The organism is Streptomyces sp. NBC_01454 (genome assembly GCF_036227565.1).
Classification (GTDB): domain Bacteria; phylum Actinomycetota; class Actinomycetes; order Streptomycetales; family Streptomycetaceae; genus Streptomyces.
In genome coordinates this window covers 5,650,672-5,708,342 of sequence record NZ_CP109460.1, presented here as the reverse complement: position 1 = coordinate 5,708,342, position 57,671 = coordinate 5,650,672, and the positions used below count along the sequence as shown (strand labels likewise).

Annotated in this window: 45 protein-coding genes (1 of these 45 running past the window's edge); 31 read left to right on the top strand and 14 right to left on the bottom strand. The window is 71.6% G+C overall.

Annotation, left to right across the window (positions count from 1 at the left end; translation table 11 throughout):
• The first annotated feature begins 204 nt into the window (after positions 1-204).
• Entirely contained in the window at positions 205-786 is a 582-nt protein-coding gene (locus OIU81_RS25280; protein ID WP_329151435.1) for a TetR family transcriptional regulator, read from the top strand.
• A gap of 221 nt (positions 787-1,007) precedes the next feature.
• Here OIU81_RS25280 and OIU81_RS25275 read toward each other — a convergent pair whose 3' ends face one another.
• On the bottom strand, positions 1,008-2,390 hold the full coding sequence (locus OIU81_RS25275) for a glycine--tRNA ligase (protein WP_249637464.1): 1,383 nt from the start codon (positions 2,388-2,390) through the stop codon (positions 1,008-1,010).
• 211 nt (positions 2,391-2,601) lie between these two features.
• Here OIU81_RS25275 and OIU81_RS25270 point away from each other — a divergent pair, with 211 nt between their 5' ends.
• The 7 genes from OIU81_RS25270 (at position 2,602) to OIU81_RS25240 (ending at position 8,491) form a co-directional block, all read left to right on the top strand.
• Complete coding sequence (locus OIU81_RS25270) at positions 2,602-3,564, top strand: metal ABC transporter substrate-binding protein (protein ID WP_329151434.1); 963 nt, start codon at positions 2,602-2,604, stop codon at positions 3,562-3,564.
• 32 nt (positions 3,565-3,596) lie between these two features.
• Positions 3,597-4,376: a metal ABC transporter ATP-binding protein gene (locus tag OIU81_RS25265; RefSeq protein WP_329151433.1), complete on the top strand. Its 780-nt coding sequence runs from the start codon at positions 3,597-3,599 to the stop codon at positions 4,374-4,376.
• On the top strand, positions 4,376-5,275 hold the full coding sequence (locus tag OIU81_RS25260; protein WP_329151432.1) for a metal ABC transporter permease: 900 nt from the start codon (positions 4,376-4,378) through the stop codon (positions 5,273-5,275). Before OIU81_RS25265 ends, OIU81_RS25260 begins: the two co-directional genes overlap by 1 nt.
• Before the next feature lie 132 nt (positions 5,276-5,407).
• A complete protein-coding gene (locus OIU81_RS25255; protein WP_329151431.1) occupies positions 5,408-5,836 on the top strand; it encodes a Fur family transcriptional regulator in 429 nt (142 codons plus the stop codon).
• A 405-nt stretch (positions 5,837-6,241) separates the two neighbouring features.
• The gene (locus OIU81_RS25250) at positions 6,242-6,598 is read left to right on the top strand and encodes a WXG100 family type VII secretion target (protein WP_329151430.1); all 357 of its coding nucleotides are present in this window, start codon (positions 6,242-6,244) and stop codon (positions 6,596-6,598) included.
• A 139-nt stretch (positions 6,599-6,737) separates the two neighbouring features.
• Positions 6,738-7,787 carry a hypothetical protein gene (locus OIU81_RS25245; protein ID WP_329151429.1) on the top strand — a complete coding sequence of 350 codons (1,050 nt, stop codon included), beginning with the start codon at positions 6,738-6,740 and terminating at the stop codon, positions 7,785-7,787.
• Positions 7,788-7,873: 86 nt separating this feature from the next.
• Positions 7,874-8,491, top strand: coding sequence for a hypothetical protein (locus tag OIU81_RS25240; protein ID WP_329151428.1), 618 nt, complete (start codon positions 7,874-7,876; stop codon positions 8,489-8,491).
• A gap of 84 nt (positions 8,492-8,575) precedes the next feature.
• On the opposite strand, the gene OIU81_RS25235 is transcribed toward OIU81_RS25240, so the two are convergent.
• The 3 genes from OIU81_RS25235 to OIU81_RS25225 form a co-directional block, all read right to left on the bottom strand.
• Positions 8,576-9,394 carry an isoprenyl transferase gene (locus OIU81_RS25235; RefSeq protein WP_329151427.1) on the bottom strand — a complete coding sequence of 273 codons (819 nt, stop codon included), beginning with the start codon at positions 9,392-9,394 and terminating at the stop codon, positions 8,576-8,578.
• An 88-nt stretch (positions 9,395-9,482) separates the two neighbouring features.
• Positions 9,483-10,229 (bottom strand): DNA repair protein RecO, encoded by a 747-nt coding sequence (gene recO / locus OIU81_RS25230; protein ID WP_329151426.1) that lies wholly within the window; start codon positions 10,227-10,229, stop codon positions 9,483-9,485.
• Positions 10,230-10,278: 49 nt separating this feature from the next.
• Entirely contained in the window at positions 10,279-10,491 is a 213-nt protein-coding gene (locus OIU81_RS25225; RefSeq protein WP_443074163.1) for a hypothetical protein, read from the bottom strand.
• Positions 10,492-10,610: 119 nt separating this feature from the next.
• Here OIU81_RS25225 and OIU81_RS25220 point away from each other — a divergent pair, with 119 nt between their 5' ends.
• The 8 genes from OIU81_RS25220 (at position 10,611) to OIU81_RS25185 (ending at position 17,263) form a co-directional block, all read left to right on the top strand.
• Positions 10,611-11,444, top strand: a complete 834-nt coding sequence (locus OIU81_RS25220) for a helix-turn-helix domain-containing protein (RefSeq protein ID WP_329151424.1) — start codon at positions 10,611-10,613, stop codon at positions 11,442-11,444.
• Positions 11,426-11,638: a DUF397 domain-containing protein gene (locus tag OIU81_RS25215; RefSeq protein WP_329151423.1), complete on the top strand. Its 213-nt coding sequence runs from the start codon at positions 11,426-11,428 to the stop codon at positions 11,636-11,638. The genes OIU81_RS25220 and OIU81_RS25215 overlap by 19 nt, the downstream gene beginning before the upstream one ends.
• 237 nt (positions 11,639-11,875) lie before the next feature.
• Positions 11,876-13,342, top strand: coding sequence for an ATP-binding protein (locus OIU81_RS25210; RefSeq protein ID WP_329151422.1), 1,467 nt, complete (start codon positions 11,876-11,878; stop codon positions 13,340-13,342).
• Positions 13,339-13,767, top strand: a complete 429-nt coding sequence (locus tag OIU81_RS25205) for a roadblock/LC7 domain-containing protein (RefSeq protein WP_329151421.1) — start codon at positions 13,339-13,341, stop codon at positions 13,765-13,767. The genes OIU81_RS25210 and OIU81_RS25205 overlap by 4 nt, the downstream gene beginning before the upstream one ends.
• Positions 13,764-14,126, top strand: a complete 363-nt coding sequence (locus tag OIU81_RS25200) for a DUF742 domain-containing protein (protein ID WP_329151420.1) — start codon at positions 13,764-13,766, stop codon at positions 14,124-14,126. Before OIU81_RS25205 ends, OIU81_RS25200 begins: the two co-directional genes overlap by 4 nt.
• Before the next feature lie 28 nt (positions 14,127-14,154).
• Entirely contained in the window at positions 14,155-14,733 is a 579-nt protein-coding gene (locus OIU81_RS25195; RefSeq protein ID WP_329155343.1) for a GTP-binding protein, read from the top strand.
• Positions 14,730-16,112: a cytochrome P450 gene (locus tag OIU81_RS25190; RefSeq protein ID WP_329151419.1), complete on the top strand. Its 1,383-nt coding sequence runs from the start codon at positions 14,730-14,732 to the stop codon at positions 16,110-16,112. The genes OIU81_RS25195 and OIU81_RS25190 overlap by 4 nt, the downstream gene beginning before the upstream one ends.
• Positions 16,028-17,263: a cytochrome P450 family protein gene (locus tag OIU81_RS25185; protein ID WP_329151418.1), complete on the top strand. Its 1,236-nt coding sequence runs from the start codon at positions 16,028-16,030 to the stop codon at positions 17,261-17,263. Before OIU81_RS25190 ends, OIU81_RS25185 begins: the two co-directional genes overlap by 85 nt.
• Positions 17,264-17,368: 105 nt before the next feature.
• On the opposite strand, the gene OIU81_RS25180 is transcribed toward OIU81_RS25185, so the two are convergent.
• The 3 genes from OIU81_RS25180 to leuA all read right to left on the bottom strand — a co-directional run bounded on the left by OIU81_RS25180 (position 17,369) and on the right by leuA (position 21,409).
• Entirely contained in the window at positions 17,369-18,076 is a 708-nt protein-coding gene (locus tag OIU81_RS25180) for a TerB family tellurite resistance protein (protein ID WP_329155342.1), read from the bottom strand.
• Between the two features lie 271 nt (positions 18,077-18,347).
• The gene (locus OIU81_RS25175; RefSeq protein ID WP_329151417.1) at positions 18,348-19,415 is read right to left on the bottom strand and encodes an SGNH/GDSL hydrolase family protein; all 1,068 of its coding nucleotides are present in this window, start codon (positions 19,413-19,415) and stop codon (positions 18,348-18,350) included.
• A gap of 215 nt (positions 19,416-19,630) precedes the next feature.
• Positions 19,631-21,409 (bottom strand): 2-isopropylmalate synthase, encoded by a 1,779-nt coding sequence (leuA, locus tag OIU81_RS25170; protein ID WP_329151416.1) that lies wholly within the window; start codon positions 21,407-21,409, stop codon positions 19,631-19,633.
• Between the two features lie 325 nt (positions 21,410-21,734).
• On the opposite strand from leuA, the gene OIU81_RS25165 reads away from it, so the two are divergent.
• The 13 genes from OIU81_RS25165 (at position 21,735) to OIU81_RS25105 (ending at position 47,164) form a co-directional block, all read left to right on the top strand.
• A complete protein-coding gene (locus OIU81_RS25165) occupies positions 21,735-22,820 on the top strand; it encodes a M4 family metallopeptidase (RefSeq protein WP_329151415.1) in 1,086 nt (361 codons plus the stop codon).
• A 117-nt stretch (positions 22,821-22,937) separates the two neighbouring features.
• Positions 22,938-23,204 carry a protealysin inhibitor emfourin gene (locus OIU81_RS25160; protein WP_329151414.1) on the top strand — a complete coding sequence of 89 codons (267 nt, stop codon included), beginning with the start codon at positions 22,938-22,940 and terminating at the stop codon, positions 23,202-23,204.
• Between the two features lie 180 nt (positions 23,205-23,384).
• Positions 23,385-24,758, top strand: coding sequence for a GH1 family beta-glucosidase (locus OIU81_RS25155; protein WP_329151413.1), 1,374 nt, complete (start codon positions 23,385-23,387; stop codon positions 24,756-24,758).
• The gene (locus tag OIU81_RS25150) at positions 24,755-26,002 is read left to right on the top strand and encodes an MFS transporter (protein WP_329151412.1); all 1,248 of its coding nucleotides are present in this window, start codon (positions 24,755-24,757) and stop codon (positions 26,000-26,002) included. The genes OIU81_RS25155 and OIU81_RS25150 overlap by 4 nt, the downstream gene beginning before the upstream one ends.
• 357 nt (positions 26,003-26,359) lie before the next feature.
• Positions 26,360-27,331 carry a 3-oxoacyl-ACP synthase gene (locus tag OIU81_RS25145; RefSeq protein ID WP_443074162.1) on the top strand — a complete coding sequence of 324 codons (972 nt, stop codon included), beginning with the start codon at positions 26,360-26,362 and terminating at the stop codon, positions 27,329-27,331.
• Complete coding sequence (locus OIU81_RS25140; protein WP_329151410.1) at positions 27,328-27,597, top strand: acyl carrier protein; 270 nt, start codon at positions 27,328-27,330, stop codon at positions 27,595-27,597. Before OIU81_RS25145 ends, OIU81_RS25140 begins: the two co-directional genes overlap by 4 nt.
• The gene (locus OIU81_RS25135; RefSeq protein ID WP_329151409.1) at positions 27,581-28,819 is read left to right on the top strand and encodes an acyl-CoA dehydrogenase family protein; all 1,239 of its coding nucleotides are present in this window, start codon (positions 27,581-27,583) and stop codon (positions 28,817-28,819) included. Before OIU81_RS25140 ends, OIU81_RS25135 begins: the two co-directional genes overlap by 17 nt.
• Positions 28,816-29,865, top strand: a complete 1,050-nt coding sequence (locus OIU81_RS25130) for an HAD-IIIC family phosphatase (protein ID WP_329151408.1) — start codon at positions 28,816-28,818, stop codon at positions 29,863-29,865. The genes OIU81_RS25135 and OIU81_RS25130 overlap by 4 nt, the downstream gene beginning before the upstream one ends.
• 23 nt (positions 29,866-29,888) lie before the next feature.
• On the top strand, positions 29,889-31,784 hold the full coding sequence (locus tag OIU81_RS25125) for a non-ribosomal peptide synthetase (RefSeq protein ID WP_329151407.1): 1,896 nt from the start codon (positions 29,889-29,891) through the stop codon (positions 31,782-31,784).
• A gap of 22 nt (positions 31,785-31,806) precedes the next feature.
• Positions 31,807-37,236: a condensation domain-containing protein gene (locus OIU81_RS25120; protein ID WP_329151406.1), complete on the top strand. Its 5,430-nt coding sequence runs from the start codon at positions 31,807-31,809 to the stop codon at positions 37,234-37,236.
• Between the two features lie 32 nt (positions 37,237-37,268).
• Complete coding sequence (locus tag OIU81_RS25115; protein ID WP_329151405.1) at positions 37,269-38,234, top strand: 3-hydroxyacyl-CoA dehydrogenase family protein; 966 nt, start codon at positions 37,269-37,271, stop codon at positions 38,232-38,234.
• Positions 38,227-42,429 carry an amino acid adenylation domain-containing protein gene (locus OIU81_RS25110; protein ID WP_329151404.1) on the top strand — a complete coding sequence of 1,401 codons (4,203 nt, stop codon included), beginning with the start codon at positions 38,227-38,229 and terminating at the stop codon, positions 42,427-42,429. The genes OIU81_RS25115 and OIU81_RS25110 overlap by 8 nt, the downstream gene beginning before the upstream one ends.
• 7 nt (positions 42,430-42,436) lie before the next feature.
• Positions 42,437-47,164 carry a non-ribosomal peptide synthetase gene (locus OIU81_RS25105; protein WP_329151403.1) on the top strand — a complete coding sequence of 1,576 codons (4,728 nt, stop codon included), beginning with the start codon at positions 42,437-42,439 and terminating at the stop codon, positions 47,162-47,164.
• A 113-nt stretch (positions 47,165-47,277) separates the two neighbouring features.
• Here the strand turns inward: OIU81_RS25105 and era are convergent, their stop codons facing one another.
• The 3 genes from era to OIU81_RS25090 all read right to left on the bottom strand — a co-directional run bounded on the left by era (position 47,278) and on the right by OIU81_RS25090 (position 49,661).
• Positions 47,278-48,225: a GTPase Era gene (era, locus tag OIU81_RS25100; protein ID WP_443074041.1), complete on the bottom strand. Its 948-nt coding sequence runs from the start codon at positions 48,223-48,225 to the stop codon at positions 47,278-47,280.
• 109 nt (positions 48,226-48,334) lie between these two features.
• Positions 48,335-48,712, bottom strand: coding sequence for a cytidine deaminase (locus OIU81_RS25095; RefSeq protein WP_443074161.1), 378 nt, complete (start codon positions 48,710-48,712; stop codon positions 48,335-48,337).
• A gap of 58 nt (positions 48,713-48,770) precedes the next feature.
• Positions 48,771-49,661: a helix-turn-helix transcriptional regulator gene (locus OIU81_RS25090; RefSeq protein ID WP_329151400.1), complete on the bottom strand. Its 891-nt coding sequence runs from the start codon at positions 49,659-49,661 to the stop codon at positions 48,771-48,773.
• 174 nt (positions 49,662-49,835) lie between these two features.
• Here OIU81_RS25090 and OIU81_RS25085 point away from each other — a divergent pair, with 174 nt between their 5' ends.
• Positions 49,836-51,233: an MFS transporter gene (locus OIU81_RS25085; protein ID WP_329155341.1), complete on the top strand. Its 1,398-nt coding sequence runs from the start codon at positions 49,836-49,838 to the stop codon at positions 51,231-51,233.
• Positions 51,234-51,518: 285 nt separating this feature from the next.
• Here OIU81_RS25085 and OIU81_RS25080 read toward each other — a convergent pair whose 3' ends face one another.
• The 4 genes from OIU81_RS25080 to OIU81_RS25065 all read right to left on the bottom strand — a co-directional run bounded on the left by OIU81_RS25080 (position 51,519) and on the right by OIU81_RS25065 (position 56,878).
• A complete protein-coding gene (locus tag OIU81_RS25080) occupies positions 51,519-52,862 on the bottom strand; it encodes a hemolysin family protein (protein ID WP_329151399.1) in 1,344 nt (447 codons plus the stop codon).
• A gap of 11 nt (positions 52,863-52,873) precedes the next feature.
• Positions 52,874-53,371: an rRNA maturation RNase YbeY gene (ybeY, locus tag OIU81_RS25075; protein WP_329151398.1), complete on the bottom strand. Its 498-nt coding sequence runs from the start codon at positions 53,369-53,371 to the stop codon at positions 52,874-52,876.
• Positions 53,372-53,456: 85 nt separating this feature from the next.
• Positions 53,457-55,538 carry a PhoH family protein gene (locus tag OIU81_RS25070; protein WP_329151397.1) on the bottom strand — a complete coding sequence of 694 codons (2,082 nt, stop codon included), beginning with the start codon at positions 55,536-55,538 and terminating at the stop codon, positions 53,457-53,459.
• Between the two features lie 185 nt (positions 55,539-55,723).
• Positions 55,724-56,878 (bottom strand): carbohydrate kinase family protein, encoded by a 1,155-nt coding sequence (locus OIU81_RS25065; protein ID WP_329151396.1) that lies wholly within the window; start codon positions 56,876-56,878, stop codon positions 55,724-55,726.
• Between the two features lie 66 nt (positions 56,879-56,944).
• Between OIU81_RS25065 and OIU81_RS25060 the strand changes: the two genes are divergently transcribed.
• A protein-coding gene (locus OIU81_RS25060; RefSeq protein ID WP_329151395.1) for a family 4 glycosyl hydrolase crosses the window boundary here: on the top strand, positions 56,945-57,671 show its 5' portion. The gene runs 614 nt beyond the window's last position; the window shows 727 of its 1,341 coding nt (coding positions 1-727); the start codon lies at positions 56,945-56,947; the stop codon falls past the right edge of the window.

The following is a 57,671-nucleotide window of genomic DNA, read 5'->3' as shown; positions in this document are numbered from 1 at the left end:
GAGCGGGTGCGGGGCGCGGCCAGGTACCGTCCGTACGTACCCGGCGCACGGATCCGGTGCACGGACGCCCCGGCGGCCGCCACCGTCACCCGGCACGGCATCCGCGCGGCACCCGCACGGCACCCGCCGTGTGCCACCCCGCCGTGTGCCACCCGGAACCGGTCGCCGGCCCCGCCCCGCCCTCCCGAAAGGCCGACCCGCCCCATGCCGCCCGAAACGCTGACCCCCGAGCGCATCCTCGAAGCCACCGAGGAGGTGCTGCGCCGCTACGGCCCGGCCAAGGCCACGGTCGTGGATGTGGCGCGTGCCCTGGGTGTCAGCCACGGCAGCGTCTACCGCCACTTCCGCACGAAGGCGGCACTGCGGGAAGCCGTCACGGAGCGCTGGCTGGACCGTACGAGTCAGCAGCTGTCGGTCATCGTCACCGAAGAGGGCCCGGCTCCGGAGCGGCTGGACCGCTGGCTGACCGCCCTCTTCGAAGCCAAGCGGCACAAGGCCGGCGACGACCCCGAACTCTTCGCCACCTATATGACGTTGATCGGTGAGAGCGGCGGCGTGGTCGACCGTCATGTCACCGATCTCGAAGCCCAGCTCACCACCCTCATCGAAGCCGGCGTCAGCCAGGGCGCGTTCCACACCCCGTCCCCGGCCACCACCGCCCGCGCCGTCTTCGACGCCACCGGCCGCTTCCACGACCCCTGTTACGCCGCCGAGTGGTCCCGCCCCGACATCGCCCACGACTTCGACGCCGTCCGCCACCTGGTCCTGCGGGGCCTGCGCAGCTGACGGTGCGCGGACCGGCCCGCGCACCGGCCCGCACGCCGACCGGCCACAGCCCGACGGCGAGGCCCCGCCCCCACCCCAACCGCCGTCCGCTCCCCTCCCCCGGACCCCCGGCCGCCCCCCCCGCACACGCAAAAGCGCCGGCTGGGCCCGGAAGTTCCGAGCCCGGCCGGCGCCTGGGAGCACCGGGGCGGCGCCGGACACCGGCACCGCCCCGCGAGCGATCAGCAGCCGAGCAGCCGCGCGCCCAGGTAGGCCTGGATCTGGTCCAGGCTGACGCGCTCCTGCTTCATGGTGTCGCGCTCACGCACGGTCACCGCGTTGTCGTCGAGGGTGTCGAAGTCGACCGTGACGCAGAACGGCGTACCGATCTCGTCCTGGCGGCGGTAGCGGCGGCCGATCGCGCCCGCGTCGTCGAACTCGATGTTCCAGTTCTTGCGCAGGTCCGCCGCGAGGCCCTTGGCCTTCGGCGACAGCTGCGGGTTGCGGGACAGCGGCAGCACCGCGACCTTGACCGGCGCCAGGCGCGGGTCGAGCCGCATGACCGTGCGCTTCTCCATCTTGCCCTTGGCGTTGGGCGCCTCGTCCTCGATGTATGCGTCGAGCATGAAGGCGAGCATCGCGCGGTTCACACCGGCGGCCGGCTCGATGACGTACGGAGTCCAGCGCTCGCCGGCCTCCTGGTCGAAGTAGGAGAGGTCCTGGCCGGAGGCCTTGGCGTGCGCCGACAGGTCGTAGTCGGTGCGGTTGGCCACACCCTCCAGCTCGGAGAACTCGGTGCCGCCGAAGTTGAAGCGGTACTCGATGTCAGCGGTGCGCTTGGAGTAGTGCGAGAGCTTCTCGGCCGGGTGGTCGTACCAGCGGATGTTCTCCTCGCGGATGCCGAGGTCGCGGTACCAGTTCCACCGCTCGGCCATCCAGTACTCCTGCCACTTCTCGTCCTCGCCCGGCTTGACGAAGAACTCCATCTCCATCTGCTCGAACTCGCGGGTGCGGAAGATGAAGTTGCCGGGCGTGATCTCGTTGCGGAAGGACTTGCCCATCTGCGCGATGCCGAACGGCGGCTTCTTGCGGGAAGTCTGCTGCACCTGGGCGAAGTTGGTGAAGATGCCCTGGGCGGTCTCGGGGCGCAGGTACGCGACCGAGGCGGTGTCCTGGGACGGGCCGAGGTGGGTGGAGAGCAGGCCGGAGAACTGCTTGGGCTCGGTGAAGCCGCCCTTGTTGCCGCAGTGCGGGCAGTTGACGTCGGCGAGGCCGTTCTCGGGGAGCCTGCCGTGCTTGGCCTCGTACGCCTCCTCCAGGTGGTCCGCGCGGAAGCGCTTGTGGCAGGAGGTGCACTCGGTCAGCGGGTCCGTGAAGGTGGCGACGTGGCCGGACGCCTGCCAGACCTCGGGGGCCAGGATCACCGACGAGTCGAGACCGACGACGTCTTCGCGGGAGGTGACCATGGCGCGCCACCACTGACGCTTGATGTTCTCCTTGAGCTCGACGCCCAGCGGACCGTAATCCCAGGCAGCCCGGGAGCCGCCGTAGATCTCACTGCACGGGTATACGAAGCCACGGCGCTTGCTCAGGCTGACGATGGTATCGATCTTGTCGGCGGCCACGGTGCTCTCTTCATTACGACGACGAACGATGAATGGGCGGTGCCCTGTCGTCTCACTGAGGGGGTGGTGGTCGGGAGACGGCTGGGCGAATAGTTCAGGGTACCGGCGGCCGTACCCCCTGGATCAAATCGGTTCCGGCCCACTGTCGCCCCGCTCACACCGCCCCGACTGTTGTTGACAATCGTTTCCACTTTTGTTGAAAATGAGTGTCATGAACATACGCCGTCACATATCCACCGCGACTCTCGCCGGGGTCTCGGCGCTCGGCCTGCTGACCCTCTCCGCCTGCTCCCCCGCGAGCGGCGCGCACACCGAGGACGGCAGGCTGCGGGTGACAGCGTCCTTCTATCCCATGGAATTCCTCGCCCAGCAGATCGGCGGGAAGCACGTCGAGGTGACCGACCTCACCAAGCCCGGCGTCGAGCCGCACGACCTGGAGCTCACCCCGAAGCAGACCGCCCAGCTGGGAGAGTCCGGCGCGATCGTCTACCTCAAGGGCCTGCAGCCCGCCGTGGACGACGCCGTCGCCCAGTCCGGCGTCAAGCACATCGCCGACGCCGCCTCCGTCACCCCCCTGGAGAAGCACGGCACCGAGGTCGACGGCCACCACCACACCACGGGCGACAACCACTCGCACTCCGAGGCCGAGGGCGGCAACGACCCGCACATCTGGCTCGACCCCGTGAAGTACGCCGAGGTCGCCAAGGGCGTCAATAAGACCCTCGCCCAGGCCGACCCGGCCCACAAGGCCGACTTCCAGAAGAACACCGATGCACTGGTGAACAAGCTGGACGGCCTGAACAAGGACTTCCGGGAGGGGCTGAAGAAGCGGTCCTCGGACACCTTCCTGACCACCCACGCGGCCTTCGGCTACCTCGCCGAGCGCTACGGCCTGACCGAGGAGGCCATCAGCGGCCTCGACCCGGAGTCCGAGCCCAGCGCCCACCGCATCAAAGACCTGCACACCCTCGCCACGAAGCACCACGTCTCCACCGTCTTCTTCGAGACGATCGCCAACCCGGCCACCGCCAAGGCCCTGGCCGGCGATCTCCATCTGAAGACCGATGTCCTCGACCCGCTCGAGGGGATCACCGGCAAGAGCCGCGGCAAGGACTACTTCGGTGTGCAGCGCGCCAACCTCGCCGCGCTCCAGAAGGCGCTCGGCAGCAAGTGACGCACACCGCACCGCACGCGACGGAGGTCACCATGAACGATCCGCTCCCCGAGCCGGTCATCGACCTGCGCGACGCCACCGCCTCCCTGGGCGCCCGGCCCGTATTGCGCGGCATCGATCTCACCGTCCGTAGGGGCGAGGTGGTCGCGCTGCTCGGCGCCAACGGCTCCGGCAAGTCGACCGCCGTCCGGTCCGTGATCGGCCAGGTCCCGCTCACCGGCGGCGAGCTGGCCCTCTTCGGCACCCCGTTCCGGCGGTTCCGGGACTGGGCCCGGATCGGCTACGTCCCGCAGCGCACCACCGCGGCCGGCGGGGTGCCCGCCACCGTCCGCGAGGTCGTCACGGCCGGCCGGCTGGCCCGTACGAAGCTGGGCATCCTGCGCAAGGCCGACCGGGCCGCGGTGCACCACGCCCTGGAGCTGGTGGGCATGGCCGACCGCGCCAAGGACTCCGTCAACGCGCTCTCCGGCGGCCAGCACCAGCGGGTGCTGATCGCCCGCGCGCTGGCCGGCGCACCGGAACTGCTGATCATGGACGAGCCGATGGCCGGCGTCGACCTGGCCAGCCAGGAGGTGCTCGCCACCGCCCTGCGCGAGCAGGTCGGCCGCGGCAGCACGGTCCTGCTGGTGCTCCACGAGCTGGGCCCGCTGGAGCCGCTGATCGACCGCGCGGTGGTGCTGCGCGACGGCTGCGTGGTCCACGACGGCCCGCCGCCCGAGGCCGTGGGCCAGCATGCGCTGCCCGGCCATGACCATGTCCACCCGCACGCCGACGCGGCCGCGGAACCGATCCGGACGGGGCTGCTGACCTGATGGAAATCCTCGATTACGCCTTTATGCAGCGCGCGTTGATCGCCGCCCTGATCGTCGGCGTCACCGCCCCCGCCATCGGCATCTACCTCGTCCAGCGCCGCCAGGCCCTGATGGGCGACGGCATCGGACATGTCGCGCTCACCGGCGTCGGCCTGGGCTTTCTGCTCAACACCAGCCCGGTGTGGGTCGCCACCGCCGTCGCCGTCGCCGGCTCCGTCGTCATGGAGCTGATCCGCTGGTACGGCAAGACCCGCGGCGATCTCGCGCTGGCCATGCTGTTCTACGGCGGCATGGCGGGCGGCGTGATGCTGATGAACCTCTCCGACGCGGGCTCCAACGCCAACCTCGGTACCTATCTCTTCGGCTCGATCACCACCGTCTCCCCGCAGGACATGACGACGATCTACGTGCTCGCCGCCCTGGTGCTGGCCATCACGATCGGGCTGCGCCGTCAGCTGTTCGCCGTCTGCCAGGACGAGGAGTTCGCCCGGGTGACCGGCCTGCCGGTGCGGCTGCTCAATCTGCTGGTCGCGGTCACCGCCGCGGTCACCGTCACCGTCGCCATGCGCGTCGTCGGGCTGCTGCTGGTCAGCGCCCTGATGGTGATCCCGGTCGCGGCCGCCCAGCAGATCAGCCGCAGCTTCGCGGTCACCTTCGCCACGGCCGTCGCCATCGGTGTGGCGGTCACGGTGACGGGTACCACCACCTCGTACTACGTCGATGTGCCGTCCGGCGCGACGATCGTGCTGTTCGCCATCGGCCTGTTCGTGATCTTCACCGCGCTCGCCGCGCCGCTCGCGAAAAAGCGCGCAAGGGCTGCCGCTGAGGCCTCCCGCGGGTGCACCCTGGAGGTACCCGGCAGCCGCGGCGCCACGGACGATGTGAGCGTGGCCGGATGAGCAGGGCAGCAAGGCGTCGGCGGGCGCAGACAGATGTACGTGTAAGCGTCCCCCCCAGGGGGCCGGTCATCACCTGGCACAATGGCAGGACGCACGTGCAGGGGGAAGACCTGACGTTCTAGGGAGGCAACGGTGGCGACGAGCGCGGGATCTCCGGTACGCGGCCGGTCGACGCGGCAGCGAACCGCGGTGTCGGCCGCACTCGACGAGGTCGACGAGTTCCGCAGTGCACAGGAGCTGCACGACATGCTCAAGCACCGGGGCGACTCGGTGGGACTCACCACCGTCTACCGGACGCTGCAGTCGCTGGCCGACGCCGGTGAGGTCGATGTGCTGCGGACCAGCGACGGCGAGTCGGTCTACCGCCGGTGCAGCACCGACGATCACCACCACCATCTGGTGTGCCGGAGCTGCGGCAAGGCCGTCGAGGTCGAGGGCCCCGCGGTGGAGAAGTGGGCGGACCAGATCGCCGCGGAGCACGGCTTCCGCGATGTCGCGCACACCATCGAGATCTTCGGGACCTGCGGGGAGTGCGCGGCGGGATCCGGCGACGAGCAGTAGCCCCGGACCCGCCGAGAGCCAGGGACTGTCCCTGGAGCCGATGACCAGCTGATCGGGCCGCTTCCGCAGGGAGGCGGCCCTTTTGGTGTCCCGGCGCGGGGGCGGCCCTCTGGGGTGTCCGGCGGCCTGCCGTTCCCGGTTCCCTCACTTCCGCCGGCCGGTTCGGCGGCCTCGCCGGCCCGATTCCGCGACCTGCCCGACAAGCTCCCCCGCCCCGGCCGGTCCACCCCTCCCGACCTGCGCGGTAGCGCTGCCCCGCGCCGCCTGGTGCGGCCGCTCCGGCCGTCCGGCCCGAATTCCGTTTCCCCCTCTTCCTCCCGACTCGGGAAAACTGTCAGGTACACGCTGGTGATACCCTTGACGGGCCATCAGCGCGGATTCACGCGCACACCACGGGGGGTAGGAATGGGCGTTCTCGGCGAGCTCTGGGACGACGGCACGAAGCTGGTCGGCGATGTGGTCGAGGTCGGCAAGGACGTCTTGATGGCTCCGGCCGAAATCGCGCACTGGGCGCTTACCCAGATGTTCGGCGGCGGCGAGGCGGATCTGCAGAAGATCTCGGCCGAGCTGAAGAAGCTGAGCAAGGAGCTGGACGGCCTGACCAAGGAGATCAACTCCACCCTCGGCAAGCTCTCCTGGCACGGCCCGGCCTCCGACGCGTTCGTCACCGTCGCGCACAGCCGCGTCAAGGAGATGAACCAGATCTCGGACGATCTGGGCACGCTGGGCGACTCGGTCGACCGGCTCTCCAAGGTCTACTGACAGACCCTCACTCTCTTTTCGGGCCCGGCCTCTCCGGAGCCCGCATCCACGGAACCGGCACACCCGGCACATTCAGCACACCCGGGCCCGGCATGCCGGATTCTTCGCGGTTCACCACCACATCACGGGGGTTGTTCGGATGGCAGGCGACACATTCGGGGTCGAGACGGCGGAGCTCGCCAAGATCGAGAAGGACTGGCACTCGGTCAGCCGGCGCATGGCGGAGCTCAACGAGCAGTTGGGGCAGATCAAGGAGACGCTGCTCACCGCGGCCTCGATCGACCTCGCCGCGGCACCGCTGGCTTCACTCCCCGGCTTCGGCATCGCCTACCAGGTGCTCGCGGACGTGAAGGAGATCGCGGAGGTCAGCAAGCGCCTTGAGGAGAGCAAGAAGAAGCTGCTCGGGGAGCTGGCCGGGGACGCCGAGAAGATCAAGAAGGTCAAGGCCGAGTACGAGGCCAACGAGAAGAAGATCGAAGACGCGCTGAAGAAGATCCACCACCGCAAGCGGCACGACTCCCCCGCCTCGCCCGGCCACACCGGCGGCGGAGGCGGTGGAGGCCACACCGGCGGAGGCGGCGGTAACGGCGGAGGCGGCACCGGCGGTGGCGGTGGCGGTGGCGGCGGCAGCACCGGCGCCGGCGGCCCGGCCCCCGCCCAGGGGCACGGCGACGGCAAGTGGGACACGAAGGGCGACTGGGACGCCTGGTCGCCGGGCAAGCATCACACCACCACGGGCGCGGGCGTCGAGACCGCCCCCGACACCTCCGGGCTGCCCGGTGAGCGCAAGGACATCATCGACCGCGCCCTGGAGCGGGTGAACCACCGCATCGGCTACAGCCAGTCGGCCACCACCAACGGCTACCGCGACGACTGCTCGGGCTTCGTCTCCGCCGCCTGGGGCCTGGAGCCGCCGGGTCTGAACACCTACGGCCTGATGGGCAACAACACCGCCCACGAGATCACCAAGAACGATCTGCAGCCGGGCGACGCCCTGATCGCCGGCGACCACACCGTCCTGTTCGGCGGCTGGGCCGACAAGGAGCACACCAAGTACATCGCCCTGGAGGACAACGGCTCCCAGGGCACCGTCTCCCACGTCATCCCGTACCCGTACTACTCGGGCGACGCCGCACACGAGAGTTCGATGGGCAAGCCGTACGTCCCCTACCGCCGCAACGGCCTCTGACCGTACGGCCACTGTCCGCACGGTTACCGACCCTCACGCCCCCGCCCCGCACGGCCTCCGATCCGCACACGAGAGAGAACGCCTGTATGTTCACCCGCCGTCTGCTCACCGCAGCCGTCCTTGCCGCGTCGCTGGCCACACTCACGTCGTGCAAGGGCGAGGACACGTCCGCCTCCCCGGACGCGAGCGCGTCCGCCGCCTCGTCACCGGCGTCCACGCCGACCGACGCGCCCGGCGACGCGGGGACCGACGCACCGACCGGCGGGCCGGGCGACGGCCCGTCCGCCTCGGCCTCCGCGTCCACCTCCGGGCAGAAGGACCTGCCGATCGACCCGGAGCCGTCGTCCGACTGCACCCCGGCCAAGCCGGCCGAGGGGCACCGGATGGTGCAGGTCACCCGCGCACCGGCCGGCGGCGTACTGCCCGTCAAGCAGGCGCAGTTCGCCTGTGACCCCAACGGCGGCGGCTACGCGGGAACGGGCAAGGCCGGCCGGTACCGGCTGGCCGCGGGCGCCACGGCCGAGCTGACCACGAGCGCGACCGGCCACCGCACGGTGTCCCTCGCCGCGCTCAGCGGGCACCTCACCGCCTGCCTGAAGCACGACCAGGTCAAGGCACCCCTCGCCTGCTCGGGAGACATCTACGAGCTCACCCTGAACGGCTCCGGTGCCGTCTCGCACCTCCGCGAGATCTGGCACTCCTGACGGGTACGGGAAAGGGGGCCGGTGGCGTTCGCCCGAACACCACCGGCCCCCACGCGTCTCCCCGCAGCCCGTTTCCCGCCGGACCTACGTCGCGGACTCGCCCTCCGCCACCGGCGCCGCCCCGAACCGGCGGTCCCGCTGCGCGTACTCCAGGCATGCCTGCCACAGGTTCCGCCGGTCGAAATCCGGCCACAGGATGTCCTGGAAGACCATCTCGGCGTAAGCGCTCTGCCAGATCAGATAGTTCGAGGTCCGCTGCTCGCCCGAGGGCCGCACGAAGAGGTCCACATCCGGCATGTCCGGGTAGTACATGTACTTCGCGACGGTCTTCTCGTTGACCTTCGACGGGTCCAGCTTTCCGGCCCGTACATCCGCCGCGATGGCCGCCGCCGCATCGGCGATTTCCGCCCGCCCGCCGTAATTCACGCAGAAATACAGCGTCATGGCGTCATTGTTCTTGGTCTGTTCCTGGGCGACCTGGAGCTCCTGCACCACGGACTTCCACAGCTTCGGCATCCGCCCGACCCAGCGGATACGAATACCCAGCGCGTCCATCTCGTCACGGCGCCGGCGGATCACATCGCGGTTGAAGTTCATCAGGAAGCGGACCTCGTCGGGCGACCGCTTCCAGTTCTCCGTCGAGAAGGCGTACAGCGAAAGATTCTTCACGCCCATTTCGATGCAGCCCTTGAGGACGTCCATGACGACGCCCTCGCCGACCTTGTGGCCCTCGGTGCGCGGCAGCCCGCGCTCCTTGGCCCAGCGGCCGTTGCCGTCCATGACGACCGCCACATGGTTCGGGACGAGCTCACCGGGGATCTTCGGCGGCCGCGCACCGGAAGGGTGCAGCTCGGGCGTCACGTACTCACGTCGATTACGGCCCAGAATCCCGCGTCGTGCCATGCGGCCCACGTCTCCTATGTGTCTTGTGCGGTCGAGCTGTCTTGAGGTTCGGGGGTGTCTTGAGGGTCGGGGGGTGTGTCGCTGTGCGTTATTTCTCTACGTACCGGAGGGAACGCAGGCCCCGCTCCAGATGCCAGTGCAAATACGCCGTGACCAGTCCGCTGCCCTCGCGGGCATGGCGGGCCTCGCAGGCGTCCGCGGTCTCCCAGTCGCCGGTCAGCAGCGCGCTCAGGAGCCCAATGGCCTCAGAGGAGGGTACGACGCTCCCCGCCACCCGGCAGTCGCCGCAGGTCACACCGCCCGACGCAACCGAGAAGAACCGGTTCGGACCGGGCATTCCGCACCGTGCGCAGCTGTCGAAACTCGGCGCATAACCGTTCACCGCGAGCGAGCGCAGCAGGAAGGCGTCCAGTACGAGATGCGGCTCGTGCTCACCACGGGCCAGTGTCCGCAGCCCGCCGACCAGCAGCAGATACTGCTGCACGGCGGGCTCGCCCTCGTGGTCGGCGAACCGCTCGGCGGTCTCCAGCATCGCGGTGCCGGCCGTGTAGCGGGCGTAGTCGGTGACGATGCCGCCGCCGTACGCCGCGATCGTCTCGCTCTGCGTGCACAGCGGCAGCCCGCGCCCGATCAGCTCGCTGCCGCGCGCGTAAAACTGCACGTCGACGTGCGAAAACGGCTCCAGCCGCGCCCCGAACTTCGACTTCGTCCGCCGCACCCCCCGGGCCACGGCACGGACCCGTCCGTGACCTCGGGTGAGCAGCGTGATGATCCGGTCCGCCTCACCCAGCTTCTGGGTGCGCAGCACGATGCCGTCGTCGCGGAACAGACTCATGGCGCCATTCTCGCGCATCGGCGGGGCCGGGTGACCCTCAGCCTGCCCCTCAGCCCCGGTCGCCCCGGGAGGGCTCGGACAGCGCGGCGGTGAGCTTCCGGGCCACGTCCATCGAACATCGCCCCAGCTCAATGAGGGGCGGAATGTACCGGTGGGCGATCGAAACGGGGTCGGGACGCAGCGACGGCAGCACCACTCCCGCACGGGCGAGTGCCTCCCGCAGTTCCGTCGCCACGTCTTCCACTTCCTTGAACTGCTGCATGAGCATCCGCACTTTCCGTGAGGGGATTTCACTGTTCGCAGTCAGAGAGTGACGCTACGGAACTAGCCTGGGCAAGGGGGCCGCCGCTGCAACGGCCGCGCAGAGAGAGGACGTACGTCATGGCCAACGCTTCACGCCAAGCCGCCTGGGAGTTCTGGGGCACGGAGCTCAAGCGACGACGGGAGGACGCGGGCTTAACCCAGGAGGGACTGGGGGGCATGGTCTTCGTGTCCGGCGGCTACATCGGCCAGTTCGAGCAGGCGATCCGGAAGCCGCAGCTGGATGTGGCGATCCGGATCGACGCCATCCTGCAAACCGATGGCTTTTTCGAGCGGACGTGGCGAAAGCTGATCGACGATCAGCGGTATCCGGACTATTTCGCGGCAGTCGTGGAGTTGGAACGCGTCACCACGCGGATCTGCGAGTTCGCTCCCACGGTCGCGCCGGGGCTGTTGCAGACGGCTGAGTACGCCCGGGCCGTCACTGTGGCAGCCAATCCGTTCGCCACTGAAGAATTCGTGGAGGAGAAGGTCTCAGCTCGACTGGAGCGAGCCGACATCCTCAAGGGCCCTACACGGCCACAGTATTGGGCCGTACTGCACGAGACCGTACTGCGCATCCCGGTGGGCGGCTCAGCCACGATGACTGCCCAGTTGGAACGCATCGCCAAGCTTGTCCGCCAGCGCAACGTCCTCGCGGCCGTACTCCCTTATTCAGCTGGGGCACACGCCTACATGACCGGGACTCTGAAGCTCATGGAGTTCGCGGACGCACCGCCGACTGCCTATACAGAGACAGAGTTTTCGGGGAATTTGCTGGACAGTCCGGCGGTGGTGAAGCAGGCGCAGCACGCATACGATCTACTCAGGGTCGCCGCGCTGTCGCCGGAGGCGTCCCTGGCCCTGATCGAGTCGGCGGCTGAGGATTACAGACGATGCGCGAGTGCGAGCTGAACAACGCCCAGTGGCGCAAGAGCAGCTACAGCAACGGCCAGGGCGGCGACTGCCTTGAGGTCTCCGACCACCACCCCGGCGTCGTCCCCGTCCGCGACAGCAAGACTCCCCACGGCCCCGCCCTGATCTTCCCGGCCGGCGGCTGGACCGCCTTCGTCGAAGCCGTCAAAGGTGGGCAACTCGGAGCCGTCTGAGCAGCTTTCACGAGGCATGCACACGAGGTACACAAAGGCCCCGCCATCCCACTGGATGACGGGGCCACATCACGTTATGGTCCGGGTCATCATGGGCGGAAGGCGACCTTCCGCGCTTCTCAGTCCCCCGTGGGAAGGGCCCCTCACGGCACGTCAACTCCCCGGTAGCATCCCGTGATGATCGGCAACACGACGCCGTGCAGGCCGACCCCGTCAGTACCCCAATTGAGGATCTCGATGACATCCATACCGGAGGCGCTGTTGTGGTGCCTCAGCGCAGGTACGGCCGCCGCCGTGGTCCTGGCGGCGCTCTCGATCCGGGCGCGCGGACAGCGCGCGGACCTGAGATCACGCCTCTCCGCCGCTGAGGAACAGAACAGCGCCACGCTCCGCAGCAATACGGAGCTGTCGGCACGACTGCGTGCCACCGAGGCCGAGATCCGGCACCTGGCCGAAACCCGGCTCCCCGACCTGACGCTGGCGCTCGCGCACCCGCATGTGCCCGTGCCCGGCCTGATGGACGCCCGGTTCGCCGGGACGGACGCCGACCGGGCGCTCGGCGCCGTGCTGGAGCAGGTCAGCGACGCCATCACCAAGGAGCGGGCGCGGGTCGACGCCGCGGCGCAGTCCACGCTGCGCGGGGCGACCACCACCATCCAGGCGCTGCTCTACCAGCTCCAGACGGCGCTGCAGGAGATGCAGCACCGCTACGACGACCCGAACGTCGCCCAGGACCTGCTGAACGCCGACTTCCTCAACGAGCAGGCGCTGCGGCGCGTGCAGGCCACCGGCGTCGTGTGCGGCGCCTGGCCGGGGCTGACCCGCGAGGACTCCTACCTCGCCGAATTGGTCGTCGGCGCCACCTCCCGGCTGCGCGGCTACGACCGCGTACAGGTCAGCAACCAGCTGCGCGACCCGGTCGCCGTCGTCGCGCGGGCCGTCGAGCCGGTCGCGATCGTCGTCACCGAGCTGCTGGCGAACGCGCTGCACCACTCGCACCGTGAACTTCCGGTCATCATCACCCTTCAGCAGGGCAACCGCGGTGCGTCGGTGATCGTCGACGACTACGGCGTCGGCATGCACGACGACGAGATCAAGGCCGCGATGGAGCTGCTGGCGGGCGACGACGACCTGCTGCTGACCCAGCTCGGCGACCCGCCGCGGTCCGGCTTCGCCGCCGCCGGCCAGCTGGTGCGCCAATACGGCTTCGGTGTGCACGTCGAGCCGTCGCCGTACGGCGGCGTGCGCGCGGTCGTGTACATCCCGGGTGACCCCCTCCTCACCGTCCTCGACGAGAGCACCCAGCCCATGTCCGTGATGGCTCCGCTGCCGCACCGTTCGGGGGTACCGGACCGGTCCGCGTCCGTACTGCCGACCGGCACCGCGTCTCCCGCCGCCGCGCCCGCCGCGCCCGCCCCTGCCGCACCGGCGGCTCCGGCTCCGCAGCCGGCCGACCGGTTCGAGGCCGCGCCGCCCGTGCAGACGGAGGGCGAACTCCCGCGCCGGCGCCGCCGTATGCCCGTATCCGAAAGCCCCGACAGCGCCGACAGCGAGGAGAGCGCCGAGCGCACCGCCTCGCTTCCCCCGCGCTCCCCGGAGGAGACCGGGTCCCGCTGGGCCGCACTCCAGCGCGGCACCGAATCCGGCCGGGCAGCCGTCCAGTCAGAACCCCCTCGCAGTCCCGAAGGGAACGCTCAATCATGAACAGCCCCACCCGCCGCCGTGTCGCCGAGGACAAGTCCTGGGTGCTCACGCCCCTCCTGGAGTTGCCGCATGTGATCCACGCCGCCGTCATCTCCGGCGACGGCTTCATCGAGGGCTCCTCGCCGGGGCTGAAGCGGGACTCCGCCGAGGGTGTCGCCGCGATGATGTCCGCCCTGCAGGGCGCGGGACGGGCCGTCACCGCGGCCTTCGCCGAGAAGGACGACACCCGGCTGCGGCAGACCGTCATCGAGTCCGATGAGGGCTTCGTCTTCGCGATACCGGCCGGCGAGAACACCTGCCTGGCCGTCTTCGCCGGTCCGGAGGTGAACATGGGAGTCGTCGCTCACCACATGCAGGTGCAGGTCACGACGCTGGGCAACAAGGTCATGAACAGCCGGGCCCGGGACCTCGGTAACCCGGCATGACGCCGCGCCAGAGCAGCGGCAGGCGCCTCGTACCGGCCTATCTGGCGACCGGCGGACGCGCCCGGCCGAGCCGTAACACCCTCGACCGGCTCACCCTGTTGCACGGCGTGGGCATGCCGATCACCAGTGAGGTACGCCCGGAGGAGCACCGCATCCTGGAGCTGCTGCAGCCCGGGGCGCTGTCTCTGGCGGAGGTCGCCGCCCACCTTCACCTCCCTGTGAGCGTGGTGAAGGTGCTGGTGGCCGATCTCGTCGACGCCGGGCGGCTGCACGCCCGGCCCCCCATTCCCGAAGCCGAGCAATTCGACCGACAGATCCTGGAGAGGGTTCTCGATGGACTCCGCTCTCTCAAGTGCTAGCGCCGAAACCGGCGCGGGCACCGGCAACATGTACCTCTCCGGCGAGCACCAGACCCTGGTCAAACTGCTGATCGCGGGGCCGTTCGGGGTCGGCAAGACCACGCTCATCCGGGCGTTGTCCGAAACCCCCCCGCTGCACACCGAGGAGGTCATGACGCAGACCGGCGCGGGTGTCGACAATCTCGCCGGTGTCCGGGAGAAGACCACCACCACCGTCGCCATCGACTTCGGACGGCTGACGCTGCCCGGGGACCTGGTGCTGTATCTGTTCGGCACACCCGGGCAGAAACGTTTCCGGCCCCTGTGGCAGGACATCGCCCGCGGTGCGCTGGGCGCCCTGGTCCTCGCGGACACCCGCCGGCTGGCGGACTCCTTCGAGGTGATGGACATCGTCGAGGAGGCCGGGCTGCGCTACGCGGTCGCGGTCAACACCTTCCCCGACGCGCCCCAGTACAGCGCCGAAAAGCTCCGCGAGGCCCTCGACCTGCACCCCGAGACACCGCTGGTGATGTGCGACGCCCGCGACCGGGAACAGTCCGTCGACGCGCTGATCGCGCTCGTCGGGCACGTCCTGGCCCACACCCCCGAGGAGAACCCGAACCCGTGACTTCCCCGCACCGGCCGGGAGCCGCACCGCCACCGGGCTGCCCGGCGCACGCCGCCCCTCCGCAGCAGTACGCTCCGGCGCAGCCCGACGCCCAGACGCCGGTGAAGCTCTACGGTCCGGACTTCGCCGCCGACCCGCGCCGCGTCTACGCGCACCTGCGGCAGTACGGCGCGCTGGCACCGGTCGAGATCGCACCGGAGGTGACCGCGATGCTGGTCACCGACTACCGGGCGGCGCTCGATCTGCTGCACGACGACGCCACCTGGTCCAAGGATTCCCGGGAGTGGATGACGACCGTCCCCCCGGACTCCGCCGTCATGCCGATGCTGATGTGGCGGCCCAACATCTTCTACGCCGACGGGCCGGCGCACGTCCGCTACCGGGACGTCGTCGTCGACAGCTTCAAGCTCGTCGAGCCGCACGAGCTGCGGGCCCGGGTCCATCACGCCGCGGACTCCCTGATCCAGCGGTTCGGGGCGCACGGCGAGGTCGATCTGATCGCCGAGTACGCGCGGCTGATCCCGCTCCTGATGTTCAACAACCTCTTCGGGCTGCCGGATTCCTACAGCGACCGGCTGATCTCGGCCATCGGGGGCATGCTGGACGGCAACTCCCCCGAGGAGGCCGCCGCCGCCAACGAGGCGTACACCAGCTACATCATGGAGCTGGTGGGCGCGAAGAAGGCCCAGCGCGGACCGGACCTGACCTCCTGGTTCATGGACCACCCCCACGCGCTGAACGACGAGGAACTGATCCACAACATCATCCTCACGATGGGCGCGGGCAACGAGCCGCTCGCCAACCTCATCGGCAACGCGCTGGCGCGGATGCTCTCCGACGACCGGTACTACAACACCCTGTCCGGCGGCGCGCTCACCGCGCACGACGCGATCAACGAGGTGCTGTGGAACGACCCGCCACTGACCAACTACTCCGCCCACTACCCGGTCCGCGATGTGTTCTTCCACGGCACCTGGGTGCGCAAGGGGCAGCTGGTGATGGTGTCGTACGCGGCCGCCAACAGCCAGTTCGACACCACCGGGCAGACCGGTCCCGGCTCCGGGGGCGGCTCGCACCTGTCCTGGGCGGCCGGTCCGCACGCCTGCCCCGTGAAGCGGCACGCCCTGCTGATCGCCACCACCGCGATCGAGCGGCTGACCGCCTGGCTCTCCGACATCGAACTCGCCGTGGACTCCTCCACGCTGCAGTGGCGCAACGGCGCGTTCCACCGGGCCCTGGTGGCGCTGCCGGCCCGCTTCACGCCCATCACCCCCGACCAGGCAGGAGCAACGCCGTGGCACAACAGGGACAGCGGCCCTACGTCATCGACCCGGTCGGAAGCGACATCCACGGAGAGGCAGCCCGCCTCCGCGCGCTAGGCCCGGTGGCCCGCACCGAACTGCCGGGCGGCATCGAGGCGTGGACGGTCACCAGCCACACCCTGCTCAAGCAGCTGCTGACCGACGACCGGGTCTCCAAGAACCCGCGGGACCACTGGCCGGAATGGCAGCGCGAGGAGGTCCGCAACAGCTGGCTGCAGTCCTGGATCGGCGTCACCAACATGTTCACCGCGTACGGCGCGGACCACCGGCGGCTGCGCAAGCTGATCGCCCCGGCGTTCACCGCCCGCCGTACCGAGGCCATCCTCCCGCGGGTGGAGGGCATCACGCAGGGCTTACTGGCCGAGCTCGCCGCCCACCCGGCGGGCGAGCCGCTGGACCTGCGGGCGCGCTTCAACCACCCGCTGCCCATGCAGGTCATCTGCGAGCTGTTCGGCTTCCCGGAGGGCGCGGCGCGCGTCGAACTCGCGCGTCTCGTCGAGGCCATCATGGACACCACGGCCACCCCGGAACAGGCCGGTGCCACCGCCGCGGCGGTCTATGAGCTGCTCGGTGAACTGGTCGCGGCCAAGCGCGAGAACCCGGCCGACGACCTGACCAGCCTGCTGGTCTCCGCCCGGGACGACGACGGCCGGCGGATGACCGAGCGGGAGCTGCTCGACACCCTGCTGCTGGTCATCGGCGCCGGTCACGAGACCACCGTCGACCTGCTGGGCAATGCCGTCCATGCCCTGCTCACCCACCCCGGGCAGCTCGCGCTGGTGCTCTCGGGCCAGGTCTCCTGGAAGGACGTCATCGAGGAGACCCTGCGCTGGGCGCCCAGCATCGCCAGCCTGCCGCTGCGGTTCGCCGTCGAGGACATCGACATCCCGGACGGTCCCACCATCCGCAAGGGTGAGGCGATCCTCCCGGGGTACGCCGCGGCCGGCCGAGACCCCGCCTTCCACGGGGAGACCGCCGCCGAGTTCGACATCCGGCGCTCCGACCCCGAGCACCTCGCCTTCGGCCACGGCGTCCACCACTGCCTGGGCGCCCCGCTGGCCCGGATGGAGGCCCGGATCGCCCTGCCGGCTCTCTTCGCCCGCTTCCCGGACATCCAACTTGCCGTTCCGGCCGAGGAGTTGGCAGCTACGGGCGGCTTCATCTCGGGCGGCCTGCGCAGTCTGCCGGTACGGCTGACCACGGGCTGAGCTTCCCGGGCCGCTCCGGCTGCGCGTCCGCCGACCCCGTCATCCGCTTCCGGGTGGCGGGGTCGTCGTCTTCGCCGGCAGCCGCCGCCGGGCCGCTTCGGGGGCTCAGGAGGGCGTGCGGGCCGCCGCCAGCAGGCGGTGGATGTCGGCGGGGCGGAGCATCAGCGCGCTGCCGACGGTGCTGAGCACCTCGCGCTCCGCGGGCGTGTAGGCGCCGTCGGCGAGCGCGATACGGGCGCCCTGGAGGAGCAGCGCCTCCCGGCCCGCCGGGGCGAGGTGCGGGGCCAGCGGCTCCAGCGACTCATGGAGCTCTATGGCCAGTGCGGTGCCGCACGGGTCCATGCCCTGGTGGGCACAGTGACCGGCCGCCGCCCCCTCGTAACTGCCGGTCACCCGGCCGGTGTCGGCGGCGAGCGCGGCGAGCAGGGTGAGCAGCTGGTCCTCGGAGCAGTCCGCGAAGCCGGCCGCGCGGACCGTGCTGACGGCGGCGTCGCGGACCGCACGCGACGAGGTGCCGCCCGCGGCCAGCAGCGCCAGGGTGAGGGTGTGGACGGCATCCCTGAGCATCGCGGAGAAGCGGACGGTGGTGGGGTGGTCGAGGGCGTCGGGGCCGAAGTGTCCGCGGCAGGCGGAGCACTCCAGGACGGGTCCGGCGGCGCCGCGGGAGAGCAGCGGGACGCCGAGGACGGTGAGACGGCGGCGGCCGGTCCTGCGGAGATAGTTGCGGTCCCCGCCGCAGTCCGGACAGAAGAACTCGCCGTCGGCGACGGTACGCCAGGACGTGCGCACGCCCATCACACACATCTTGTGCATCACGTCAGCCCTCCGTAACTCTCCCGTGGCCCTCCGGGCACGGGAGGTAACCCCCTCGCCCCGTCGCCGCATTGGACGTGATGTTAGCCACATGCATGATGCGGCGTCAGCACCTCGTATCGGACAACTGGCCGGATGGCGAAGGAGGACGACGGGCCCCGACCGTCCCGGAGGGGGCGGGACGGGGCCCGTCGGCGCCCCGTGGGGGCCCCGGCCGCCGCCCGTCGGCCGAGGTCGACGGGCGTACGGGGTCAGCGGCGGTCCGGCGGCATCAGCCTTGCGGGGCCGTCAACACTCCGGGGTGTGTACTCCTGGCGTGATGAAGGACCTTGGCCACTTCCCGGGCCTGGTTGTCCAGTCCGCGGGCGTTGGGGTGGACCAGGGTGCAGGCCTCGCCGGTGCCGGGGATGTCGTTGCACAGCTCCGTCGGCGGGTCGGTCTGGTCGCCGTCACCGGTGAGGTTGTCCCGGATGCCGTACATCCACTTCGCCTCCCCGCTCTGGCAGACCCCGTGGCCCACGCTGGGTCCATAGGTGTCGACATAGGTCGCGTTCCGGTGGCCGGCGTGGCGGTGCAGCAGGTCGTTCAGGCGCTTCTCCAGTCCGTCCAGCCAGGGCATGTCGCCCTTCTTGACGCTGCCGAGCTGGTTCCAGTGCAGGAAGCTGCAGCCGGAGGTGTCGGGGACGATGGCGGGGTAGCCGACGACGGCGACCTGGGCGTGCGGCGCGGCCGCGTGGATCGCCGTCATCATGCGGCCGAAGTCGGCGTCCAGCCGCGCGAAGCTGTCCGCCAGCCAGTCCGCCCCGGCCCCGTCGCCGGTGTAGTGGTCGGTACAGGGCTTGGTCTTCAGGGGCTGGGTGAGGCCGAGTTCGATGCACTTGCCCAGGATGGCGCCGAAGCCGAGGGAGTTGCCGCCGATGCCGACGGTGACGAAGTCGGTGTCCGGGGACAGCGCCTCCAGCTGGGCGGGCAGTTCGGGCCAGCCCCCCTCGGGCGGGACCGTCGGCGGGCCGAGGATCTTGTCGGACGGCTGGGGCTCCAGAATCCCGTCGACGACCTCGGCCGCTCCGCAGGTCACATCCCTCAGCCGATAGCCGAACCGCTCCGCCACCTGGTGGGGGTAGTTGCGGTACGAGCGGCCGCAGCCGTCGCTCTCGTCCCAGGGGCGGACGAACACGCCGGCGCTGTAGGAGTCGCCGAGCGCGACATACTCCGGGCGGTCGGCCGCCTCGGCCCGCGCTCCGGTCGCCGCCGGGGTGAGGGCCGATGCCACGACAGCGAGCGCGGCGGCACCCGCCAGCACCAGCCGGGAGAGTGCGGGCATGCGCAATCTGGTCATCTGCACGTCCTTGGTGTGCGCGGCGCGGCCTGTCCGACCGGCGCTCCTCACCAAAAGTACCAACTCAATTACGCAGAGTTACCTTTGAAGATTTCAAACCCCACCTTCAGGTGGCGGTGCCGCACAACGGCGCGCCCCCGCAGCCCGGTGGGGGCTACGGGGGCGCGGTGCGCAACTCGGTGATCGTGCCCGTGAGTTGGGCCCGATCGTGCAGGTCAGCGCGCGGCGCGGTTGACGGCGGAGGCGACCGCCTTGATCGAGGCGCGGACGATGTTGGCGTCGATGCCGACGCCCCACAGCACCTTGTCGCCGATCGCGCACTCGACATACGCGGCGGCCTGGGCGCCGGCACCCTCACTCATGGTGTGCTCGACGTAGTCCAGCACGCGCACGTCCGTGTCGATCGCGGCCAGCGAGTCGATGAACGCGGCCAGCGGGCCGTTGCCGCTACCGGTCAGCACGGTGTCCGCGCCGTTGACGACCGCCTCGACGGTCAGCGCGTCGGTGCCGTCGCTCGTGGACGAGGTCTGGGCGGAGCGCAGCGCGATGCGGCCCCAGGCGTTCTCCGGCGTGGGCAGGTACTCGTCCTGGAAGGCGGACCAGATCGCGGCGGGCGTGACCTCGCCGCCCTCGGCGTCGGTCTTCTCCTGGATGATCCGGGAGAACTCGATCTGCATCCGGCGCGGCAGGTCCAGCTTGTGGTCGTTCTTCAGGACGTAGGCGATACCGCCCTTGCCGGACTGCGAGTTGACGCGAATGACGGCCTCGTAGGAGCGGCCGACGTCCTTGGGGTCGATGGGCAGGTACGGGACCGCCCACTCGAGGTCGTCCACGGTCTTGCCGGCGGCGGTGGCCTCGGCCTCCATGGCGTCGAAGCCCTTCTTGATGGCGTCCTGGTGGGAGCCGGAGAAGGCGGTGTAGACCAGATCGCCCGCGTAGGGGTGGCGCGGGTGGATCTCCATCTGGTTGCAGTACTCGCTGGTGCGACGGATCTCGTCGATCTGCGAGAAGTCGATCTGCGGGTCGACGCCCTGGGAGAACAGGTTCATGCCCAGCGTCACCAGGTCGACATTGCCGGTGCGCTCGCCCTGCCCGAACAGGCAGCCCTCGATACGGTCCGCGCCCGCCATGATCGCCAGCTCGGCGGCGGCGACGGCGGTGCCCCGGTCGTTGTGCGGGTGGACCGACAGGCATACGTGCGCACGCCGGGACAGGTGGCGCGACATCCACTCGAAGCGGTCGGCGTGCGTGGACGGCGTCGAACGCTCGACGGTGGCGGGCAGGTTCAGGATGATCTCGCGGCCCTCTTCGGGCTGCCAGACGTCACAGACCGCCTCGCAGACCTCCAGCGCGAAGTCCAGCTCGGTGTCGGTGAAGATCTCCGGGCTGTACTGGTAGCCGAAGATCGTCTCGTCGCCCAGGATCTTGTCGGCGTACTCCATGACCAGCCGGGTGCCGTCCACGGCGATCTGCTTGACCTGGTCCTTCGAGCCGCGGAAGACGACCCGGCGGAAGGTGGGCGCGGTGGCGTTGTACAGGTGCACCGTGGCGCGGTGGGCGCCGCGCAGCGACTCGACGGTGCGCTCGATCAGCTCCTCGCGGGCCTGCGTCAGGACGGAGATCGTCACGTCCTCGGGGATCGCGCCCTCTTCGATGATGGAGCGGACGAAGGCGAAGTCGGTCTCACCGGAGGACGGGAAGCCGACCTCGATCTCCTTGTAGCCCATGCGCACCAGCAGATCGAACATCTCGCGCTTGCGGGCCGGTGACATCGGGTCGATCAGCGCCTGGTTGCCGTCGCGCAGATCGGTCGACAGCCAGCGGGGCGCGGCGGTGATGCGGTTGTCCGGCCAGGTGCGGTCCGGGATGTCGACCGCTTCGTAGCCGCCGTACTTGTGGACCGGCATGCCGGAGGGCCGCTGCAGCTGCGTCGCGTTCGTCACCGGGGTGCGGCGGCCGACGGCATGGTCTGCGGGGCTCGACGGATTCGACATGGTGCGTGGGGCTCCTCGTATTCCGCTGGTGTCCCCCTGCTCATCAGGAGCCAGGAGGGGGCCGACGGGGCGACAAGATCGCAACACCGAACTCCGCGGGGAGGGGGTCGGCCTACGACTACAGGCCCTCGCCGCGGCAGCTAAGGAGAAGCAGCCCGAAACGCATGATGCACAGCACCCTAGCTGAGGTACGCCCTGTGTGGCGGGTGCGTATCAGTATGCGGGACGGGGCGGGCCGCATGGCATAAATGCGACTAACCACACTTTTCCGGGAATTTCAGCCGCAGGCAGTGACAGCCGCATTACAGAGTGCCACCGTTTGCGTATGGACCTCAACGACGCGACGCCAGAACCGGCCGGCAGCGGCACCCCCGTCTTCTGCACGATCATCCCGCCGCACATCCTCGACAATCTGGCCCGGTCCGACGACCCGGCCCGGCACGAGCCCGCCCGCCGCACCCTGGAGCACGACCACGCACGGCGCACCCAGCGCCGTGAGATCGCCGCCCGTGACCTCACCCCCGGCGAGCCCGGGGCCGCCGCCGACAAGCCCAAGCGCACCATCTACGACGCCCGCCACCAGGAGACCCTGCCTGGCCACAAGGTGCACAGCGAGACGGACGGCCCCTCCAAGGACGCCTCCGTCAACCGCGCGCACGCCGGCCTCGGCGCCACCTTCGAGCTCTACCTCAAGGTCTACGGCCGCAAGTCCATCGACGGCGCCGGCCTGCCGCTCAACGCCACGGTCCACTACGGCCAGAAGTACGACAACGCCTTCTGGGACGGCGAGCGGATGGTGTTCGGCGACGGCGACAACGACCTGTTCAAGGACTTCACCATCCCCGTCGACGTCATCGGTCACGAGCTGACCCACGGCGTCACGCAGTACACCGCCAACCTCGACTACGAGGGCCAGCCCGGCGCCCTCAACGAGTCCGTCTCCGATGTCTTCGGCGTACTGATCAAGCAGTACGCCCTCGGCCAGACCGCCGACCAGGCCGACTGGCTGATCGGCGCCGATCTGCTCGGCCCGAACGTCACCGGCAAGGCCCTGCGCTCGATGAAGGCCCCCGGGACCGCGTACGACGACGACGTCCTCGGCAAGGACCCGCAGCCCGCCACGATGAAGGGCTATGTCCGCACCACCGACGACAACGGCGGGGTGCACATCAACTCCGGCATCCCCAACCACGCCTTCTACCTGGCCGCCACCGCGCTCGGCGGCAAGGCCTGGGAGCGGGCCGGGCAGGTCTGGTACGACGTGCTGACCGGCGGCAAACTCGCCAAGAACGCGCAGTTCGCCGACTTCGCCGCCCTCACCATCAAGGCGGCGCAGGCCCGTTTCGGTGCCGGCGCCGCACACGACGCCATGGTCAAGGCCTGGAGCCAGGTCGGCGTCACGCCCAAGTAGCACGGCGCGGGGACGAGGTCCGCGGGGCGGGGCGCTCGGCAGAGCCGCCCCGCCCCGCGCACGCATACCGTGCCCCCGCGGGGTACAAGTCCGTCGTAGACGTCAAAGGAGCCTGTTATGCGCATCCACGTCCATCGCACCGGCGGATTCAGCGGCGTCGACCGCCGCGCGGAGATCGACACCGCGGACCGCGACGACGCCGACGACTTGCGGTCCCTGGCCGACAAGGCCGTCGCCACCGCCCGCTCCGAGCCCCCCGTCGGGGTCCCGGACGGCTTCAGCTACCGGATCACCATCGACGGCCGCACGGTGTACTGCGCCGATCCCCGGCTCACCGACGAACAGCGGACGCTGATCAGCAAGGTGCTGAAGGAAGGCTCGTAGGCCACGCGGCCGGAGCCCGCCCACCCGTGCCACCACGCCTCACGCGATTCCCCGCCCCGGCGCATGACCGGGGCCCGGTGAGCGCCCCTCGCCGCCCGGAGTCCGCGGGCAGGCGGCCCCCAACTCGCCTCCTGTGCCGCCCTCTTGACACGCTTACCGGCGGTTACAAGGATCCCGTTCATGACGACGGTGCCGGACCCTTCGCTGTCCCTGCCCCAGTTCCCCCGTGACTTCGTGTGGGGGGTGTCGACGTCCGCCGCGCAGATCGAGGGGGCGGTGACGGAGGACGGGCGGGGGCGGTCCGCGTGGGATGTCTTCGCGGCGGAGGCCGGGCGGATCAAGGACGGGTCCGATCCGCGGGTGGCCACCGATCACTACCACCGCTACCGCGAGGACGTGGCGCTGCTCCAGGGGCTCGGGGTCGGGGCGTACCGGTTCTCCGTGGCGTGGCCGCGGGTGGTGCCGGACGGCGGCGGGACGGTCAACGCGGCGGGGCTGGACTTCTACGACCGGCTGGTGGACGAGCTGCTGGCGGCGGGGGTCGCGCCGGTGCCGACGCTGTTCCACTGGGACACGCCGCAGGTGCTGGAGGAGGGCGGCGGCTGGCTCGTACGGGAGACGGCCGAGCGTTTCGCGGCGTATGCGGACGTGGTGGCGGGGCGGCTCGGGGACCGGGTGGAGCGGTGGATCACGCTCAACGAACCCGCCGAGGTGACCTTGCTGGGGTACGGGCTGGGACAGCATGCGCCGGGGCGCCAGCTGCTGTTCGAGGCGCTGCCGGCCGCGCACCATCAACTGCTGGGACACGGGCTGGCCGTGCAGGCGCTGCGGGCCCGCGGGGCGCGGAGCGTCGGGATCGCCCATTCGCACGGGCCGACCTGGGCGGCGAGCGCGTCGGAGGCGGACACCGCGGCGGCCGATCTCTACGACCTGCTGCTCAACCGGCTGTTCGCGGAGCCGGTGCTCCTGGGACGGTATCCGGACGAGGAGCTGGCGGCGCTGCTGCCGGGGCCGGTCGCGGAGGATCTGAAGGTCATCGCGGAGCCGGTGGACTGGTACGGGATCAACTACTACCAGCCGACGCTGGTCGGCGCCCCGGGGGCCGCGGGTGCGGCGGCTGACTTCGGCGGCATCCGGCTGCCGCCCGAACTGCCCTTCGCGCCCCGGGAGATCGAGGGGTATCCACGGACCGACTTCGGATGGCCGGTGGTGCCGGAGGCGCTGACCGAGCTGCTGGTGTCGTTCCGGGAGCGGTACGGGGACCGGCTGCCGCCCGTCGTGATCACCGAGAACGGGTGCGCGTACGAGGGGATCGCGGACCAGGAACGGATCACCTTCCTGGACGGCCATCTGCGGGCGCTGCATGCGGCGATGGCGGCCGGTGTCGAGGTCCGCGGGTACTTCGTGTGGTCGCTGCTGGACAACTTCGAGTGGGCGCAGGGGTACGCCCGGCGGTTCGGCCTGGTGCACGTGGACTACGCGACCCTGGAGCGGACGCCCAAGGCCTCGTACCACTGGCTGCAAGGCGTGCTGAGGGAGCAGGCCGGGGGATGAGCGGCCCGGCTCCCGAGGCGCTCGCGGAGCCGTCGCAGCAGGCCGGGCGGGCCTGGACCGTCGCCCTGTCGCTGGCCAACGGGGCGATCTGGGTCGGGTGGTACGGACCGCTGCAGATCCTGCTGGCGTCGCAGGCCGCGCAGCTCGCGCCGCCGGGGACACCGAAGGAATCCGTGCTGGCGTGGGTGACCGGGGCGGGGGCCGTCGTCTCGATGGTGGCCAACCCGCTGTTCGGGGCGCTGTCGGACCGTACGGCCTCGCGGTTCGGGCGGCGTACGCCCTGGATCGCCGCGGGGGTCACGGGCGGGGCCGGCGCGCTCGTCCTGCTGGCCGGGGCGGACACGGTGCCGGCGATGGCGCTGGGGTGGTGTCTGGTGCAGCTCACCCTCAACGCGGCGTTCGCGGCGGTCACGGCGGCGGTGCCGGACCGGGTGCCGCAGCGGCAGCGCGGGGCGGTGGGCGGCTGGGTGGGGGCCGCGCAGGTCCTCGGGGTGGTGGCCGGCACGGGGCTGGCGACGGTCGCGGGCGGGGTGGTCGCGGGCTATCTCGCCTGTGCCGGTTTCGCGGTGCTGGGCACCCTCCCGTACGTGCTGCTGCACCGGGACCCGGTACTGCCTGCCGAGCGGCGTCCGGCGGGCGGCGCACGGGCCCTGCTCGCCGGGTTCCTGATCAGCCCGCGCCGCCACCCCGATCTGGGATGGGCCTGGCTGACCCGGTTCCTGATCAACCTCGGCAACGCGCTGGCCCTGCTGTACCTGCTCTACTACCTGCGGGACGTACTGCACCGGCCGGACCCGGTCGGCGGGGTGCTGGTGCTGACCGCCGTCAACGCCGTGACGCTGCTCGGCACGGTCGTCGTCGGGGGCTTCTGGTCGGACCGGGTCGGGCGCCGGCAGCCGTTCGTGCGGTGGGCGGGGGTGCTGATGACGGTGGCGACCGGGCTGCTGGCCGGGTGGCAGACCTGGCCGGGGGCGCTGTGCGCAGCGGCGCTGCTCGGGGTCGGCTTCGGCGTCTTCACCTCCGTCGATTTCGCCCTGATGACCGAGGTGCTGCCGGCCGCCGCCGACCGCGGCAAGGACCTGGGCGTCATCAATGTCGCCAACGCGCTGCCACAGGTGGCCGCCCCGGTGCTGGCCGCGCCGCTCGTGCAGCACCTCGGCGGCTACCGGGTGCTGTACGGCGTCGCGGCGGCCGTCGGGCTGCTGGGGGCGCTGCTGGTGCGCAGGATCCGGGGCGTGGCATAGCTGTTGAGCAGGCCCATCGGCCCGGTCGGCCCTGCCCGCCCTGCCCCGCTCACCAGGCGCATTTGCCGCCCGCTTAAAGACATAGCGGCCATACGGCCCCAAGGGCAGGATGAAGCCATCCACTCCGGTCCCCGAGCATGTGGCCCCCACCGTCCTGTCCAGGCGTTTGCCCCCTCCGTGTCGAACCCACGCCGATGTCCGTGGGTCCTCGGACGTCCGTGGGCAGACCCGCCGTCCACCCCTCATGACCACGGCTGACCCGGAGTACCACCGTGCGGGCACCACCGGCATGACGTCCGACGAGAGGGAGCGACCGTGTCCCAGCAGGCCCTCCAGCATGGCGCAGCACCCTTCGCCATCCGCAGCGCCGCCTGGTATCTGCCCGAGCACACGCTGCCCATCACCGGGATAAGGACGCTCGACGAGACCGAGCGCGCCACCCGCGACGCGCTGGGCATCGACACGGTCCGGGCGGACGACCGGCTGAACTCCGTCACTCTCGCGGAACGCGCCGCGCGCCGGGCGCTCGAACAGGCGGGGCTTGACGCCCGGGACCTGGGCGCCCTGGTGATGGTGGAGTCACGGGTCCAGGAGACGTTCCTCAGCTCCGAGGTGACCAGGCTCCAGCACCGACTCGGCGCCGACCACGCCACCACCTTCTCGGTGGGCGGGCTCGGCTGTGTGTCGATCACCCCGGCCCTGCTGACGGCCCGCGGACTGCTGGCCGCGGACCCCGCCCTGGACCATGTCCTGGTCGTGCACGGCAGCAAGCCGGCCGCTGCCCTGCGCTACCGCCACCCCGTCACGGTGAACGGCGACAGCGGGCAGGCACTGCTGCTGGCCCGCAGCGGGCGGATACGGGTACTCGACATCGCCCAGCTGACCAACGGGCGTTACTGGGACCTCTTCCGCGTCGACTACCGGGACCGCCCCACCGCTCAGTGGCGCGAAGAGTGCACGGAGCCCAGCACCTACTCCTTCCGCCTGGCCATGGAGACGCGCAACCGCCTCTCCGCGATGCTGGGCGACCTGCTGCGGCGCAACGGAATCGGCCGGGGGAACGTAGCCGGCTTCGTCAGCCAGAATCTGTCCGCCGGGAGCTTCGCCTTCCTCGAGGACTCCCTGGACCTCGCACTGCTGCCGGCGTGCCGGGAGAACCTCCGGCAGTACGGACACCTCGGTCCCAATGACGTCTTCCTCAATCTGCGCACCGCAGTCGACCGCAAGGAGCTGGCCCCCGGCGACCTTGCGGTCCTGATCAACGTGAGCCCGGTGGCTGCCTGGAGTCTGCTGCTGGTCGAGACAGGTCCACAGGAGGACGCGGCATGAACGACATCACCTCACAGATCACCGGCTTTCTGAGCGCGGCTCTTCGCCGGCAGGTCGAGCCGGACGACGACTACTTCGCACAGGGCCTCGCCGACTCACTGTTCGCACTGGAACTGGTGACCTTCGTCGAGAGCCGCTTCGCCCTCACCGTCGAGGTCGAGGACCTGGATCTGGACAGCTTCAGGACCGCCCGGCGCATCACGGAGTTCGTCCGGAGCAAGACCGGAGCGACCGAGCGGGGAGCGGCGCATGTCAAGGGTTCCTGAAAGCGGCCCCGACGCCGCGACGACGGATCCGCCGCCCGTGGAGCCCGTGGAGCTGTCCCGGGTCGCCGCCGATCTGGCAGCCCACGCACACGACTGCGCCTCTCGTTGGGACCAGGACGGCGGACTGCCCGATTCCGTGCGCAAGAGGTTCGCCGCGTCGGGACTGCTCGCCGCGGACCTGCCCGAGCGGTACGGGGGCGCCGGCCTCCATCCGCTCGCCCTCGGGGAGATCACCGCACGGATCGGTGGTGAGTGCAGCGCCCTGCGCGGGCTGCTGACCGTCCAAGGCATGGTCGCGGCGGCGCTGCTGCGCTGGGGCACCGAGGCACAGCGGGCCGACTGGCTGCCCCGGCTTGCCGGCGGCGAGCTGACGGCCGGCTTCGCGGCGAGCGAGCAGGGCGCCGGCAGCGCGCTGGGGTCGGTGGAAACCCGTATCGAGGCGTCGGGCCGGCCGGGCCACCAGGAACTGGTCGTGAGCGGCCGCAAGAGGTGGGTCACCTTCGGTGCGGTCGCCGACGTGTTCCTGGTCCTCGGCACGTACGGGGGAAAGCCGGCCGCCGTGCTCGTGGACGCGGACCGCGCCGGTGTCGAGCGGGAGCCGGTGAACGGCCAGCTCGGCATGCGGGCCGCCCGGATCGCGCACGTGTCCTTCGACGGCGTGCGGGTGCCCCGGCATCAGCTCGTCGCCCCTCCCGGCCTGGGGCTCTCCCATGTCGCCGGCACCGCGCTCGACCACGGCCGGTTCACGGTCGCCTGGGGATGCGTGGGCATGGCGGAGGCGTGCGTCGAGGACGCCGCCACCCACGCCGCGGTCCGTCGGCAGGGCGACGTCCCCCTGGGTGACCACCAGTTGGTCCGGTCGCTGCTGGCCAGGGCGGCGGTGGACGCCGCCGGGGCCCGGGAACTCGCCCGCAGGGCCGCGGAGGCACGGGCCTGCGGCCCAGGTCACGGGGTGTCGGAGACGCTCATGGCCAAGTACGCGGCGGCTTCCGCGGCGGCGACGGCCGGCCGCGACGCCGTACAGGTGCTCGGCTCGGCCGGCTGCGCGCCCGACAGCAGGGCGGGCCGTCACTTCCGGGACGCCAAGGTCATGGAGATTATCGAAGGAGCACAGCAAGTGTCCGAACTTCACATAGCCGAGCGGTTGTTACGGCGCTTCGGTGGTGCGGCGCACGGCACGGACCGCACCGCCGGGCCCCGTCTCCCCGGGGAGTCGCCGTGACCGCGGCGGAGGGCGCCCCCACCGTCAAGTGTCTGGTGTGGGACTTGGACGACACCTTATGGGACGGGGTGGTGCTGGAAGGCGACGATCCCGCCCCCTTCCCCGCAGCGCTGGAGACCCTGGCCGAGCTGGACCGTCGCGGCATCCTGCATGCCGCCGCCAGTCGCGGCGAATACCACGTCACCCACCGCCACCTGACGGAACGCCGACTGGCCGACTGGTACTGCGCGATACAGGTGGGCTGGGGCACCAAGTCCGCCGCGGTGCGCCGCATCGCGAAGGCCCTCAACATCGGTCTGGACACCATCGCGTTCGTCGACAACGACCCGGTGGAGCGGGCGGAAGTCGCGAGCGAACTCCCCATGGTCCGCTGCTACCCGGCGGCGGAGGTGGGACGACTGCCGGAACTCCAGGACTTCCGGCCCGAGCACCTCACCGCGGAGGCCACCGGGCGACGCCGGCTCTACCAGGCCGAGTGGCAACGCCAGGAGGCCGAAGAGGAGTTCGCCGAAGGACGCCAGGCGTTCCTCGACTCGCTCGACCTGATCATGGAGCTGCACCCGGCCACCGAGGAAGACCTGTCCCGGGCCAGCGAGCTGACCGTCCGCACGCACCAGCTCAACAGCACAGGACTGACCTACGACATCGACGAACTGCGCCGGTTGAGCTCCTCACCGGACCATCAGGTGCTGCTGGCCACGCTCCGCGACCGCTTCGGGGACTACGGGATCATCGGCCTGGCCGTCACCGAACTCGCCGGGCGGGACTCGGTCCTGCGGCTGCTGCTGATGTCCTGCCGGGTCGCCTCGCGTGGTGCGGGGAGCGTGCTGCTGCACCATCTGATCCAGCAGGCCCTGACGGCCGGCCGGCGCCCCGTCGCGCACTTCATCCCGACCGAGGCCAACCGGAACATGCTGGTCACGATGCGCTTCGCCGGCTACGAGGCGACGGTCACCGACAAGGACCGTCTGGTGCTCACCGTGGACCCGGAGCGCCCGCTGCCCAAGGCCCCCGGCCACACGCGCGTGATCGCCGGTGCGGCGTGAACGGCACAGGAAGCGAGGCTGCGATGACCCGACGTCCCGGTGGTACCGGTGAGTTCGCCCCCGCGGACACCCCGGGGGAGGAACGGCCGGTGTGGGCCGCCTTCCGACGGCAGGTGGTCAGGGTTCCCGAGGCGACCGCGCTCCTCATCGGCGGGGTCTCGCTGACGTACCGCGAGCTCGACCATGCCTCGGCCGGTCTTGCACAGCTGCTGTGGCAGCACGGGCTGCGGCCGGGGCGGGTCGTCTGCGTCCGGACCCAGCAGAGCGCCCTGTCCGTGGTCGCCATGCTCGCCGCACTGCGCACCGGTGCCACCTGGGCGGTCCTGGAACCGGAGTTGCCCGTCGGGAGGTTCGAGGCGCTGTGCCGGGACGTCGACTGCGCGGTGGTGCTGAGCGAGGACAGCGACGCCGTGCCGGCCTCCGTGCTCGCGGCGATGCCCGCCCCGCCGACGGTCGTGGACGCGGCGGACCTCCAGCTGACGCGGCTCGTCGAGGCGGGCCAGGAGCTGCCCACCGACCCGTACCCACCGGTCCCTGAGCAGAGCCCCGCCTACGTCGCCTACACCTCGGGATCCACCGGTGTGCCCAAAGGCGTGCTGGTCAGCCGGGGCCAGCTCGCCACGTCCATCAGCTGCCGGGGGCCGGTGTACGGCACCGAGCACTCCGTCTTCCTGATTGCGTTGCGGCTGTCCTTCGACGGGATTCTCGGCGGAATGTTCTGGTCGCTCACCGACGGTCACACGCTGGTGCTACCCGACGCGCGACAGCTCGTGCACGTGGCGGAGTTCACCCGGCTGGCCAGGGAACACCGTGTGACGCACCTGTTCAACATTCCCTCCTACTACCGGGCGGTGCTCCAGGATCCCGGCGGGTTGCCCGACACGCTGCGGATGGTGGTCGTCGGGGGTGAGGAGTGCACCCCCCAGCTGGTGGGCGCACACCACGAGCGACTGCCCCGGACCCGGATCATCAACGAGTACGGGCCCACCGAGACGACCATCGCCTGCACGGTGGAGACCGATCCGGACCCGTCCCGGGACCGTGTCCCCATCGGGCGGCCCTGGCCGGGAGCGCAGACCCGGGTACTGGACGAGCGACTGCGTGAAGTCCCGGCCGGGGAGCGGGGCGAGCTCTACGTCGGCGGCTCCCTCGTGGCACTCGGCTACGCCAACCAGCCGGCCCGTACGGCCGAGCGATTCGTCGCGGACCCGTTCGGGCGGCCGGGCGGGCGCCTCTACCGCACCGGGGACATCGCCAGCGTCGACGAGCGGGGCGCGCTGCACTACCACGGCAGAACGGACGACCAGGCCAAGATCCGCGGTACGCGGATCGAACTCGGCGAGATCGAGAGCGCGCTGGAACGCCATGCGGGCGTGGAGCAGGCCGTGGTGCTCTGCGAGCGTGCCGGGCAGGACGAGCCGCGGGTGATCGCATTCGTCCTGCCGACACCCGGCAGCAGGCCGCCGGACGCCTCGGAGCTGCGCAGACACTGCCGGGGCCGGCTGGTGGAGCAGGCCACACCGACTCTGTTCGTACCGGTCGACCACATACCGCTCGACCGCAGCACCAAGGCGGACCGGGCCACGCTCCGCACGCTGATCCCGACAGACCGGCAGTCCTCCGAAGACACCGCGGACGGGGACTGGAGCAGGCACCGGCTCGCCGTCGGCCGGATCTGGGCGGAGGTCCTCGGGCACTCCGACTCCGCCGCGGACGACAACTTCTTCGCCGTCGGCGGGAGTTCGATCAAGGTCGTCGACCTGCACGACAGGCTGGACCGGCGCTGGCCCGAGGCGCTGCGGGTGGGCGAGCTGTTCGACTACGTCACCATCGCCGCCCAGGCGCAGCGGATCGCCGACCGCCTGGGCGAGCGCGCACCGGACGAGGAACACGCCCCACCGGCCGCATACGAGCTCTGACACGCATGAACGGAGAGGCGACATGAGCGGTACGGGCGTGACACACGGCAGACCGGCCGTCGCGGTGATCGGCATCGCCACGAGATTCCCGCAGGCGGATTCCCTTGCCGCCTTCCGGGCGAACCTGCGGGCGGGGCGGGACTCGGTACGTCCGATCCCTCCGGAACGGATCCGCAGTACAGGGCTCGATCCCCGCCAGGACTACCCGGAGCAGGGCTACCTGGAGCGGATCGACCTCTTCGACCACCAGCGCTTCGGGCTGTCCCGGCGCGAAGCGGAGGTGACCGACCCGCAGCACCGGCTGGCACTCCAGCTCACCCAGGAGGCGCTGGAGAACGCCGGATACGCCCCGTCCCGGCTCCGGGACAGCCAGACAGCGGTGATCTTCAGCTCCCCGGGCAACGGCTACGCGCCGCTGGTGCGTGAGCAGGGCACCCTCAGCATGAACGGAAACATCCCCTGCGCCCTGCCGGCCAGGATCTCCCACCACTTCGGGTTCACCGGCCCCTGCTACGGCGTGGACACCGGCTGCAACGGCTCACTCGTCGCCGTCCACCAGGCATGCCGTGAACTCGGCGACGGCGACGCGGACCACGCCGTCGTGGGCGGCGTGAGCCTGCGCCACATCGTGCCGCCGACGGCCACGATGGCCGACTTCCCCGGCATCGCCTCGCCCACCGCCCGGTCCCGCGCGTTCGACCGTGCCGCGGACGGTGCGGGCTGGGGTGAGGGCGGCGCGGTGGTGGTCCTCACCACGCTGGAACGGGCGTGGGCGGAGGGTGCGTTCATCCATGCCGTGATCCGCGGCAGCGCCGTGGTGCACAACGGCCGGCATTCCGCGACCATCAGTACACCGAGTGCCCGCTCGCAGGCCCAGGTCATCACCAAGGCGTGGCGCAATGCCTCGCTGGACCCGGCGACCGCCGGATACATCGAGACACACGGTTCGGGCACCCGGCTCGGCGACGCGGTCGAGGCCGAGGGCCTGGCCCTCGCCCGTCCCGACGGCGAGGGGACGGTGAAGGTGGGCTCGGTCAAGACCAACATCGGGCACCTGGACCACGCCGCGGGAATCGCCGGGCTGGTCAAGGCGGTACTCAGCGTGCGCCACGGCGAGCTGTATCCCTCGCTGCACTTCGAGGAGCCCGCCGACGAGGTCGATCTCGAAGGCGCCCGCCTCGAGGTCGTCACCTCGCTCGAGCAGTGGGACGACGAGACGCGCCGGGCGGGCGTGAGCTCGTTCAGCCTCGGCGGCCTCAACGCGCACTGCGTGGTGGAGCAGCCCCCGGTGACCGCCCCGGTACGCCCCGCCGGCAGCCCCCCGCAGCTGATCGCGGTGTCCGCCCGCAGCCGGGCGGACCTGCTCTCCCAGTGCGAGCGGCTGTCGCTCGCCCTGCGCGACGGCGCCCAGCCGCTGGCCGCCGTCGCACGGACACTGAACGAGGGCAGGGACCACGACCCCCACCGTGTGTCCGTGGTCGCCCGGGAGACCTCTGAGCTCGCGGCACGCCTGGCCGCCGAGGTCACCTGGCGTCGGCTCGAGTCGCCCGAGACGCCCAGGACGCCCGGGACGCCCGGGACGCCCGAGTCGCCCGGGACAGCTGCCACTGGCGCCATGGCCGCACCTCGGGTGGTCTTCCTGCTCTCCGCAGATGCCCCGCACGACGAGCTGGGCGATCGGCTTCCGGACCGGTTGCCGGACGAGTTGCCCCTGCCGTCCGACCGGGCCGCGATGGCGGGCGGACAGCTCGCGGCGTACCAGCGGCTGGTCCGGGCCGGCGTCTCGCCGGACGGGCTGATGAGTTCGGGGATCTCCCGCTACACCGCCCGGTACCTGCGGGGCGACCTCAGCACCGAGGACACCGCCACGCTGCGGGCGGCACGCAGCGGGCAGGACCCCGCGGTGGCGGGCGACCCGCTGCGGCTGGACCAGCTCCACGCGGCGGCCGACGAGCAACTCTGCGACGGCCCCGTGGTGTTCGTGGAGCTGGCGTCCCGTGGCGAGCTCAGCGACCGGTTGACGGCCCGTCTCCACGACCGCGCGGACGCCCGCGTGCTCTGCCTGCGGCCCGGTGCCGCCGACGCCGACGCCGCCGTCCTGGAGCTGCTGGGCAGGTTGTACGAGGAAGGCGTCCCGCTGGACTGGTCGGCGCTGCGGGCCGACCCGTCGGCAGGCCGGGTTCCGCTGCCGGGACATCCGTTCACCGGCGTTCCCTGCTGGGCCGGGCCACTGGGTGAGGTGCTGTCCTTCGACGAAGCATTCCGTCAGCCCACTGCTCCGGCTCCTGCTCCCGCTCCGAATCCTGCTCCCGCTCCCGCCCTGGCACAGGCCCCGGCCCCGGCACCGGCACCGGCCACCGGGGAGCCGGTCCGCGCGCCCGGCGAGCAACGGACCGAAGAATCCGGCACCGTACTGGACTGGCTGCGGGACGCCCTCGTCGAGCTCCTGCACGCGGATGAGGTCCCGGCCGACGCGGACTACTTCTCCATCGGCGGCAACTCCGTCATCGCTCTCCAGCTCCTGGAGCGGGTACGGAAGCAGCATGGGGTCCGGCTCAAGATGGCGGACATCTACGACCACCCCGTCATCAGCTCGCTCGCCAAGGCCATTGACGACCGGGCGACGCCCGCGCCCGCGCCGGAATCGCCGAGCGCCGCCGGCGCGCCGACGGCCCCGGTCGTCCCCGAGGTGCCCGACGCCGAGTTGCCGCCGATCGTCCCGGGCGGGGAGCCGGTGCTGTCGTACGGGCAGGAGCGCATGTGGTTCCACCACCAGCTCGACCCGACGACCACGCTCTACAACCTCCCCGGCGCCTCCCGGTACCGCGGCCCCCTGGACGTCGAGAAGTTCAGGCTCGCCTGGGAGGACCTGGCGTGGCACCACGAAGTGCTGCGATCCAATCTCGTCGAGGCCGACGGCAGGTCCGGGCTGGAGATCCGGCCCGAACTGGGCGACTTCTTCACGTACCTGGATGTCTCGGGCGAGGATGCCCCCCAGACCGCCGCGGGTGCGGTCATCACGTCCGCCATGCGCTGGGTCTTCGACATCGCCAACGAACCGCTCGTACGGGTGACCGTCGTGCGGATCGGCGAGGACGACCACCTCGTCTGCTGGTGCATGCACCATGCGGTGAACGACGGCTGGGCTCCGCAGATCCACCTGCAGGAGCTGCTGGAGTTCTACACGGCCCGCCTGGAGAACCGTGCCCCCGACGTCGAGCCGCTGCCGGTGCAGTACGCGGACTACGCCCGTTGGCAGCGCGAGCTGGTGGCCGACTGCCGCCTTGACGATGAACTGAGCTACTGGCGCGAACGGCTGAGCGACCCGCCCGCGCTGGAGCTGCCCACCGACCGGCCGCGCCCCGGCCGGATGGACTTCGCGGGTGCGACCCACGGGTTCACCATCCCGGGCGCACTGGTGAAGCGGCTGCGCGAGGTGGGCAGCCGGGAGACGGCCACGCTGTTCATGGTGCTGCTCACCACCCTCACACTGCTGCTCGCACGCTGGTCGGGCCAGCGGGACATCGTCGTCGGCACCTCGACCGTCGGTCGCAGTCGGCCCGAACTGTGGGGTCTGCTCGGCTTCTTCAACAACACCATCGCACTGCGCTCGGACCTGTCGGGTGACCCGAGCTTCCGCGAACTGCTGCGCCAGGTGCGCGGGGTGGTGCTCGGCGCCCTCGACCACCAGGAGATCCCGTTCGACAAGGTCGTGCGCGAGGTCGCGGTCGACCGTGATCCGAGCCGGCACCCGCTCTTCGACGTGATGTACGTGCACCAGACGCTGCCACCGGCCGGCGCCTTCGGCGAGATCGTCACCGGACCGGCGCACGACCCGGAGATCATCCCGCATTTCCCCGGGCTGCCCCCCGGCACCGCCAAGTTCGACCTCTCGATGGTCGTCGGCGAGCTGGCGGACGAGGACGAGATCGTGGTCATGATGGAGTACGCGACGCAGCTCTTCGACGCCGACACCATCTCCGCCATGTCCGAGGCGTTCATGGAGCTGCTGCACGCCGTCGCGGACAACGAGGACACGCGCTACAGCGACCTCCCCGGCGGTCCTCCCCCGGTGCCCGGACCGGTCGCGGACCGACCGGACCCGCTGCCTGCCCCGGTGGTCCCGGTCGCCACCCCCGTCGTCAGCTGCCTCGAGCTGCGCGGCGAGGTGCGGCTCCCCGCGCTGCGCACGGCGCTGGAGGAACTGGCGGAGCGGCACGAGGTGTTGCGTGCCGGGACCGTCGAAGCCGTGGGGCACGGCTCGCCGCTCGGCGACGGCTTCTTCACCACCGCGGACGTCTCCGGCGAGAGCGAGCCCCTGGACACGGCCAGGGAGATCGCGCAGGCCGAGGCCGCACTCGTACTCGATCCGGCATCGGGTCGCCGGCTCCACGCGCTCCTCGCGACGACGGGTCCGGCCCAGCACGTCCTGCTGGTGACCACCCACCAGCAGGCCTACGACGGTGGTCAGCCGGAGGTGTTCTTCGGGGACCTGCTCGCTCTGTACGGCACCCGCCTGGACGGACGCCGGGCCGAGCTGCCCGAGCTGGCCGAGCTGGCCGAGCTGGCCGAGCTGCCCACGCTGCCCGGCGAGCACACCGAGCCCTGGACAGGTCCCCGGAGGGCGGACTCACTCGCCTACTGGAGACGGACACTGACGGGAGTGGCCGATGGCGCGCCGCCGCCGGACCGGGCCCGGCCTGCCCACGGCACCCGCGCCACCGCCACCCTCGGGTCCCGGATTCCCGACGACCTCGCCCAGGCGGTGGGCCGTTCCGGGGCCAGGGAGAGCGTGCTGGCGGCCGTCGCCGCCTTACTCGCCCGGCACACGGAGGCGGACGAGGCGCTCATCGGGCTGACCGGCACGGCGCTTCCCCTCTCGGCGGCCCGCACGCGGGTGGGGCCCTTCGCGCCGAGCCTGCCGCTGCGTCTGGACCTGGCCGGCGACCCGTCCTTCGAGAGGCTCACCGACCGGGTGCGGCGCGCCCTCACCGGCGCGGCAGAGCACCGGGAGGTGCCGCTCGCCGACCTCGTGCGCGCGGCCGGAGTGCCCGACGAGCCCGGCAGGGCACCGCTGTTCGACGTGGCGTACTCCTACCAAGCGCTGCCGGCGACACTCGGCTCGGTGGCCGGGGTGGAGGCGTCCCCGGTGCGGTGGCCCGGCACGGACGCGGGACGGCTCACGCTGCCGCCCGACCGCAGCGAGCTGGACCTCTCCTGGTCCGTCGTCGAAGGGCCGGGGCGAAACGAGCTGTCCGTCTCGTTGGACTACCGCACCGAACTCTTCGACCGGTCGAGCGCCCGGGCTCTCGTCGAAGGACTGCTCGCGATGCTGCGTGCGACCACCCGCGCCCCCGGCGCACCGCTGTCCAGCCTGTGGCCCCTCCGCACGACGACCAGCGCAAGCACACCTGCGAAGCCGGCCACGGCACGGCCCGCGCACACCGACTGACGCGGCCCGGCCGACGAAGGAGACCTGCAACAGTGGGCGATCAGACAGACGTTCAACAGACCGCGCAGGCCGCGCAGGCCGCGCAGACCGTGCCGGCCGGGTCGGTGGTGGGCATCGTCGGCGCGGGCACGATGGGGATCGGTGTGGCGCAGTGCTTCGCCGAAGCCGGCCACCCCGTGGTCGTCGTCGACAACGACCCCGCGGCGCTGGCCTCGGGGCCGGCCCGGCTCCGCGCCGGGATCAGGACGGCCACGCTGCTGCGCCGGGGGTCCCGGCAGGCGCAGGCGGGCGCGCCCGCGTCCCGCGCCGAGTCCCTCGTGACCTGGTCCGCCGAGCTCGCCGACATGGCGGCCGCTCTCCTGGTGGTGGAGTGCGCCCGGGAGGACGAGGACATCAAGCAGGGAATCCTCCACGAGCTGGACCGGATCTGCGGGGCCGAGGCGATCTTCGCGTCCAACACCTCGTGCATCCCGGTCAGTCGCCTCGGGTCCTTCACCGGCCGCCCCGACCTCGTCATCGGCACCCACTTCATGAACCCGGCGCCGCTCAAGGACGCGGTGGAGGTCATCCGCGCGCCGGAGACCAGCGATCTCACCCTGGAGCGCACGGAGGCATTCCTCGCCCGCATCGGTAAGCACGCCCTCGTGGTGCGCGACGCCCCCGGCTTCGTCACGAACCGGGTGCTGATGCTGACGCTCAACGAAGCGGCCGCCGTGCTGGGCGAGGGAACCGCCGACGCCGAGACCGTGGACCGCATTTTCCAGGACTGTTTCGGTCACCCCATGGGGCCGTTGCGCACGGCCGACCTCATCGGTCTCGACACCATCGCCGACTCGCTGGAGGTGCTGCGCCGGCATACCGGCGAGGACCGCTTCCGGCCCTGCCCCCTGCTGGCCCGTCTCGTCGCCGAAGGCAACGTGGGACGCAAGTCGGGCAGCGGCTTCTACCCGTACTCGCCACAGCACCTCATCGCGCGGGGAGGAACCGACCGTGGCTGACCGCCAGGGCGCGCCCACTGACATGTCCGCCGCCGGACAGGACGCCTGGCGTGCGTTACGACACTCCGGTTCGGGGCCCGCCGCTCCCGGCAGCCACACCGCCCAGCTCGTGGAGATCCACGGCGACCTGGACCTCACCGTGCTGGGCAAGGCGGTCGCCCAGGTCGTGGCCGAGGCCGCCGCACTGCGGGTGCGCTTCGCCGGCGAGGGTCCGGACGGACTGCCCGCCCTGGAGATCTCGGACGACCTGCCGCTGCCCGTGGTGGACCTGAGCACGGAGGCGGACCCGCGGGGCGCGGCCGAGGCATGGACACGCGCGGCGCTCAAGCGGGTGGCGGAGCGCGCACGGGACGGCGAGGAGACCGAGGAGACCGGGCAGCCCTGCTCCACCCAGGCGTTGCTGCGGCTCGGCCCGGACCGCCACCACTGGTTCCACGGGCACCACCGGGCCGTTGTCGACCGCTTCGGCTGTGCGCTGATCACCCGTCGGGTCTCCGAGGTGTACACGGCGCTCACAGAAGGCCGCCCGGCCGCTGACGGCGCGCTGGCCACCCGGACCCAACGGGCCCCGGCAGCGGCCGGGTACGCCGGATCTCCCCCACAGGAAGCCGACTGCGCACAGTGGCAGCGGCGGCTCGCCGACCTCCCCGAGCCGGTGACCTTCGCGTCCGCTCCGGCCCGGGACGCCGACGGGCTGCGGGCACCGGTGAGCTCCCGCCCGGTGACGCTCGGCACCACCGACACCGCACGCGTACGTGCCACCGCCCGCTACGGCGGTGTGCCGGCACGGGCGGTGCTGTCCGCCGCCGTGGCGGCCTACGCCCACCGGCTGAGCGGCGCCACGGACCTGGTGATCGGCATGCCGGTGGACGGCCGGCCGAGCCGGGTGAGCCGACGTGTCCCGGACGCGAGCGAGTACCTCGTGCCGCTCCGGCTGACGGTACGGTCCGGCGCCACCTTCGCCGCACTCGTCCAGGACGTCGCCCGGGAGTCGCGAGAGGCGGTCAGGCACCGGCGGCCGGGCCACCGGGAGGTGTGCCGCGGGGCCGGGGCGCCGGGGGAGCGGCCCCGGCTGTTCGGCCCGATCGCCGACATCCGCACCCCCGGGACCCTCGTGCGGTTCGGTGCGCTGGCCACGGTGGTCCACGATCTGGCGCCCGACCCGGTCCACGACCTCCGCGTCGTACTCGACGACGACCCCGCGGACCAGCGGCTGCGGGTCGTCTTCAGCGGCGCGGCGGATCGCTATTCCCCCGCCGAACTCGACGCGCACGCACAGCGTTTCGGGCGTCTGCTGCCCCTGGCCGTGGCCGCCCCGGGGCGCCCGCTGGGCACCTTCGACCTGCTGGCGGCGGACGAGCGGGCGGCCGTTCGCTCCTGGACGAGCGGCACGGCCACCCGAGCCACCGGCCGCACGCTCACCGACCTTCTGGAGAGCGCCGCCCGGGGCCACCCCGACGCGGTCGCCGTCATCGGCGCCGACGACAAGCTCACCTACGCGGAACTCCACGAGCGCGCCAACCGGCTGGCCCGGCTCCTGCTCGACCGGGGTGCCGGACCGGAGTCGGTCGTCGGGCTGCTGCTCCCCCGGTCCGCCGGGACACTCGTGGCGATGCTCGCGGTGCTCAAGACCGGCGCCGCGTACCTGCCGCTCGACCCCGGCTACCCGGCCGAGCGGCTCCGCTTCATGATCGAGGATGCGGAACCCTGCTGTGTGCTGACCGACACCGGCACGGACATGGCGGACGGCGCGAGCCGGTCGACCATGACCATCCGGCTCGACGACCCCGCGATCGCCGAGGAGTTGGAGCGCCGCTCCCCCACGGCCCCGTCCGACGCCGACCGCCCCGAGCCGCTGCACCCCTCGCATCCGGCGTACGTCATCTACACCTCAGGCTCCAGTGGTACGCCCAAGGGGGTCGTGGTGCCGCATCGTGGTGTGGTCGCGCTGGTGGACTGGGTGACCGCCGAGTTCGGCGCCGAGTCGTTGGCACACACACTGGCGGCGTCCTCCTTCAGCTTCGACGTGTCGGTGGCCGAGATCTTCCCCGCGCTGGCAGGCGGCGGCAGCGTCGAGGTGGTCAGCAGTCTGCTGTCGCTCCTCGACAGCGATCCGCCACGCTGGTCGGGCGGTCTGCTGTGCGCCGTCCCCTCCGTGTTCTCCCAGTTGATGGAGACCGGCAGTCTCGAGGTGTCGGCCACCACGCTCTCGATGGCCGGTGACACACTCCCCGCCTCCCTCGCCGCGCGGATCCGGGAGAGCATGCCCGGCACCCGGCTGCTGAACCTGTACGGGCCCACCGAAGCCACCGTCTATGCCACCGCGGCCACCGTCCACGACCCTGCCTCGACGGGCGAGGGCCCTGCGACGGAGGGCGCGCCCCCCATCGGACGGCCGCCGGCCCACGTGCGCGCCTATGTACTCGACAGCTCACTCCAGCAGGTGGAGGCCGGCCGCGAGGGCGAGGTGTACTTGGCGGGCGAGTGCCTTGCCCGGGGATATCTGCGCCGGGCCGGGCTGAGCGCGGAGCGCTTCGTCGCCGACCCCTTCGGCCCGCCCGGCGAGCGGATGTACCGGACCGGCGATCTGGCACGGTGGCGCCCCGACGGCCAGCTCGACTTCCTCGGCCGTGCGGACGCCCAGGTCAAGGTCAACGGCTTCCGCATCGAACTCGGCGAGGTGGAGGCGGTGCTCGCCCGGCACCCCGCCGTCACCGAGGTCATGGCCTGCGTACGGAAGGGGACGAGTGGCGACGCCCGACTCGTGGCATTCCTGGTGCCCGCGGAGGGAGCCCGCCTCCCCGGCCACCACGCGCTGCGGGACTGGGCGGCCGAGCGCCTGCCGGCACATCTGGTCCCGGCCGAGCTGACGACCGCCACCGCGCTGCCGCGTACGGGCAGCGGCAAGCTCGACCGCGAGAAGCCGCCGACGGGCGTCCGGCCGCCGACGGCCGGCCCGCCGGTCGCACAGGAGCCGCCGAAGCCGATCCCCGGGACGGCCGCCGGCACGGAGCCGGCCGCCGACGGGGCACGGGAGGAGCAGCTGGCTCGGGTGTTCCGCGAGGTGCTCCAGCTTCCCGACGTCGCCACGGACGTCAGCTTCTTCGACCTCGGCGGCGACAGCATCATGTCGATCCAGCTGGTGAGCCGACTGCGTCGGGTGGGTCTCGTCCTCACCCCGCAGGACGTCTTCGAGCACAAGACGGTCAGCGCGCTGGCCCGGGCCGTGCGCCGGACGAACCGTACGAAGAGCCCGGAGGCCGTCGCCGGTGTCGGGGAGGTCCCGCTGAGGGCCGCACCGCCCGAGGCGCGCGACGACACCGCGAGCACCAGGTGGCAGGACATCCAGGAGACGTCCGAACAAACCGAGAACGGGGTCCTGTTGCCGTTGCGGGAGTCGGGCGACAAGGCGCCGCTGTTCTGCGTGCACCCGGCGGTGGGCTTCTCCTGGTGCTACGCGGGACTCACCTCGCCGCTCGGCGCCGACCGGCCGGTGTACGGCCTGCAGGCCCGGGGCCTGGACGGCCCCGAAGTGCTGCCGGCGTCCCTGCGGGAGATGGCGGCGGACTACCTGGACCAGATCAGGTCCGTCCGGCCCACGGGCCCCTACCACCTCCTCGGCTGGTCCTTCGGCGGGGTGGTCGCCCACGAGATGGCGGTGCAGCTGGAGGAGAACGGCGAGTCGGTGGAGACGCTGGCGATCCTGGATGCCTACCCCACGGGCGCGGACGCCGTGGCCGCGGCCGCGGCCTCGGCCGAGGCCGCGCCGGTTTCGGTCGCCGGCCGGGATGTCCTCGCGATGCTCCTGGAATTCTTCGGCTACGACCCCTCCCTGTGGGCGGGCGAGTCGCTGACGTATCCGCGCTTGGTGGAGATCACCCGTGCGCAGGAGGGACTGCTGGCCTCGTTCGACGAGCAGCGGATCGCCGCGCTGGCCGGGACCTTCACCAACATCGCGCGGGTCGCCAACCTGCACCGGCCTCGCCCGTTCGGCGGGAACGCCGTGATGTTCACCGCGCGGGACCACCCGCCCGAGACCGCGCTCGGCCTGTGGCGCCCGCTGATCAAGGGGTCGCTGGAGGTCCTGCCGGTCGACTGCACGCACATGGAGATGGGACACCCCGCCGCGCTCGGCCACGTCGGCCGCGTCCTCGTCGAACAGTGGGCCGTCCAGGACCACGGAAGGGGTCGGTGAACACTCCGTGAGGAACGAGCCGGAGCATGTGCACTCGGCGGATCACCCGTCGATGCCGCTCACCACGATGCAGCACGGGATCTGGTTGGCGCAGCAGCTGGCGTCTCCGGTCCGCTACCAACTGGCGAGTGCGTTCGAGATCGCCGGAGATCTCGATCCGGAGCTGTACGAGGCGGCTTTCCGGTTCGCCGTGACGGAGACCGAGCCGTTCAGGTCCCGGTTCGCCGTCACCGCCTCCGGGGAGCCGAGGCAATGGGCCGGCCCCCTCCCCGCCTGGCACATACCGGTCGTCGACCTCCAGCGGGAACCCGCACCGATGGCCGCCGCGCTGGACTGGATGCGGGCGGACCTCCCCCGCCCGCTCGACCTGGAGAACGGTCCGGCGTTCAGGACCGCGTTCCTGCGCCTCGCCGAGGACCGGGTGTGCTGGTATCTGCTCGTCCACCACCTGGTGGTGGACGGCTTCGGCCTGGCGCTGTTCGCCCGACGGCTCGGCGAGATCTACGCGGCGCTGGAGCGCGGCGAGTCCCCGAAGCCCGGCCACCAAGTGCCGTTGGACACCCTGCTCAACGCCGAGCGGGCCTACCGCTCCACGCCCGACTTCGAGGCCGACCGTGCGTTCTGGACGGCGAGGATGGCCGGTTGGCCGGGAGCCGTCCGGCCGGGTATGTCCCGGCCCGCCGCACCCGGCCGGGACGTACCCGGCCGGACAGGCATCGGCCGGACGGGCGGGGCACCGGTGCGCGGTGCGTGCCGGATGCCCGAGGACCGGGTGGCCGCCCTCCGCGCACATGCACGCGCGCTCGACGTCCCCTGGACAGTGGTGGCGACCGCCTCCGCCGTCCTGCTGGATCATGCCCGCACCGGCGGGGGCGATGAGGTCGTCGTGGGGTTCCCGGTCGCCGGCCGCACCCCCAAGACGGCGGGCGTCGTGGCCGGTGCCGCGTCGAACGTGCTCCCGCTGCGGGTACCGGTCGACCCGCGCCGGTCAACCGCCGCACTGATCCGGACCGTCGGCGAGGCGACCACCCTCGCCCTCGACCACCAGCGCTACCGGTACGAGGACCTCCGCCGTGACCTCGGCTTCACCAGGTCCGCGCACGCGCCGTACCAACTGACCGCGAACATCGTCCCCTTCAGCTTCGGCCGCAGTTTCGCCGGGCGGCCGATGACCCTCCGACAGCTCAACACCGGCGCGGTGGAGGACCTCTCCGTCATGATCAGGCCGGAACACGGCCGGGCCGGCCTGATGGTGGAGGTGCACGCCGAGGCCGGGCGGTACGAGCCCGAGGAGGTCGCCGCCGAGGCCGACCGCTGCGTACGCCTGCTCGACCAGCTGATCGACGAACCCCGTCGCCCCGTCGGCGAGCTGGATCTGCTGGCACCGGACGAACGCAGGCTGCTCGTACCGCGCCTCGGCACACCCGCACCCCCCTCGCCCCGTACCCTCCCCGAGCTGTTCGAACACTGGGCCGCGCTGACTCCGCAGGCCCCGGCGGTCGGCCACGGCGACCGGCAGCTCACCTATGCCGAGCTCAACGCGCGCGCCAACCGGCTGGCCAGGACGCTGATCCGGCGCGGCGCAGGACCCGAACGCACCGTCGCCGTCCTGCTCCCCCGCTCCGAGGACGTGGTCACCGCGATCCTGGCGGTGTCCAAGACCGGCGCGGCCTACCTCCCGCTCGACACGGGATGGCCGCCGGAGCACACGGAGCGGATCCTCGCCGACGCCCAGCCGGTATGCGTGCTCTCCGGGACGGACCCGACGGGAGCTGCCACGGCCGCGACCGCGTCGGCGACGAGCGAAGCCGACGCGACGGACAGCGACGCCAACCTGACCGACGCGGACCGCACGGGGTCGCTGACGCCCGACCATCCCGCCTACGTCATCTACACCTCCGGATCCACCGGCCGCCCCAAGGGCGTGGTGGTCCCGCACCGCGGTCCGGTGGCACTGCTGCGGGCGGGAGCCGCCGAGTTCGGTTTCGGCCCCGACGACACCTGGACGATGTTCCACTCCTGTGCCTTCGACTTCTCCGTGTGGGAGATGTGGGGCGCCCTCGCGCACGGTGGCCGGCTGGTGGTCGTTCCCCGCGAGGTGAGCCGCTCCCCCCGCGCCTTTCTCGACCTGCTGGTGCGGGAACGTGTGACGGTGCTCAACCAGACGCCCTCCGCCTTCCGGTCGCTGGAGCAGGCCGACGCCGAAGAGCCGGAGCAGGGGCGGAAATTGGCCCTGCGCCGGGTCATCTTCTGTGGTGAGGCGCTCTCCCCTGCCGTCGTGCGTTCCTGGTACGAGCGGCACCAGGACTCCGCGCCCGTCCTGGTCAACATGTACGGCATCACCGAGACCGCGGTCCTGTCGACCCGGCTCGACCTGGACCACGACCACGGTAGGGCGCGGGTCGTCCCGATCGGCAAGGCCCTTGCCGGCACCCGGCTGTACGTACTGGACAACCAGCTGCGCCCGGTGCCCCCCGGGGTGGCTGGTGAGCTGTATGTCGCGGGTTCCGGTGTGGCCAGGGGCTATCTGCACCGTTCCGCGTTGACGGCGCAACGCTTCGTGGCCGACCCGTTCGGCCCCGCCGGGTCCCGGCTGTACCGCTCGGGCGATCTCGTACGCGCCCGTCGGGACGGCTCACTGGAGTATCTCGGCAGGGCGGACGACCAGGTCAAGATCCGTGGCTTCCGGATCGAACCGGCCGAGGTCGAGGCGGCGCTGCTGGCCGCCCCCGGCGTGGCGGGCGGCGCCGTGCTGGCGAGCTCCGGTGTTCCGCACGGTCCGGCCCGCACCAGGGCGGACGGCGGTCAGGGAGCCGACGGGGCCGCATGGTTGGTGGCCTACGTCGTCCTCACCCGCGAGGCGGCGGCGGACGATCCCGGGCCGGCTCTGGCCCGGCTGCGGGAATGGCTGCGCGGGCGGCTTCCGGCGCATCTGGTCCCGTCCCTGTTCATCCCGCTCGACAGGCTGCCGCTCACCCCCAACGGGAAGCTGGACCGGGCGGCGCTGCCGTCCCCCCACTCCCGCGCGCACACGCCGTCACGCGCCCCGGACACGCCGCTGGAAGCCGCACTGGCCGGGCTGTACGCCGACCTGCTCGCCGTGGAGCAGGTGGGCGCCGACGACGACTTCTTCGACCTCGGGGGCGACAGCCTGCGGGCGACACGGCTGGTCACCCTGGTGCGCCGAGCCGGCCTCGGCGCCCGGTCGGAGCTGGATGTCAGGGACGTCTTCGTCCACCCGACCGTCGCCGGGCTCGCCGCTCATCTGGGCGACAGGGATCATCCGGGCGACACCTCGGTGGCATCGGGGCCCCGGCCCGTCCTCCGCCTTCCGCTGGCCGAGGACCGGGGCGCCGAGCCGGTCCCGCTCTCCTTCGGCCAACGGCGCTTCTGGTTCCTGCACAAGCTCGCCGGCCCCGACAGCACCTACAACGTTCCCCTGGTGCTGCGCTGGGACGGCGAGCTGGACCAGGAGGCGCTCCGTGCCGCCCTGGGCGACCTCACGGCCCGGCACGAAACCCTGCGCACCCTCATCCAGCAGCGGGACGGCCAGGCGGTCCAGCACATCCTGCCGGTCACGGCCGCGCGCCCGGTGCTCACGGTCGAACCCGTCGCCCCGGACCAGCTGCCGGACGCGTTGAGCGCCGCGGCCGGCCGCCCCTTCCGCCTGGAGAGCGAACTTCCCCTGCGCGCGGTCCTCTTCACCACCGAGACCTCGCGCGGACAGACGTTGCTCCTGCTGCTCCACCACATCGCCTGCGACCGCGCCTCGCTGCGGCCGCTGCTGGACGACCTCGGCACCGCCTACCGGGCCCGCGCCAACGGTGACGCCCCGGGCTGGTCGCCGTTGCCCATGCAGTACGCCGACTTCACCCTGTGGCAGCGTGAACTGCTCGGCGCCGACGACGAGCCCAGCGCCCTGCGGGCCGGTCAACTCGCCTACTGGGACAAGACCTTGACCGGTCTGCCGGAACGCATCCCGCTACCCGCCGACCGTACGGAGCAGGCGTCGTCCGGGCGCCCGGCGCACAGCGCCGGCGACACGGTGGCTTTCACCGTCCCCGCAGACGTACACCGCCAGCTCCTGGAGGTGGCCGGGGACGAGCAGGCCAGCCTCTTCCTGGTGGCGCACGCCGGACTGGCCGCGCTGCTCACCCGCCTCGGCGCGGGTACGGACATCCCGATCGGCACGGCGGTGTCCGACCGCGCGGACGCGGAGCTCGACGGCCTCGTCGGCTTCTTCGTGAACACGCTCGTACTGCGCACCGACACCTCGGGAGAGCCGACCTTCCGTGAGCTGCTCGGCCGGGTCACACAAGCCGATCTGGGGGCCTTCGCCCACCAGGAGGTGCCCTTCGACCTGGTCGTGGAGGCGCAGGGGCCACGGCGGGCGGCGAGCGGGCAGGCCGTGTTCGGCCGGGCCCTGTTCCAGGTGCTGCTGGTTCTCACCCCCTCCCTCCCCGAGAGGCTGGAGCTGCCGGGCCTGTCCGCCACGGTGGACCTGGTCGGCAGGGGTTCCGCCGGATTCGACCTGACCTTCGGCCTGTTCGAGCGGCGGGACGCCGACGGCACCTGTCGCGGACTCGACGGGGTGGTCGAATACCGGACCGAGCTGTTCGACCGGTCCACCGTCGAGGCCCTGTGCACCCGCTTCACGCGGCTGCTGCGTACGGCCGCCGCCACCCCGGACATCCCGGTCCACGACATCGACCTGTCAGGACCCGAGGAACGCTGACGGCCGGCTCGCTGCGCGGGTGCGGCGGTGGTGGTCGTGGACCGTCCGCCACCGCACCGGGCACTACACCTGGCACGGGCCGGGCCGGACCGGCCCCGGAGGGCGGCGCGGGGTCAGAACCCCAGTTTGCGGAGCTGCTTCGGGTCGCGCTGCCAGTCCTTGGCGACCTTGACGTGCAGGTCCAGGAAGACGGGGGTGCCCAGCAGTGCCTCGATGTGCTTGCGGGACTTGGTGCCGACCTCCTTCAGGCGCTTGCCCTTGGGGCCGATGATGATCCCCTTCTGGCTGGGGCGCTCGATGTAGACGTTGGCGTGGATGTCGAGGAGGGGCTTGTCGGCGGGGCGGTCCTCGCGCGGCAGCATCTCCTCGACGACGACGGCGATGGAGTGCGGCAGCTCGTCGCGCACGCCCTCCAGCGCGGCCTCGCGGATCAGCTCGGCGACCATGACCTGCTCGGGCTCATCGGTGAGGTCGCCCTCGGGGTAGAGCGGCGGGCTCTCGGGGAGCATCGGGACGAGCAGGTCGGCGAGGAGCGACACCTGGGTGTCCCCCACGGCGGAGACCGGGATGATCTCGGCCCATTCGATGCCCAGCTCCTTGCCGAGCTGGTCGATGGCGATCAGCTGGGTGGCCAGCGCCTTGGAGTCGACCAGGTCGGTCTTGGTGACGATGGCGACCTTGGGGGTCTTCCTGATGCCGGCCAGCTCGGCGGCGATATAGCGGTCACCGGGGCCGAGCTTCTGGTCGGCGGGCAGACAGAAGCCGATCACGTCGACCTCGGACCAGGTGGTGCGGACCACGTCGTTCAGCCGCTCGCCGAGCAGGGTGCGCGGCTTGTGCAGGCCCGGGGTGTCGACGAGGACCAGCTGGGCCTCGGGGCGGTGCACGATGCCGCGCACCGTGTGCCGGGTGGTCTGCGGGCGAGTGGAGGTGATGGCCACCTTCGTGCCGACGAGAGCGTTCGTCAGGGTGGACTTGCCCGCATTGGGGCGGCCGACGAAGCAGGCGAAGCCGGCGCGATGCGCGGCGGAGGACTCTGTACGAACGCTCATGGCGCCCATTCTCCCCGATCCCGGGCTCGGCTCCGACCACCCGGCCCCGGGTGCCCGGCGGGGGCGGCTCTCCGGCGCCGGCGGGCCGCCCTGCTGCCGTCCTGTCCGCTCCGGGGGCTCAGGACTGCGGCCCGCCCGCCGGGACGGTGCCGCGCAGGGTGCCGTCGGGGCCGGCGACCAGGACGGGCGTCGCGGGGCCGCCGAGGTCCCGTACGGCCGCGCGGTCCGCGTCGGCGGCGTGCTCGGCGTCGGTGACCACGGCCGCGGCCTCCAGCGACGTGGCGCCGCTGGCGACGGCCATGGCGACGGCCGTCTGCAGCGCGCTGAGCCGGAGCGACTCCAGGGCGACGGTGCCGGCGACGTAGGTGCGGCCGGTCTCGTCGCGGACGGCCGCGCCCTCGGGCACGCCGTTGCGGGCCCGCGCCGAGCGCGCGAGCGTGATGATCTTGCGGTCTTCGGGGTCCAGGGGTGCGGCATCGCTCATACCGGCGAGCATATGCGGGGCGCCGGGCAGCGGGCGGCGCGGGCCCTTCACCCCCGGCGCCCCGGGCGGCTCAGCCCGCGACCGAAAACATGCCCCCGCGGCGGCCCTCCGGCGAGGTGAGCCACTCCAGCTTGGCCTCGGTGTCCGACTCCGGGCGCGGGTTGTGCAGCACGATGTTCAGGTCGGGGCGGACCGGGATCCGCAGCAGGGTGGTCTCGAAGAGCAGGGCGCCGACGAGCGGATGGTCCAGTTCCTTGTGCAGCGTGCCGCCGTCCTGGACGTCGGCACGCGCCCACAGCTCGGTGAACTCCGCACTGGCCGCGGAGGTCTCCCGGACGACCGCATCGAAGCCCTCGTCGCCGGGCCGGACCGAGCACGCGGCACGGAACTGCGCCACGACCAGGGGGGCGTTGGCCTCCCAGCTGGCGGCCCGCGCACGGTAGACGGGGTCGGTGAAGAACGCGATCAGGCAGTTGCGCGAGACACCGGGGCGGCCGTGGCCCAGCACCAGATGCGCCGCTTCGTTGTGGGCGACGGTGTTCCAGTACGGGTCCATGATGTGCGCCGGGAACGGCATCCAGGCGTCGAGCAGCCGCTGCAGGCCCGCGCACACATCGGTCAGGCCCAGCTCCTCGGCGTCCTGGCGCGGGGGAGGGTTCAGCCCGGCCAGGACGTACAGATGCCGCCGCTCGGCGCCGTTGAGCCGCAGCACCCGGGCGACCGCGTCCAGCACCTGCGGCGAGACGGTGATGTCGCGGCCCTGCTCCAGCCACTGGTACCAGGACGCGCCGACGCCGGCGAGGACCGCGACCTCCTCTCGGCGCAGGCCCGGGGTGCGGCGGCGGCCGCCGTCGGGCAGCCCCGCCTCGGCCGGGGTGACCCGGGCGCGGCGGGTCGTCAGGAAGTCCCGGAGTTCCTGGCGGCGGCGCGCGGTGTCCTGGGTGGCTGCGTTCGAGACCACGTCTCTCCCCCTGTCTGCGTGGCTGGTGGTGCGGACACCACGATAAGTTCCCGCTCCCCACCGCGTATTCCGAGGCCACAAGCTCGGGGCATGCCAGTAACCGAGACCTCACGTCCCGCGGGGCGGCGCCCCGTCGGCCGGGCGGACGCCCCCGCCCCGTCCGCCGGCGCAGGGATGACCCCGCGCACCAAGCTCATCCTGCTTCTGCTGTGCGCGGCGCAGTTCATCATCGCGCTGGATTTCTCCATCCTGAATGTGGCGCTGCCGGTGCTCGGCGGGGACCTGGGCATGGGCCAGGCCGATCTGCAGTGGGCGGTCACGGCGTTCGCGCTGCCGTCCGGCGGCTTTCTGCTGCTGTCCGGCCGGATCGCCGATCTCTTCGGGCGGCGCCGGCTGTTCCTCATCGGGCTCGCGCTGTTCACGGCGGCCTCCGTGCTGGCCGCGCTGGCCTGGTCGCCGGCCGCCTTCCTGGCCGGGCGGGCGCTCCAGGGGCTGGGCGCGGCGGTCATCGTGCCGACCGGGATGTCGCTGCTGACCACCACCTTCACCGAGGGCCCGCAGCGCGAGCGGGCCCTGGGCGTCAGCGGCACCGTGCTCTCGCTGGGCTTCACGATCGGCATGGTGCTGGGCGGGGTGCTGACCGACGCGCTGGGCTGGCGCTCGACCATGGGCCTGCTGTCCGTGGCCGGGGTGGCCGTCCTGGCCATCGCGCCGCTGGTGCTGACCGAGTCCAGGCATCCCCGGCGGCCGCGGCTCGATCTGCCCGGCGCGGTCACCGTCACCGGGGGGCTGCTGGCGCTGATCTACGCCCTGTCGACCGCCGCGCAGCAGGGGTTCGGCCGCCCGGACGTGCTGGTGACGCTGGTCGCCGGCGGTGTGCTGCTGGCCGCGTTCGTCCGGGTGGAGTCGCGGGCCGCGCAGCCGCTGGTGTCGCTGCCGATGCTGCGGCGGCGCAGCGTCGCCTGGGGCAATCTGGCGGGCCTGACGACGTTCGCGATGATGAGCACCGTCGTCTTCCTGCTGACGCTCTACCTCCAGGAAGTGCTGGGGCTGTCCGCCTTCCGGACCGGTCTGCTCTTCGGGGTGCAGGGTGTGGTCTCCGCGCTCGCCGGTCTGGTCGCCCCGAGGGTCATCGGCCGGTTCGGCGCCCGCCGCGTGCTGCTGACCGGGCTGTTGCTGCAGGCCGGCTTCACGGCCTCGCTGCTGGGGCTCGGCACCGGTACGGGCGGCTGGCTGGCCCTGATCGGGGTGTCCTTCGGCAGCCTCGGTCATCTGTGGGCGATCGTCTCGTACGGCGTGACCGCCACCTCCGGCGTCCCGGACGCCGAGCAGGGCCTGGCCACCGGTCTGGTCACCAGCTCCCAGCAGGTGGGCATCACCCTCGGCATTCCGCTGCTGAGCGCCGTCGCCTCGGCGCACACCGCCGCGCTGCGGGCGGACGGCGGCGGTTCCGCCGAGGCCCTGCTCGGCGGCATCAAGCTGGGGCTGGGCCTGGACGCGGCGCTGGTCGCGGTGGTCGCGCTGCTGGTGGGCGCCGGGCTGCGGACGGTCCGTGCGACGCGCCACGGCTGAGGGAGATGGTGGTTGCCCCGGACCCCCGTGGCCGGGGCAGCCCGCATTGCCAGATTTCTCTTACGCAATACCCATGGCGGCATCTTCCGCAGCCGCGTGAAGATCCTTCCACGGCGCAGCACGCGGAATCCAGCGCCTGGGGACATGGCTTGCAGAACATCTGCGGTGCACTGGAGATGAGGAACCGTCAGCGATTCGGCGGCGGGAATTGTGCCCGCCGCCGAAGGGAAAGCCACCGCGGGGAAAGCCACCCGGAGGGAAAGACGCGACGCATTCCGCGTCCGTTCAGCCGGCGGACCGGCCGCCCGTCCACGGCTCGGGGGAGGCGCTCGCCCCCTCCGGGCGGACCGGCTCGCACAACACCGTGATGATCCGGTTGCGGCGTCCGGAGGGCGCCTCGGCGGTCAGCCGGAGCGCCTTGAGGCCGGGGTCGGAGGCGTCGTCGGAGAGGTCGACCTCGGCGGTGGCACCGGCGATCGGGACCCGGCCGAGGAGCTTGGCGAGCAGCCCGCCGACCGTTTCGACGTCCTCGTCGTCCAGCTCGGCCAGGCCGTACAGCTCGCCGAGGTCGCCGATGTCCAGCCGGGAGGTGACGCGGTAGCGGCCGTCGCCGAGTTCCTCGACGGGCGGCAGCTCACGGTCGTATTCATCGGTGATCTCGCCGACGATCTCCTCGAGAATGTCCTCGATGGTGACGATGCCGGCCGTGCCGCCGTATTCATCGATGACCACCGCGACGTGATTGCGGTCCTGCTGCATTTCGCGCAGCAGATCACCGGCGTTCTTGGTGTCGGGGACGAATACGGCGGGACGCATGGCCGTGGAAATCAGCTCGTTCTCGGCGTCGCGGCTGATGTGGACCTTGCGGGCGAGGTCCTTGAGGTAGACGACGCCGACGATGTCGTCCTCGTTCTCGCCGGTCACCGGGATCCGGGAGAAGCCGGAGCGCAGAGCGAGGGTCAGCGCCTGGCGGATGGTCTTGAAGCGCTCGACGGCGATCAGATCCGTCCGCGGCACCATCACCTCACGGACCAGGGTGTCGCCGAGCTGGAAGACCGAGTGCACCATCCGGCGCTCCTCGTCCTCGATCAGCGACTCCTTCTCGGCGAGGTCGACCAGGGAGCGCAGCTCGGCCTCGGAGGCGAACGGGCCCTTGCGGAAGCCCTTGCCGGGGGTGAGGGCGTTGCCGAGGAGGATCAGCAGCTGCGGGACGGGGCCCATGACGCGGGCCAGCGGCAGCAGGACGTACGCGGCGGCGGTGGCCGTGTTCAGCGGGTGCTGGCGGCCGATCGTCCGCGGCGAGACCCCGACGGCGACATAGGAGACCAGCACCATCACGCCCATGGCGACGGCCAGCGCCTGCCAGGTCTCGTCGAAGGAGCGCAGGCAGGCGTAGGTGACCAGGACGCCGGCGGCCATCTCGCAGCCGACCCGCACCAGCAGCGCGACATTGAGATAGCGGGTGGGGTCGGCGGCGACGGCGGCGAGCTTGGCGCTGCCGCGGCGTCCGGAGCGGACGGCCTCCTCGGCGCGGAAGCTGGTCGTACGGGCCAGGCCGGCCTCCGCGCAGGCGGCGAGCCAGGCGATCACGACGAGGAGGACCGCGACCGCGATCAGCTGGGTGGTCATCGGGTGTCCCGTCAGGTCACGGTGGGGGCCGGCGAGGGGCCGGTCAGGCCCTGCTCGGAGCGCCAGCCGTCGATGATGGCTGCCTGGAGGCCGAACATCTCGGCCTTCTCGTCCGGCTCCTCGTGATCGTAGCCGAGGAGGTGGAGCACGCCGTGGACGGTGAGCAGTTGGAGCTCCTCGTCCATGCTGTGCCCGGTGGGGGCCTCCTCGCCCTGCTTCTTGGCGACCTCCGGGCACAGCACGATGTCACCCAGGAGTCCCTGCGGGGGCTCCTCGTCGTCCTTGGCCGGCGGACGCAGCTCGTCCATCGGGAAGGACATCACATCGGTGGGGCCGGGGAGGTCCATCCACTGGAGGTGGAGCTGTTCCATGGCCTCGGCGTCCACGACGATGACGGACAGCTCGGAGAGCGGGTGGATGCGCATCCTGGCGACGGCGAAGCGGGCGACGTCCAGGATGGCCTGCTCGTCGATGTCCGTGCCGGACTCGTTGTTGACGTCGATGGACATGAGGGTGTTGCTTCTCGCTTCTCGGTGCGTGCCCGGTGGTGGGTCGGTGGGGCGCGGCGCCGGCCGGGGTCACCGGCCGGCGGGCTCACTGGCCGTTGCGGCTGTCGTACTTCTCGTAGGCGTCGACGATATGGCCGACCAGCTTGTGGCGGACCACGTCCTTACTGGTGAGCAGGGAGAAGTGCACATCGTCGACGCCGTCCAGGATCTCCCGGACCTGGCGCAGACCGCTCTTGCCGCCCGGGAGGTCGACCTGGGTGACATCGCCGGTGACGACGATCTTCGATTCGAAGCCGAGGCGGGTGAGGAACATCTTCATCTGCTCGGGGTTCGTGTTCTGCGCCTCGTCGAGGATGATGAACGCGTCGTTGAGCGTGTTGTGCGTGAGCAGGTAGTCCTGGGTGACGTACAACGAGTCCTCCGCCGCCACCTGAATGCACACCGCTTCTTCGCGACCGGCCGGCTCGATGCTGTCGATGAAGCGCATCGGCCGTCCACCGCCACCTGCGGCCTGGTACCTCTCCCGCTTTCGGGTCAGGCGGAAGGGTTCAAGACCTTCGGGAAGCCGGATGTCGACGACATGGGCGTCACGGCGATGTGCGACCGAGCGTTCCCTCGCCCGGCCGGGAGCGCGCCCGGCTGTCCCTCTGCGTCGGGTGTAGGCGACACCGCCGAGCGACTGGACCAGCGAGATGACATCGTCGCGGAGCAGGATCGACGTGGTCGTGTACTGGACTCGGCAGCTGCGGGAATCCTGGGCCACCGGGCCGCCATCGGCGTCGAGCAGCCCCTGGAGCAGCGCGAGCCGGATCTCGGCGGAGTTGTACAGATATGCGTCGGGCACGAACTTCGTGTGCGAGCGGCTGCCCAACAGATCCAGTTCACGCAGGACACGCGTTACCGGGTTCCGGATGGTGACGACGTCACCGGGCTCCTTGATCCGGTTCAGGACGTAGTCGGGGCCTGCCTTCCGGCGGGCATGGACACCCGGCAGCGCGGCGGTCAGCGCGTCGGCGAGTTCAGGGTCCTCACTGGAGAACGACGGGGTGGTGGAGCCCGTCAGGCACCCGTCACCGAGCAGCAGTCCCAGCGCGTACGGATCCATGGGGACCTGCCGCTGCGGGAAGCGCACCGGGGCAGTCAGGAGCGGCAGCTCATAGCGGTGAGCATGCGCGGCGCGGAGGTCGCCGATCATCTCCTTCGTCTCGAGGACCCGCCACGGCTTGTTGCGGCGCTTGTCCGAAGCCGTGCGTACGGTCCACAGGTGTTCACCGCAGCACAGGGTCCAGGAGCCGTCCTGGGCGGTGACGCGATAGATGTCCTTCTCACCCTGCGGGTAGACGCCGAGGACCGGAGTCGGCTCGCCGTTGGAGCCCACCACCAGGTCGCCGACTCGGAGGTCGCCGATGGGCCGCCAGCCGTCGGGCGTCAGGACCTTGGTGAAGACGGGTTGTGCGCGGCCGCGCATGTACGCCAGCGGGGCGACCTCGATCGTGCCCGCGGCCATCAGGCGCGGGATGGAGTCGGGGTCGAGCATGTCGTGCAGTGCGTCGTAGAGCGGGCGCAGATACGGGTCGATCTTCTCGTAGAGGGTGCCCGGCAGGAACCCGAGCCGCTCGCCGGCCTCGACCGCGGGGCGGGTCAGGATGATCCGGTTGACCTGCTTGGCCTGCAGCGCCTGCACGGCCTTGGCCATGGCGAGGTAGGTCTTGCCGGTGCCGGCCGGGCCGATGCCGAAGACGACGGTGTGCGCGTCGATGGCGTCGACATAGCGCTTCTGGTTGAGGGTCTTGGGGCGGATCGTGCGGCCCCGGTTGGAGAGGATGTTCTGGGTGAGCACCTCGGCGGGTGTCTCACTGTCCGCGCCCTCGCCGTCCTCCGCCGCCCGCAGCATGGCGATGGAGCGCTCCACCGCGTCCTCCGTCATCGGTTGCCCGGTGCGGAGCACCAGCATCATCTCGTCGAAGAGGCGCTGGATGAGAGCGACCTCCCGGGCGTCGCCGACCGCGCTGACCTCGTTGCCCCGGACGTGGATGTCGGTCGCCGGGAAGGCTTCTTCGATCACGCGCAGTAGAGAGTCTCCGGATCCCAGGACCGTGACCATGGGGTGCTTGGCCGGGACGGTGAACTGGGCGTGCGCCTGCGGTTGTGTGGGTGTCTGAGTCATAAGGCGGCTCGGTGGCCTGCTCAACCCCCATCCTTTGCTCGTAAGAGGTGCCTGCCGGCACCCGGCTCCTTGGGATACAAGAGTACGACGGGGCACCGACAGCCCCGAGGGCTTTTCCCGCCGGACGGAGCAGCGGGGGCCCGCCACGGGGCGGCGCCGGGGCGCGGGGCCCGTCGCCGCGCGGTTCAGGCCGGGCGGCGGAAGCCCAGGGTCGGCAGGGCGCGGGCCAGCGGGGCGGGCCGGTAGGCCGCGGGCAGCACCTCGTCCAGGAAGGCGTACTGGCGGCACAGCACACCCGGTGTGCCCGCCGCGCCCGTCCCGTACCCCCGCACCTGCTGCCACCAGGCGGCGATCTCGGCCCAGCCCGGCGCGGACAGCGAGCCGCCGAATTCCTGCACGGACAGCGCGGCGCTCAGCCCCGCGAAGGCGAGCCGGTCGGTGAGCGGCCAGGCGGCGAGCGTGCCGGTGACGAAGCCGGCGACGAAGACGTCCCCGGCGCCGGTCGGGTCCAGCGCCTCCACGGCGATGGCGGGGACCTCGGCGCTCTCGCCGGTCCGCCCGTCCACCGCGCAGGCACCCTCCGCACCCAGGGTGACCACCGCGAGCGGGACCCGGTCGGCGAGCTTGCGGGCGGCGGCGCGCGGGCAGTCCGTGCGGGTGTAGCGCATCGCCTCCTCGGCGTTGGGCAGGAACGCCTCGCAGTGTTCGAGGTCGGCGAGGTCGGCGGGGTCCCAGCGGCCGCTGTCGTCCCAGCCCACGTCCGCGAAGATGCGGCTGCCGCGGCCCGCCGCGCACCCCAGCCAGCCCTCCCGGCGGCCCGGCACCAGCGAGGCGACGCAGGCCCTGGTCGGCGGCGGACAGCCCGGGGCGTGCTTGCCGTCGAAGGCGAAGTCGGGCGGCGGCGCCTCGTGGCCGTGCGAGACCATCGTGCGCTCGCCCTCGTACGCCATGGAGACGGTGACCGGGGAGTGCCAGCCGGGGACCGTGCGGGACAGCGCCAGGTCGATGCCCTCGCCCTGTTCGAGCGCCTCCCAGCAGTATTCGCCGTAGTGGTCGTCGCCGAAGGCTGCGGCGAGTGAGGTGCGCAGTCCGAGCCGGGCCAGCGCGGTGGCCATGTTGGCGACGCCCCCGGGGCTGGAGCCCATGCCGCGCGCCCAGGACTCGGTGCCGCGGACGGGGGCGGAATCCAGGCCGGTGAAGATGATGTCCAGGAAGACCGTGCCGGTGAGGTAGACATCGGTGCGCGGATCGCCGTCGGCGCGCACACCGGCCAGCGGATCGAGACTCGGTGGCACCGCGGCCGGGCCCACGGGCGGAAGGTCATCGCGTCGGCTGCTCACCGTGCTCTCCCCTCTCGTATCTGCACGTGCCGCCAGTGTGCCTGATGCTGCGGTACGTTCCGCCCCATGAGGCTGACGATTCTCGGCGGGGGCGGCTTCCGGGTGCCGCTGGTCTACCGCGCACTGCTGGACGACCCGGCACCCGCCGTCTCCGAGGTGGTGCTGCACGACACCGACCCGCACCGGGTGGCGGTGATCGCCCAGGTGCTGGCACGGCTGGCGCAGGGACATCCGGCGCCCGTTCCCGTACGGGTCGCGGAGAGTCTGGACGAGGCGCTGGCCGGCGCCGGCTTCGTCTTCTCGGCGATCCGGGTGGGCGGTACGGCGGGGCGGATACGGGACGAGCGGATCCCGCTGTCGGAGGGGGTGCTCGGCCAGGAGACGGTGGGCGCGGGCGGTGTCCTCTACGGGCTGCGGACGGTCCCGGTGGCGCTGCACATCGCCGAGCGGGTCGCGGCGCTCGCCCCGGGGGCCTGGGTCATCAACTTCACCAACCCCGCGGGCACGGTCACCGAGGCGATGTCCCAGGTGCTGGGCGACCGTGTCATCGGGATCTGCGATTCGCCGGTCGGGCTGGTGCGCCGGGCGGCACGGGCGGCCGGCGCGGACCCGGCGGCCCTCGCGGACCCGGCGCGGACCGGCTACGACTACGTGGGCCTCAACCACCTCGGCTGGCTGCGGTCGTTGACGCTGGACGGCGCCGAGCTGCTGCCGGGGCTGCTGGCCGACGACGCCGCGCTGGGGTCCTTCGAGGAGGGCCGGCTGTTCGGCGGGGAGTGGCTGCGGACCCTGG

Excerpts from the sequence above, each read along its gene's own strand:
- OIU81_RS25280 (WP_329151435.1), top strand. The coding sequence starts at position 205 with ATGCCGCCCGAAACGCTGACCCCCGAGCGCATCCTCGAAGCCACCGAG.
- OIU81_RS25220 (WP_329151424.1), top strand. The coding sequence starts at position 10,611 with ATGGCCAACGCTTCACGCCAAGCCGCCTGGGAGTTCTGGGGCACGGAG.
- OIU81_RS25225 (WP_443074163.1), bottom strand. The coding sequence starts at position 10,491 with ATGCAGCAGTTCAAGGAAGTGGAAGACGTGGCGACGGAACTGCGGGAG.
- OIU81_RS25250 (WP_329151430.1), top strand. The coding sequence starts at position 6,242 with ATGGGCGTTCTCGGCGAGCTCTGGGACGACGGCACGAAGCTGGTCGGC.
- OIU81_RS25260 (WP_329151432.1), top strand. The coding sequence starts at position 4,376 with ATGGAAATCCTCGATTACGCCTTTATGCAGCGCGCGTTGATCGCCGCC.
- OIU81_RS25140 (WP_329151410.1), top strand. The coding sequence starts at position 27,328 with ATGAACGACATCACCTCACAGATCACCGGCTTTCTGAGCGCGGCTCTT.
- OIU81_RS25235 (WP_329151427.1), bottom strand. The coding sequence starts at position 9,394 with ATGGCACGACGCGGGATTCTGGGCCGTAATCGACGTGAGTACGTGACG.
- OIU81_RS25150 (WP_329151412.1), top strand. The coding sequence starts at position 24,755 with ATGAGCGGCCCGGCTCCCGAGGCGCTCGCGGAGCCGTCGCAGCAGGCC.
- OIU81_RS25070 (WP_329151397.1), bottom strand. The coding sequence starts at position 55,538 with ATGACTCAGACACCCACACAACCGCAGGCGCACGCCCAGTTCACCGTC.
- OIU81_RS25210 (WP_329151422.1), top strand. The coding sequence starts at position 11,876 with ATGACATCCATACCGGAGGCGCTGTTGTGGTGCCTCAGCGCAGGTACG.
- OIU81_RS25160 (WP_329151414.1), top strand. The coding sequence starts at position 22,938 with ATGCGCATCCACGTCCATCGCACCGGCGGATTCAGCGGCGTCGACCGC.
- OIU81_RS25085 (WP_329155341.1), top strand. The coding sequence starts at position 49,836 with ATGACCCCGCGCACCAAGCTCATCCTGCTTCTGCTGTGCGCGGCGCAG.
- leuA (WP_329151416.1), bottom strand. The coding sequence starts at position 21,409 with ATGTCGAATCCGTCGAGCCCCGCAGACCATGCCGTCGGCCGCCGCACC.
- OIU81_RS25155 (WP_329151413.1), top strand. The coding sequence starts at position 23,385 with ATGACGACGGTGCCGGACCCTTCGCTGTCCCTGCCCCAGTTCCCCCGT.
- OIU81_RS25180 (WP_329155342.1), bottom strand. The coding sequence starts at position 18,076 with ATGCACAAGATGTGTGTGATGGGCGTGCGCACGTCCTGGCGTACCGTC.
- OIU81_RS25125 (WP_329151407.1), top strand. The coding sequence starts at position 29,889 with ATGACCCGACGTCCCGGTGGTACCGGTGAGTTCGCCCCCGCGGACACC.
- OIU81_RS25135 (WP_329151409.1), top strand. The coding sequence starts at position 27,581 with ATGTCAAGGGTTCCTGAAAGCGGCCCCGACGCCGCGACGACGGATCCG.
- OIU81_RS25165 (WP_329151415.1), top strand. The coding sequence starts at position 21,735 with ATGGACCTCAACGACGCGACGCCAGAACCGGCCGGCAGCGGCACCCCC.
- OIU81_RS25095 (WP_443074161.1), bottom strand. The coding sequence starts at position 48,712 with ATGCTCGCCGGTATGAGCGATGCCGCACCCCTGGACCCCGAAGACCGC.
- OIU81_RS25265 (WP_329151433.1), top strand. The coding sequence starts at position 3,597 with ATGAACGATCCGCTCCCCGAGCCGGTCATCGACCTGCGCGACGCCACC.
- OIU81_RS25240 (WP_329151428.1), top strand. The coding sequence starts at position 7,874 with ATGTTCACCCGCCGTCTGCTCACCGCAGCCGTCCTTGCCGCGTCGCTG.
- OIU81_RS25200 (WP_329151420.1), top strand. The coding sequence starts at position 13,764 with ATGACGCCGCGCCAGAGCAGCGGCAGGCGCCTCGTACCGGCCTATCTG.
- OIU81_RS25175 (WP_329151417.1), bottom strand. The coding sequence starts at position 19,415 with ATGACCAGATTGCGCATGCCCGCACTCTCCCGGCTGGTGCTGGCGGGT.
- OIU81_RS25245 (WP_329151429.1), top strand. The coding sequence starts at position 6,738 with ATGGCAGGCGACACATTCGGGGTCGAGACGGCGGAGCTCGCCAAGATC.
- OIU81_RS25205 (WP_329151421.1), top strand. The coding sequence starts at position 13,339 with ATGAACAGCCCCACCCGCCGCCGTGTCGCCGAGGACAAGTCCTGGGTG.
- era (WP_443074041.1), bottom strand. The coding sequence starts at position 48,225 with ATGGGCGCCATGAGCGTTCGTACAGAGTCCTCCGCCGCGCATCGCGCC.
- OIU81_RS25080 (WP_329151399.1), bottom strand. The coding sequence starts at position 52,862 with ATGACCACCCAGCTGATCGCGGTCGCGGTCCTCCTCGTCGTGATCGCC.
- OIU81_RS25195 (WP_329155343.1), top strand. The coding sequence starts at position 14,155 with ATGTACCTCTCCGGCGAGCACCAGACCCTGGTCAAACTGCTGATCGCG.
- ybeY (WP_329151398.1), bottom strand. The coding sequence starts at position 53,371 with ATGTCCATCGACGTCAACAACGAGTCCGGCACGGACATCGACGAGCAG.
- OIU81_RS25215 (WP_329151423.1), top strand. The coding sequence starts at position 11,426 with ATGCGCGAGTGCGAGCTGAACAACGCCCAGTGGCGCAAGAGCAGCTAC.
- OIU81_RS25120 (WP_329151406.1), top strand. The coding sequence starts at position 31,807 with ATGAGCGGTACGGGCGTGACACACGGCAGACCGGCCGTCGCGGTGATC.
- OIU81_RS25270 (WP_329151434.1), top strand. The coding sequence starts at position 2,602 with ATGAACATACGCCGTCACATATCCACCGCGACTCTCGCCGGGGTCTCG.
- recO (WP_329151426.1), bottom strand. The coding sequence starts at position 10,229 with ATGAGTCTGTTCCGCGACGACGGCATCGTGCTGCGCACCCAGAAGCTG.